This is a genomic window from Cupriavidus gilardii, assembly GCF_008801915.1.
Lineage (GTDB): Bacteria > Pseudomonadota > Gammaproteobacteria > Burkholderiales > Burkholderiaceae > Cupriavidus > Cupriavidus gilardii.
Genome location: NZ_VZOV01000011.1, coordinates 1 through 57,220, shown reverse-complemented (window position 1 = coordinate 57,220; position 57,220 = coordinate 1). Strand labels below are relative to the sequence as shown.

The following is a 57,220-nucleotide window of genomic DNA, read 5'->3' as shown; positions in this document are numbered from 1 at the left end:
GCAGGCGCTGCGCGCGATCCATACCCCGGGCCATACGGCCGGCAGCATGAGCTATCTGTGGGAAGAGCCGCAGCCGGACGGCGGTGTGGTGCGTCGCGTCTTTACCGGCGATGCGTTGTTGATCGATGGCTGCGGGCGCACGGACTTTCAGTCGGGCGACGCCGGCACGCTGTACGACAGTCTGACGCACAAGCTGTTTGCGCTGCCCGACGACACGCTCGTGTATCCGGCTCATGACTACAAGGGCCGCACCCATTCGACAATCGGGCACGAGCGGGCCACCAATAGCCGGCTGTGCGGCCGCACGCGTGAAGAATTCATCGAGATGATGAAAGGGCTGAACCTGCCGCCACCGAAGCTGCTGGCGGTCGCCGTGCCGGCCAATCAGCGGCTCGGCCTCGGCGACGGCGACAACATCCCGCACGGGGTCTGATCGCCGCGCCGGTCAAGGCCGGGCCCAGCGGCGCGGCGCGAGGACTGTCTCAGCCGGCCCAGCGGTCGCAGCTCTGCCGCACCGCCTCGCGCAGGCTGCGCGTATCGGCATCGACCTGCCGCGCCCACTCGGCGTCGCCACGGCGGCTGGCGGCCAGCATGCGGATATTGGCCAGCGCCTCCAGCGATCCGAGCGCTTCGGCATGCGGCACCAGCACGTCGCAGATCGACAGGATATGGTCGGCGATCGGCATCCGCGTCAGTTCGTTCGGATGCACGTACTCGCCGTCGAGCCCGAAGCGGCAGGCCTGGAAGCGATTGAAGGTATAGACCAGGTAGTCGTCCTCCTGGGGCACGAACGGCCGCGACAGCAGCAGATAACGCGCCAGCGCCTGGATATAGGCCGCGATATCGCAGGCGCGCGCAACAGTCAGCGGCGTGTCCATGACGCGGACTTCGATGGTGCCGAACTCCGGCTTGGGACGGATATCCCAGTAGAAGTCCTTCATGCTCTCGATCACGCCCGTCTTGCGCATCTTCTCGAAGTACGCGGTGAAGGCGTCCCAGGTCAGCATGAACGGCGCGCGGCCGCTCATCGGGAAGGCCGCGACCGAATTCAGCCGCGCGGAAGCGAAGCCGGTATCGACGCCCTGCACATACGGCGACGACGCGGCAAGCGCAATGAAATGCGGTACGTAGCGGCCAATTGCGTGCAGCAGGAACAGCGAATCGTCGGCGGTCGGGCAACCGATATGCACATGCTGGCCGAACACCGTGAATTGCTTGGCCAGGTAGCCGTACAGCTCGGAGATGTACTGGTAGCGCGGCGAGTCGGAGATCGTCCGATCGGCCCACTGCTGGAACGGATGCGTGCCGCCGCCGCAGATGCCCAGATTCAGCGAATGCGAGGCCTCGACCATCAGGTCGCGCATCGTCGTCAGCTCGGACAGCGCCTGCGCGTAGTCGTGGCAGATTCCGGTGCTGATCTCGATCATCGATGGACTGATCTCCGGCTTGATATCGCCGGCATGCTGGGCGCCCTTCAGCAACCTCAGCAGGTCGGGCGCGAACGGTGCCAGATCGTAGTCATGGCGATTGACCAGCTGCATTTCCAGCTCGACGCCGAAGGTCAGCGCCTCGGATTGCTTGAACGGTTCGAGTGACATCAGCGCCCTCCTCCATTGCCTCTGACCTCGCCGGCATAGCGAAGTGCCCATGCGGCCAGCACCGGCGCCGCGATCTGCTCGATCGCCAGCGCGCACAGCACGATCGCGTTGAGCATTTCCCCGGTTTCAGGATAGAGCCGCGCCACATCGCTCATCAACAGGTAAGCCAGACCCGACATCGGCCCCAGCGCCACGCCGAGTGCCACGCACTGTCTGAGGCTCAGGCCCGAGAACGAACCCAGCGACACCACGCCGCCCAGCTTGGCCAGATGCCGCAGCAGCACCAGCACGATCGCGGCGACCCCGGCGATGGACCAGTCGCGCACGGTCACCGGCAAGCCAAGCGACACCACCATCACGATGATCAGCAGCGTACCGGCGCTGCCAAAATGCGCGGGCCACACGCGCGGCTGATTGTCCTGATGCTTGAACACGACGCCGGCCAGCAGCAGCGTCAGCGGCATCGACAGCTTCAGCAGCCGCGTCAGCGCCAGCGTGAACAGCACGATGCCGACCAGCACCAGAAAGCTGTATTGATCGTCGGCCGGCATCCGCGCATAGACTGCCTGGCTCAGCTTGCCGACCAGCCACGCCAGCAGGCAGGAACCGACCAGCAGATACAGCGGATGCAGCAGCGCGGCGCCGAGATTGCCGTATTCCGAGTGCAGCCAGCCGGTCGCCAGCTGCACGATCACGGCCGCATACATGCTGTTGAGCGCGGTCATCGCCATCAGCCGTTCGGTGACCTGGCCTTCCGCGCGCAACTCGTTCTTCAACTGCAGCACGATCGACGGCGACGTGCTGACCGCGATGCCGCCCGCGAGGATCGCGACGGTCGGGCTTACGCCGATCCATTGCAGCACCGCGGTGACCAGGCCCCAGGTCAGCAGGGACTCGGAGGCGCTGGTAAACAGCAGCCAGCGATTGGCGCGCAGCCAGACCAGCGACAGCCGATGCCCAAGCTCGAACAGCGCGAGCGCCAGCGCCATGTCGATCAGGATGCGGGTCTGCGCGATCATCGTCTGGTCGACGATGGGCCGCCCCAGCGTGCCGGCCAACAGACCGGTGGCGGCATAACCGACGATACGCGGCAATCTCAGATACATCCGGCACACTTCGCCGGCAAGGCCCGCGCCTACCAGCGCGAGGCCGACCCAGAACAGCCCGCTGGGAGCGAGCGGCCAGGTCGGAAATAGTTGGCTCAATCCATTCATGGGTGACATCCTAACGGAAGGGCCTTTGAACCCGTGTCCGGGTTTGTCCGACAAGGCACGAGTTTTGCTGAGGTTTCTGCCAACGTTCTTTCGGATCGCTTCTCCGCTGACCTCACCGCCTGCAGGTCCGGCTTACACGCCCCAGATTTTCCAGGCGGGCCGTGTCGCCTTCAGTGCGTTTTCGACCTTCGCGTACAACGCGCGCGTGCGTCCCTGCGCGGCGCCGCGCGCGCGGGCCTGCAGGAACAGCGCGCGGGCCTCCTCGCGCCGGGCCAGGCCCAGCGCGGCCTGCGCGGCGTGCAGATGCACGTCGGCGTCCCAGTCGTCGCGCACCGCGAAGGCGGCATGGAAGTCGGTCAACGCCTGCGCGTACTGCTCGGCGTCGAGCCGGATCAGCCCGCGCTGCAGGCGTGCCGCGGCCTGGTCCTCGGCATCGCCGTCGGTCAGCGCGATGGCGCGCTCGAACAGCGGCAAGGCGCGTTCGTTGTCGGCCAGTCCCCGCCAGATGCGGCCGAATGCGTCGTAGACCCAGGCATCCTCGATGGCCACCGCGCGCGCCTGCAAGGCCTCGATCTCGTCCAGTGCCAGCGCGCGCTCGCGCGCTTCCATCGAGCCGGCCGAGTTCGCCAGCAGCGTGGCGAAATGCGTGCGCGCATGCGCCATCGACAGCGCGGCCTCGCTGCGCTCCTCGACCGGCAGCGCGTCCAGCCGCGCTTCCATATGCGCGATTGCGGCACGCGCCGCGGCGATCGCGTCGTTGCCGCCGATCGCCTTCCAGGCATGGATCAGCCGGCTGAACACCCAGGTCACGTGGCCCGCATGGCGATCCAGCGGATAGCGGTTCAGTACCTCGCCGGCAACTTCAACGACGCGCTGATGGCGCCCGGCCGCATCGTGGCAGGCCAGCAGATCGAGCCAGTGCTCGATGAAATCGCTGGCCGCGATGCCCTTCTCGTGCAACGCGATGCGTTCGTCGCGCTGCGCCGGATCGTCCAGGTCGAGGCGGCGCGCCAGGCGGTCGCACAGCAGCGAATAGATATGCGGATCGGCGTCGTCGTAACCGCCCTCGCCGGTGGCGAAATACTGTTCGAAGCGGGCCAGGCCCATCTGCCACGCGCGCAGCAGCTGCGGCCGCAACGTGTCCGCCGCAGCGGGTACGCGCTCGATGAAGTCCGCCAGCGCGAGACCGGCAAGGTAATAGCCATGCGCGTCGGTGGCCGCCTCGGTCAAAGCGAAATCGCGCCAGGGCTCGGCCTCGCCGCCCTGATGGCGCCACTCGAGTTCGCGTACCTGCGCCTTCGGGTCCGGCACCTGGCGCTGGTAGACCGCCAGATCCTCACGCGCGCCGGCCAGATCTCCGGACCGCAGACGCAGCGGCGCCAGGATGCGTCGCGCATGCGGGTGATCCGGCTCTTCGGCCAGCACCATCTGCGCCTGCTGCGCGGCCAGCGCGTCGCCCTGCTCCTCGCTCATCTCCAGCAGATCGGCATTGTCCAGGCCGATGCGGGCCAGGCACAGCCGCAGCATCGGCTCGGCACGCCGGCCCTCGGCCTCGGCGCCCTGCACGTGGTCGGCCGCCAGCGCCAGGATGTCGTGCGCGCCCAGATCTGGCGCGCGATACAGCAGGTCGTACCAATAGCGGCCGGCCTCGGCGAACTGGCCCAGCCGGTAATGCGCGAGTCCCGCATGCAACTGCGCGCTCCATTCGCCGGTCGCCAGCCCATTACGCCGCGCTGCTTCCTCCAGCCAGGGCAGCGCCTCGGCAAAGCGCTGCTGGTTCATCAGCAGCATGCCGTAGCGATGCGCGAGCACACCGCGCGAGGCCCAGCGGTGCGCCGGCTGCAGCGGCAGCTCGGGCAGCCGGGCCAGTGCCGCGTCGAGCGCGGCCAGCGCCTGCTCGGGCTCGCCCTTGTCGAACAGCAGCCGGGCGCGCAGCGCCTCGTAATCGACGACCTCGGGCCGCTGGCGCGCCAACGCGTCGATCACCGCCAGCGCTTCGTCGTAGCGCTCCTGCGTGGCGAGCTCGATGGCGTGGTCGTAGCTGACTGGCTGCGCGGACACGGGTACTCCTTCAGGGTGATGGGCAAAGAGAGACAACTGGGATAGCGAGGAAACGGCAAGACCGCGATTATGCGCCACCGGCGAGGCAAGGCCGCGGAAGCGCGCGGAAGAGCCCTGGGCGAACACGGCGCCCAAAGAAAACGCCACCGGAAGGTGGCGTGAGTCTGCTGAGGGTTCCGGGACGATCCGGGGCAATCCGATCGTCCCCGCAGACGGGGACCCAAGGCTTATCGAAGACGCTGGGTTCCCGCCCGGGCGGGCGCGACGCGACGTGGGGCGCCGCGGGAACGAGGCTTACTTGCCGCCCAGCGTTTCCAGCACGGTCCACTTGCCACCGACGACCTTGTAGACGGTGATGCCGCCGTCCTTCAGGTCGCCGCGCGCGTCGTAGGCCAAGGTCTTGGTGGTGACGCCCGGCATGTTGGTCGCCGCCAGCACCGGCAGATAGCGCGCCGGATCGGCAGAGCCGGCCTTGATCATCGCGGTCATCAGCGCGGTGGCGCCGTCGTAGGCGTACGGCGAGTAGGTCTGCACCTTGCTGCCGAAGCGCTTCTCGTAGGCCTGCGCATACTTGGCACCGCCCGGCATCTGCTCCAGCGGCAGGCCGGCCAGCGACACCACCGTGCCTTCGGCGGCCGGACCGGCCAGCTTCAGGAAGTTGTCGGTCTTGGACATCTCGCCCGACACCAGCGGTGCCTTCAGACCCAGTTCCTTGATCTGCTTGGCCATCGGCGCGGACTGCGTCTCGGCGCCGCCGAAGAAGATGATGTCCGGGTTGCTGCGCTTGATGTTGGTCAGCACGGCCTTGAAGTCCACCGCCTTGTCGTTGGTGTACTCGCGGCGCACGATCTTGCCGCCGGCGGCCTTGGCGGCCTTCTCGAACTCGTCGGCCAGGCCCTGGCCGTACGCGGTACGGTCATCGACGATGGCGATGTTCCTGGCGCCGAGCTTCTTGACCACGAAGTTGCCGATCACCGAACCCTGCTGGGTGTCCGAGGTCATCATGCGGAAGGTGGTCTTGAAGCCCTGGCGGGTGTATTCCGGCGCGGTCGCCATCGCGATCTGCGCGATGCCGGCGCGGTTGTAGACCATCGATGCCGGGATGCTGGTGCCGGAGTTGAAATGGCCCAGCATGCCCTGGATGCCGTTGTCGACCAGCTTCTGCGCGACCACCGAACCGGTCTTCGGATCGGCCTGGTCGTCCTCGGACAGCAGCACGAACTTGACTTCCTTGCCGCCGATCTTCGGCTTGGTGGCGTTCATCTGCTCGATCGCCAGCACCACGCCGTTCTGCATGTCCTTGCCGTACTGCGCCTGGCCGCCGGTCATCGGCGCGGCAAAGCCGAGCTTGATCTCCTGCGCCTGCGCGAACGCGGCGGACGCCGCGGTCAGGCCGGCGATCGTCAGTGCGACGGTCAGCGCCGTCTTGTGGAAGGTCGTGTTCATCCGTTCTCCTTGGGTAGCCTGTAGGCCGGTTCACTGCACTGTTGGAAGCGTTCGGCCCACCCCTGCGGACCACGCCTTCTTTGGTGGCACAGCGAGGGCGGGATCGCCGCCGCACCTGCGCCTGTCTGGCGCCCAACCCGGGCGTCGGACCGATACGTCCGACCGGGTCGGGCGGTCAGTCGTTGCGGTCAGCCGATCGTCATCAGGCTCGCGTTGCCGCCGGCCGCCGCGGTATTGACCGACAGCGAGCGCTCCATCAGCAGACGCTCCAGCGCGATGCCGGTGTCGCCATGGCCCAGCCCCTGCACGCCGACGATCGGTCCGGGCCGCTGCGCGACCTGTTCGCATACCGCGCGCAGCTGATCCGAATCGCCGTGATGCAGCACCGCATCGAAGGCCACGTCGGCCGCGGTCCAGTCGGCAACCACGCGGACGCGCGATTGTACTGCCTTCGGCAGGCGCGCATACAGCGTGCGCGCGGGTTCGACGTCCTGCCACAACACGCCGGCGCCGACCGCCAGCACCGCGGCCAGTTGCGTGGCCAGATCCGCCTCGTTCGGCGCCAGGCACAGCACGGTGTCGCGCGGCAGCAGCGTGTAGGTATTGCGCTCGCCGGTCGGGCCCGGCAGCGTCACCGTCATGCCGGAGGTCGAGGCGGCGGCAAAGCGTTCGCACTGCTGCGCCAGCTCCGGCATGGCGGCAGCCGTCGCCGCCCACTGGCGATAGGCGTCGAAGGCGGCCTGGGCCTCGGGCCGCAGGACCGCGCGCGGCTCCGCGGCCGGCGCGTCGGCTGCCGCGGCGGGACGGGCGGCGGCAAGGGCGACGGCAACGAATGCGTCCTGCGGGCAGGTCGACAGCAGGCGGTGCAGATAGAGCGGACCGCCGGCCTTCGGACCGGTGCCCGACAGGCCCTCGCCGCCGAACGGCTGCACGCCGACCACTGCGCCGACGATATTGCGGTTGACGTAGAGGTTGCCGACATGGGCGCGAGCGACGATGTGTTCGATCGTTTCGTCGATGCGGGTGTGCACGCCCATGGTCAGACCGTAGCCGGTGGCATTGATCTGGTCGAGCAGCGCGTCCAGGCGCGCCCGCTGGTAGCGCACCACGTGCAGCACCGGGCCGAACACCTCGCGCTGCAGCTCGCCGATGTGGTTCAGCTCGATCAGCGTCGGCGGCACGAAGGTGCCATGGCGGCAGGCGGCCGACATCGCCGCGTTCGGATCGGCCTGATGGACGCGGCGGCCCTTGGCCCGCATCGCCTCGATATGCTTGACGATGCCGGCGCGCGCCTCCTCGTCGATCACCGGGCCGACATCGGTCGACAGACGGTCCGGGTTGGCCATCGTCAGTTCGGCCATCGCGCCCTTGAGCATCTCCAGCACGCGGTCTGCGACATCGTCCTGCAGACACAGCACGCGCAGCGCGGAGCAGCGCTGGCCGGCCGAATCGAACGCTGAGGTCACGACATCGGCGACCACCTGTTCGGCCAGCGCCGACGAGTCGACGATCATCCCGTTCTGGCCGCCGGTCTCGGCAATCAGCGGCACCGGGCGGCCGGCGGCATCGAGGCGGCCGGCAAGGTTGCGCTGCAGCAGCCGCGCGACCTCGGTCGAGCCGGTGAACATCACGCCCTTGACGCGCGCATCCCCGACCAGCGCCGCGCCGACTGTCTCGCCGCGGCCCGGCAGCAACTGCACGGCGCCGGCCGGCACGCCGGCCTCGCGCAGCAGGCGTACCGCCTGCGCCGCGATCAGCGGAGTCTGTTCGGCCGGCTTGGCCAGCACCGTGTTGCCGGCAGCCAGCGCCGCGGCAACCTGGCCGGTGAAGATCGCCAGCGGGAAGTTCCATGGGCTGATGCAGACCACCGGTCCCAGCGGGCGGTGCGTGTCGTTCGAGAAATGCTCGCGCACCTGCACTGCGTAGTAGCGCAGGAAGTCGACCGCCTCGCGTACTTCCGCGATCGCGTTCGAGAACGTCTTGCCGGCCTCGCGCATGATCACGCCCATCAGCGCCTGCATCTGCGCTTCCATCAGATCGGCGGCGCGCTCCAGCGCGGCCGCGCGGACCTCGGGCGGCGTGGCCTGCCAGATCGGCGCGGCGTTGACCGCGGCCTGCAGCGCGGCCTCGACATCGGCCGCGCTGGCCTCGGTGACCTGGCCGACCACATCGCGATGGTCCGAAGGATTGAGCACCGGCGCGGTTTCGCCGCCGCCGACGCCATCGACGCCGCTGACACCCAGCATCGGCTCGGCGCTCAGGCGCTCGGTCGCGCCATGCAGCAGCGCCGACGACAGCGAGGCCAGGCGATGCTCGTTCGACAGATCGAGGCCCGCCGAATTGGCGCGCGCCTTGCCGTACAGGCTGCGCGGCATCGGAATGCGCGGATGCGGCAGGCCCAGCGTGCCCTCCTCCTTGTGCATCCGTTCGACCTGCGCGACCGGATCGGCCACCAGTTCGTCCAGCGAGACGGAGTCGTCGGCGATGCGGTTGACGAAGGACGTATTGGCGCCGTTCTCCAGCAGGCGCCGCACCAGGTAGGCCAGCAGCGTCTCGTGCGTGCCGACCGGCGCGTAGATCCGGCACGGCCGGTTCAGCTTGCCCTCGGCGACCGGGCCGACCACCTGGTCGTACAGCGGCTCGCCCATGCCGTGCAGGCACTGGAATTCGTACTGGCCGGGGTAGTAGCTATGGCCGGCGATCTGGTAGATCGCGGCCAGCGTGTGCGCGTTGTGGGTGGCGAACTGCGGATAGATCGCGTCGGGCACCGACAGCAGCTTGCGCGCGCACGCGAGGTACGACACGTCGGTGTAGACCTTGCGCGTGTAGACCGGATAGCCCTCCAGGCCGTCGACCTGGGCGCGCTTGATCTCGCTGTCCCAGTAGGCGCCCTTGACCAGCCGGATCATCAGGCGATGACGGCTGCGGCGCGCCAGATCGATCAGATAGTCGATCACGAAGGGACAGCGCTTCTGGTAGCCCTGCACGACGAAGCCGATGCCGTTCCAGCCGGCCAGCTCGGGCTCGAAGCAGAGCCGTTCCAGCAGGTCCAGCGAGATCTCCAGCCGGTCGGCTTCCTCGGCGTCGATATTGATGCCGATGTCGTACTGGCGGGCCAGCAGCGTCAACGACTTGAGCCGCCCGTACAGCTCGCCGAGCACGCGCTCGTGCTGGGCGCGGCTGTAGCGCGGATGCAGGGCCGACAGCTTGATCGAGATGCCCGGGCCCTCGTAGATGCCGCGGCCGCGCGACGCCTGGCCGATCGCGTGGATGGCCTGCTCGTAGGAAGCCAGGTAGCGCTGCGCGTCGGCCTCGGTCATCGCCGCCTCGCCCAGCATGTCGTACGAATAGCGGAAGCCCTGGGCCTCGTACTTGCGCGCGTTGGCCAGCGCTTCCGAAATGGTCTCGCCGGTGACGAACTGCTCGCCCATCAGCCGCATCGCCATGTCGACGCCCTTGCGGATCAGCGGCTCGCCGCCCTTGCCGATGATGCGGGTCAGTGCGCGGGTCAGGCCCGCCTCGTTGTGGGTCGACACCAGCTTGCCGGTCACCAGCAGGCCCCAGGTCGCGGCGTTGACGAACAGCGACGGGCTCTGGCCCAGGTGCGACTGCCAGTTGGCGCCGCTGATCTTGTCGCGGATCAGCGCGTCGCGCGTGGCCTTGTCGGGAATGCGCAGCAGCGCCTCGGCCAGGCACATCAGCGCCACGCCTTCCTGCGACGACAGCGAGAATTCCTGGATCAACCCCTGCACCAGTCCTTCGCGGCCGCTGCCGACCTTCTGCTGGCGCAGATTCAGGGCCAGCTTCCTGGCCATTGCCAGCGCGGCGTCGGCCTGCTGCTGCGGCAAGCGGGCCTGCTCGAGCAGCACCGGCACGCAGTCGGTCTCGGGCCGGCGGTAGGCGGAGGTGATGGCGGCGCGCAGCACCGACTGGGGCTGGATGCTTTGGGCGAATTCGAGGAATGGCTGCGGCGCGCCCTCGCCGGCGACCGCCTCCAGCGTGTCGGCGCCATCGTTCTCGGGCTGGCCACTGCCGTTGATCTCGTGCGGCGCCTGTCCGCGCTCGATCTGCTCGAGGTAGGAGAAGATCGCCTGCTTGATCAGCCAGTGCGGCGTCCGATCGATCGACTGGGCGACGCGCTTCAGGCGGTCGCGGGAGGCGTCGTCGAGCTTGACGCCGAGGGTGGTGGTGGCCATGCGAGGAGATCTCCGAGGGACGCGCTTGCCGCCCTCGGTGCCCGGCCAGCGTCATGCGGGCCGGAATGGTCGGTGCGGAAGTCGCGTGATGTGACGCAAACTGGAGCGATCATAACCTCGAAGAAAGCTAGGGTGCAACCTGGTATCACCCATTAGTGCAACCACGTCGGATGTGCCGATGTCTTGCGGTTGCACCATGAATCCGGCCGGTCCGGATGTCCGGGCCTTCCAGGACCCTGCCTCAGATCCGCAGCGGGTCGATCTCCAACTGCCAGCGCACCCCTTTGACGGTGGCCCCAACCTCGCCGAAAGTTTGCGTCCACTCTCCGACAAAGCGTTGCAGCGCCATGCGGGAGCCGCTTTCGAGCAGCATCTGGGCACGCTCGCGGTTGGCGATGCGCACCATCGACATCGGTACCGGATCGTGCAGTTGCACCTCGGCGCCCAAGGCAATGCCGTCGGCGCGGTCGCGGGCGGCATGCAGGAAATCCAGCGCCCGTTGCAACTGGCCGTGCTCGGCCGTCACCAGCACCTGATGGACGAAAGGCGGCAGCCCGGCCTGCCGGCGTTCGCGCAGCTGCGTGGCGGCGAAGCCGTCGTAGTCGTGCCGTACCAAAGCTTGCAGCGCGGGCGCGTCCGGATACCGGGTCTGGATCAGCACCTCGCCCGCCAGGCCGGCGCGCCCCGCACGGCCCGACACCTGCATCAGCGAGGCGAACAGGTGCTCGGCCGCGCGGAAGTCGTGGCTGAACATCGCCGCGTCGGGATGGACGATGCCGACCAGCGTCACGCGCTGGAAGTCGTGGCCCTTGGCGATCATCTGGGTACCGACCAGGATGTCGACCTCGCCGGCGTGGACCTCGTCGAACATTGCCTGCGCACTGCCCTTGCGGCGCGTCGAATCGGCGTCGATGCGCGCGATCCGCGCCTGCGGGAAGCGCGCGGCCAGCGCCTCCTCGATCCGCTGCGTGCCGCGGCCCAGCGGGGCGATGTCGACGTTGCCGCAGTCGGGGCAGTGGTGCGGGATGCGGGCCTCGAAGCCGCAGTGATGACAGCGCAGGCAGCGCTCGGGACGATGCAGCACCAGGTACGCCGAGCAGCGCGGACAGCCGGACAGCCAGCCGCAGCTGTCGCAGGCGATCACCGGTGCGTAGCCGCGCCGGTTCAGGAACAGCAGGCTCTGCTCGCCACGGGCCAGGCGCGCCTCGATCGCCTGCAGCAGCGGCGCCGACAGGCCCTCGTACAGCGGCCGCTGGCGCTGCCGCTCATGGTTCAGATCGATCAGCCGCACCGTCGGCAGCACCGCCTCCGCCTGCGCGCGCTCGCGCAGTACCAGCTTGCGGTAGGCCCCCTGCTCGGCGCGCCACCAGGACTCCATCGACGGCGTGGCCGAGCCCAGCACCACCGGGATGGCGAGTTGCTTGGCGCGCCAGACCGCCAGGTCGCGGGCCGAATAGCGCAGGCCTTCCTGCTGCTTGTACGAGGTGTCGTGCTCCTCGTCGACGACGATCAGCGCCAGCGCCGGCAGCGACGCCATCACTGCCATCCGCGTGCCCAGCACGATGCGCGCCTCGCCGCGATGCGCGGCCAGCCAGTGCAGCGTGCGCTCCTGGTCGGCCATGCCGCTGTGAAGCACAGCCAGCGGCGCGGCCGGAAAGCGCGCCGCGATGCGTGCCTGCAGCTGCGGCGTCAGATTGATTTCCGGCACCAGCATCAGCACCTGCGCGGCCGGGTCGCGGGCCAGCGTTGCCGCGATCGCGTGCAGGTAGACCTCGGTCTTGCCGCTGCCGGTCACGCCGTGCAGCAGAAACGGCGCGAAGCCGGTAGCGGCGGCGATGGCGTCGACGGCCTGGCGCTGTTCCGGGTGCAGCGCGGGGATCGGCGAGACTGGCGATGGGGTGGCTGGCGATGGGGTGACTGACGGTGTGGGCGCTGTCGATGCCGCCGCCGTATTGGCCGGTTCATCCGGACTGCCCGGTTCGCCCGGCTCGCCCTGCCCGGTGGATTCCTGCGGCTCGGCGGCCGTCAGCAGCGGCCGGTCCACCGTCTCGCGCTCGACCCAGCCTGCCTCCGTCCACTGCGCAAGGCGCGCCGGCGCGGCCGTGCAGAGCGCGCGGGCGCCTTGCTGGGTCAACCACTGCCCTTGCGAGGCGGCATCGATCAGCGCCTTTGCCAGTGCGCCGACCGAACGCGCGCGCGGCGGCACCGTGACCAGCAGCACCTCGGCACAGCCGTCGCGCAGACGGAAGCGCTCGGTGCGCGCGCGTGCCGCCAGCCGCGGCCACGTCTGCGCGTCGCGCAAACCGGGCGGCAAGGCGGGCAGGATCACCTCGCCCAGCCGCCGGTGGTAATAGGCGGCCGCAAAGGCGGCCAGCGCCAGCCAGTGCGCATTGAGCGGCGGCAGCCACGCCAGCCGCTGCGAGACCGGGCGCAGACGGTCGGCCGGTACCTCGCTGCGATCGGTGCCCGCAATGGCGACGCCCACCATCTCGCGCCGGCCGAACGGCACGGCCACGACCTCGCCCGGACGGACGAGGCCGCCGTCCAGATCGGCGTTCAGATAGTCGAAGCGGTCGTCGGCGGGCGTGTCCAGCGCGATCTGCACCAGCGGCGCCGCGGCGCCTTCGATTTCGGCTTCGGTCAGTGACGGCGAGCTTGCCGGGGGGGAAGACGGGGGCGACACGATCAGCGCAGGCCAGGACGGCAGACCGGGACGGCCGCCGCCAGAGTGTGCACCATACCCGACACATCGTCTCCGAGACTGTGCATCGGCGGCGCGATGTCGGGAGCACGGCGGCGACGCGCCGCCCGTTGGGTGCAGTGCAGCATCAACTTAAAGTAAAACTTCAAATGTGGGGCTAAGTCGATGATAGATGACCAGTTTTCCCATCTCTCCACATCGCCTGTGGATAACTTTGTTGAAAACTTGGGCCGACTTGCCGCCAAGGCGCGCGAAACAAGGCTTTCTGGGTCACGACCACGCTCTGGTGCCTGCTGTCAAGTCATTAAAAATCAATGACTTAGCAATATCCCCCGATCGTGTTAAGTAATTACCCGCTCGTGCACTGCGGAAAGCCCATTTGTGTGCATAAGTCAAGCCTTGACAGGCACCGATTCATCACCGAAGCGCCATGATGGCGCCCCGCATATGCACGAACCGGCAGCCCAGACCGGCTGCAGCAGCCGGCCGCCTATGCCCCCGCGCCGCCACGCTGCCGCAGGGCGCGACTGTGGCGATGCACTTCGTCCACCAGCACCGACACGCTTTCCGGCGGCGTGAATTGCGAGATGCCATGTCCGAGGTTGAAGACATGGCCGTCGCTGCCGCCACCGGCCGCGTAGTCGTCCAGCACGCGGCGGGCCTGTTCGCGGATGCCGGCCTCGTCCGCGAACAGCACGGTCGGATCGAGATTGCCCTGCAGCGCCACGCGGCCTGCGGTGCGCCGGCGCGCTGCGGCCAGGTTGACGGTCCAGTCGAGGCCGATGGCGTCGGCGCCGCTGTCAGCCAGCTGTTCCAGCCACAGGCCGCCGCCCTTGGTAAAGACGATCACCGGCACGCTCTCGCCCTGCTGCTCGCGGCGCAGGCCGGCAATGACCCGGCGCATGTAGTCGAGCGAGAAGCGCTGGTACATGCCGTCAGCCAGCGTGCCGCCCCAGGTATCGAACAGCATCACGGCCTGGGCCCCGGCCTCGATCTGTGCGTTCAGATAGGCGGACACGGCCTGCGCATTGATCTCGAGGATCCGGTGCATCAGGTCCGGACGGGCATACATCATGCCCTTGACCAGCCGGAAGTCATCGGAGCCGCCGCCTTCGACCATGTAGCAGGCCAACGTCCACGGACTGCCGGAGAAGCCGATCAGCGGCACGCGCTGGCGGCCGTCCTGCACCAGCGCGCGGCGGATCGAGGCGACCGCATCGAACACATATTGCAGCTCGCCCATGTCGGGCACCGCCAGCTTGGCCACATCGGCCTCGGTTCGCAGCGGCCGCGCAAAGCGCGGACCTTCGCCCTGGGCAAACGACAGGCCCAGGCCCATCGCGTCGGGTACGGTCAGGATGTCCGAGAACAGGATCGCGGCGTCGAGCGGGAAGCGGTCGAGCGGCTGCAGCGTGACTTCGGTGGCAAAGGCCGGATTCTTCGCCAGGCCCAGAAAGCTGCCGGCTCGTGCGCGCGTGGCGTTGTACTCGGGCAGGTAGCGCCCGGCCTGGCGCATCAGCCATAGCGGCGTGTATTCGGTCGGCTGGCGGCGCAGCGCGCGCAGGAAGATGTCGTTTTGCAGTGCGGTCATGGCGGTCCTCGTCAGCCCGCCATTCTACGGGATCGCCACACCGCCGCCGGCAGTATCGGCGGTATTGCGGCGCCATGATACCGCGCGCCGTCTTGCCGGACTCACTGCTCGTCCAGCAGCTGCGCAAAGGCCTGGGCACCGCGCCGCATCCATTCCCGTGCGCGCGGCGACTCGCCTTGCAGGCGTGCGAAGCCATGGGTCATGCCGCTGGCTTCGATGGTGATCACCGCGGCGCCTTCGCGGACCAGATGATCGGCGTACGCCAGGCCGTCGTCGCGCAGCACGTCGTGAGCCGCGACCAGTACCACCGTCGACGGAGGAACCGGTCGGGAGCCGCCGGGCGGCGGCGCCATCAGATGCAGGCGGGGATCGTCGATCGCGGAACCGTCCGCCAGCCGCGCTTCGCCGATGAACTGCGCCCAGTACCACGCCATTTCGTCGCGGGTCAGGCCCGGCCCGGACGCGAAGGCGCGATAGCTCTCGCTGGCGAAACGCGGTGCCGTGACCGGATAGATCAGCAGCTGCGCACGCACCAGGCCCGGCGTATCGGCATTGGCCAATGCCGCGGCCTGTGCTGCAAGATGGCCGCCAGCGCTGTCGCCGGCGACAGCGAGAAAACCCGGATCGACATCGAGTGCGTCGCGCCGCTGCGCCAGCCAGCGCAGCGCATCGAGCGCGTCGTCGCAGGGCGCGGGATAGGGGTGCTCCGGCGCCAGCCGGTAGTCGACGCTGACGACCGCGCAGCCGGTATCGAGCGCCAGTGCCGCGGCGACGCCGTGGTGGGTGTCGTGCGAACCGACGACCCAGCCGCCGCCATGGAAATAGACCAGCAGGCGCGGCTTGTCCACCGCCGCGGGACGGAACTGGCGCGCGCTCAACGTCCTGCCCGCGAGCGCGATCGGCAACTCCGAGACGGATAGGCCATCCGGATCGGGCCGATACGACAGCGCCGCGACTTCGCGGAAGCGGGCGCGCCGCTGCGCCGCGTCGACGGGCACCGGCGCGCCGGCGAAACGCTCGGCAAGTCCGCGATAGTAGGCAAGCAGGTCTGGGTCGATGGCCATGGCGCGCTGGGCAGCAAACGTGAAGGGAAGTAAAAGGACGGAATGCGAGGGGGTCGATTCGAAGGCGCGAATCGAATGCTCGAATCGAAGGCCCGAATGATAGGCGACGACGCCGCTCAAGCGCGCATCGATTCGATCTTGCTGCAGCGATCCTGCACCGCCATCAGGCCGGCGTTCTTCGCACGGACTACGGCCGCATCATTGACGATGCCGAGTTGCAGCCACACGCCCCGTGCGCCGATCGCAATCGCGTCGTCCACGACCGGCGGCACATCGGGCGAGCGCCGGAAGATATCGACCCAGTCGATGCGCGCGCCCTCCGCCGCCAACGCGCGCGCGGCGTCCTGCAGCGAGGCATGGCAGCGCTCGCCCAGGATGGAGTCGCCGGCGTGGTTGGGATTGACGGGCACGATCCTGTGACCATGCCGCTGCAGAAAGGCGGCCACCTCGTGGCTGGCGCGCTCGGGCTTGTCGGACAGGCCGACCACGGCGACCGTGCGCAGCTTCAACATGCCGTCAATATCGGCCTGCAGGGTGTCCATTCAGTGCTCCTCGACAACCGGGCATGTCGCCCGTTGCGATGGAACACTGCCGGTGCACGCACCCGGCGTCAACCCCGACGAGGTGAGGGGACCAGCAGTGCCGAAACGGAAATAGTCATGCACCAGAACGATGCCAGCGTGCGGCAGCCAACAGAGTGGGCCTATTTTTGTGGCTATTGCGGCGAATTTGCCGTCTTTTCGCTTTCAACTACTTGCAAACCGATACACTTTGTTACTGCCATCAGGGGAAGTTTCCCCCACAATGCTTTGACACATTGTGAACTTTGTGACGGCGCCGCAAGCCAGAGAGCCCAAGGCGCGCTGAAGAAAGCCCAGCAGCAGGATGTATTGCCGGTGTCCCGATAGACGGCGCGAATAGTAGTGAAATCGGCGCCCGGTCGGATGCCGGTTCTGGCGAACGGTAGCGAAGCCTGCAAGACAGGCTGTCCATGCAACAGGACACGCTACACGTCGCCCGACCGAACCCGTTCCTTCGAATTGACCCCTCGAAGGGATTTTCCCGTCCGCGCGGAGCCTCCCCGGCCCGCGCGCTTTTTTTTGTCGTTTTAGTTTTTTGTCAGTGTTTGTCTGACTTCAGCCAACAGCATAGCTCGCATGATGAAAAAAGGCAGCCTCGCGGCTGCCTTTTTCCTTCGCGCTGACGAAAAAGCAACGCCCGAACCGGTCCTGCTTACTTCTTCCGGCGCAGACGCGCGATGGCCGCCAGCTGGGCAGCGGCGACCGCCAGCTCGCTCTGCGCACGCGCCAGATCGAATTCGCTGCTCTGGTTCTGCAGCAGCTCCTCGGCCGCGCGCTTTGCTTCCTGCGCCTTGGCCTCGTCGAGGTCGGCGCCACGGATCGCGGTGTCGGCCAGCACGGTGACGTGCTTGGGCTGGACTTCCAGAATGCCGCCGGCGACGAACACGAACTCTTCGCTGCCGTCTTCCTTCTCGATCCGCACCGCACCCGGATGGATGCGCGTGATCAGCGGCGTGTGTCCGGGCAGGATGCCCAGCTCACCCGACTCGCCCGGCAGCGCCACGAACTTCGCCTGGCCGGAGAAGATCGAGGCTTCCGCGCTGACGACGTCTACAAGAATGGTTGCCATGTGAATTCCTTTGTCCAGTCGCTTCGCTTGCAACGGCGGCGCGCCCGTGCACGCAGACCGTGCCGGCGCGCCGTCGCATGGCGAGGCTTACTGGAGCTTCTTGGCCTTCTCGAAGGCTTCGTCGATCGAGCCGACCATGTAGAACGCCTGCTCGGGCAGGTGATCGCACTCGCCGTCCACCAGCATCTTGAAGCCGCGGATGGTTTCCTTCAGCGGCACGTACTTGCCCGGCGAACCCGTGAACACTTCCGCGACGTGGAAGGGCTGCGACAGGAAACGCTGGATCTTCCGTGCACGCGCCACGGCCAGCTTGTCTTCCGGCGACAGTTCGTCCATGCCCAGAATCGCGATGATGTCGCGCAGTTCCTTGTAGCGCTGCAGCGTCTGCTGGACGCGGCGGGCCACTTCGTAGTGCTCGGTACCGACGATCTGCGGGTCCAGCTGACGCGAGGTCGAGTCGAGCGGGTCGACGGCGGGGTAGATACCCAGCGCGGCGATGTCACGCGACAGCACGACGGTCGAGTCCAGGTGCAGGAAGGTGGTAGCAGGCGACGGGTCGGTCAGGTCATCCGCCGGCACGTACACGGCCTGGATCGAGGTGATCGAGCCGGTCTTGGTCGACGTGATGCGCTCCTGCAGCTTGCCCATTTCTTCGGCCAGCGTCGGCTGATAGCCCACGGCGGAAGGCATACGGCCCAGCAGTGCCGACACTTCGGTACCGGCCAGCGTGTAGCGGTAGATGTTGTCGACGAAGAACAGGATGTCGCGGCCTTCGTCGCGGAAGCGCTCTGCCATGGTCAGGCCGGTCAGCGCCACGCGCAGACGGTTGCCCGGCGGCTCGTTCATCTGGCCGAACACCATGGCCACCTTGTCGAGCACGTTCGAGTCCTTCATTTCGTGGTAGAAGTCGTTCCCTTCACGGGTACGCTCGCCCACGCCGGCGAACACCGACAAGCCGCTGTGCTGCTTGGCGATGTTGTTGATCAGCTCCATCATGTTGACGGTCTTGCCGACGCCGGCACCGCCGAACAGGCCGACCTTGCCGCCCTTGGCAAACGGGCAGACCAGGTCGATCACCTTGATGCCGGTTTCGAGCAGGTCGACCGAAGGCGACAGCTCGTCGAACTGCGGGGCCTTCTGGTGAATCGCGCGCACTTCGTCCGCGGCGATCGGGCCGGCTTCGTCGATGGGACGACCCAGCACGTCCATGATGCGGCCCAGCGTGCCGTGGCCGACCGGCACCGAAATCGGCGCGCCGGTGTTCTTCACGGCCATGCCGCGGCGCAGGCCGTCGGACGAGCCCAGCGCGATGGTACGGACCACGCCGTCACCGAGCTGCTGCTGCACTTCGAAGGTCAGGCCCTTCTCGGCGAACGACGCTTCGTTGCTCTCTTCCAGCACCAGCGCGTCGTACACCTTCGGCAGCGCGTCGCGGGGGAACTCGATGTCCACCACGGCGCCAATACACTGCACAATATTTCCGATACTCATTTCGTATCTCCGATAGCTTGAATTCTTGACGCCCAGTCTCGTCAGTTACACGGCTGCCGCACCGCTGACGATTTCCGACAATTCCTTGGTGATCGCTGCCTGGCGGGTCTTGTTGTAGTCCAGCTGCAGTTCTGCAATCACGTTCTTGGCGTTGTCGGACGCCGCCTTCATGGCCACCATGCGTGCCGATTGCTCGGACGCCATGTTCTCGGCCACGGCTTGGTACACCAGCGCTTCGACGTAGCGGACCAGCAGGTCTTCCACCACCGTCTGGGCGTCGGGCTCGTAGATGTAATCCCACGAGTAAGCGCGCTTTTCCTCTTCGGTCTGCGCCATCCGCTCGGCGGACAGCGGCAGCAGCTGCTCGACCATCGGCTCCTGCTTCATGGTGTTGACGAACTTCGTGTACGCCAGGTACACGGCGTCCACCTCACCATTGGTGAAGGCGTCGAGCTGGACCTTGATCGCGCCGATCAGCTTTTCCAGATGCGGCGTATCGCCCAGGTGCACCACGTGCGAGACCACCTTGGCGCCAACGCGGCCCAAGAACTGCATGCCCTTGGTGCCGATCGCGGTGCTTTGCACCTGCACACCGCGGTTCTGCCATTCGCGCAGTTCGTTGGTGACGGCGCGCAGCACGTTGGTGTTCAGGCCGCCGCACAGCCCCTTGTCGGTCGTCACCACGATCAAGCCGGCGCGCTTGACTTCGCGCGCCTGCAGGAACGGATGCTTGAACTCCGGGTTGGCCGTGGCCAGGTGCGCGGCAATGTTGCGCACCTTCTCGGCGTACGGACGGGCAGCCCGCATCCGCTCCTGCGCCTTGCGCATCTTGGATGCGGCGACCATTTCCATCGCCTTGGTGATCTTGCGCGTGTTCTGCACGCTCTTGATCTTGGTTCGAATCTCTTTCGTTCCGGCCATATCTTCCTCTCCAGTCGTGCCGCGCCTCCGGCTGCCGTCCCTTTCAGGCGCAGGCCGGTTGCGCGGTCCGTGGAATCACGCGGTTAGAACGCGGCGGACTTCTTGAAATCCTCGATCGCGGCACGCAGGGCGGCTTCGTCGTCCTTCGACAGATCCTTGGTGTCTTCGATACGGTTGACGAGATCGGCGTACTTGGTCTTCAGGTGGTCGTGCAGGCCCTTTTCGAACGGCAGGATGTCCTTCACTTCCACGTTGTCGAGGAAGCCATTGTTGGCGGCGTACAGCGACGCGGCCAGCTGCCACACCTGCAGCGGCTGGTATTGCGGCTGCTTGAGCAGTTCCATCACGCGGCGGCCGCGCTCGAGCTGCTTGCGGGTGGCATCGTCCAGGTCCGAGGCGAACTGCGCGAACGCAGCCAGTTCACGGTACTGGGCCAGGTCGGTACGGATACCGCCGGACAGCTTCTTGATGACCTTGGTCTGGGCGGCGCCACCGACGCGCGACACCGAGATACCGGCGTTGATCGCGGGGCGGATACCGGCGTTGAACAGGTCGGTTTCCAGGAAGATCTGGCCGTCGGTAATCGAGATCACGTTGGTCGGCACGAACGCGGACACGTCGCCGGCCTGCGTTTCGATCACGGGCAGCGCGGTCAGCGAACCGGTCTTGCCCTTGACTTCGCCATTGGTGAACTTCTCGACGTAGTCGGCGTTGACGCGCGCGGCGCGCTCCAGCAGACGCGAGTGCAGGTAGAACACGTCGCCCGGGTAGGCTTCGCGGCCCGGCGGGCGGCGCAGCAGCAGCGACACCTGGCGATAGGCCCAGGCCTGCTTGGTCAAGTCGTCATAGACGATCAGCGCGTCTTCGCCGCGATCGCGGAAGTACTCGCCCATCGTGCAGCCGGCGTAGGCGGCCAGGTACTGCATGGCGGCCGAATCCGAAGCGGCGGCGGCCACCACGACGGTGTATTCCATCGCGCCGGTCTCTTCCAGCTTGCGCACCACGTTGGCGATCGTCGAAGCCTTCTGGCCGATTGCGACGTAGACGCAGAAGACGCCCTTGCCCTTCTGGTTGATGATCGCGTCGACGGCGACAGCGGTCTTGCCGGTCTGGCGGTCGCCGATGATCAGCTCGCGCTGGCCGCGGCCGATCGGCACCATCGCGTCGATCGACTTCAGGCCGGTCTGCACCGGCTGGCTCACCGACTGGCGCGCGATCACGCCCGGGGCGACCTTCTCGATCACGTCGGTCTGCTTGGCGTTGATCGGGCCCTTGCCATCGATCGGCTGGCCCAGCGTGTTGACCACGCGGCCCAGCAGTTCCTTGCCCACCGGCACTTCCAGAATGCGGCCGGTGCACTTGACCTGGTCGCCTTCCGAGATGTGCTCGTAGTCGCCCAGCACCACGGCGCCGACAGAGTCGCGCTCGAGGTTCAGCGCCAGGCCGAAGGTGTTGCCGGGGAATTCCAGCATCTCGCCCTGCATCACGCCGGACAGGCCGTGCACGCGGCAGATGCCATCGGTCACGGAGATCACCGTGCCGGTATTGCGCACTTCAGCTTCGGCGCCAAGGCCCGAGATGCGGGACTTGATCAGCTCGCTGATTTCTGAGGGGTTCAGTTGCATCACAATGCTCCTAATTCTTCAATCCGTCGGCTGTCCGCGCATCAGGCGGTCAGCGCGGCTTGCATGGCGGCCAGGCGCGCGCGCACCGAGGTGTCCAGCACTTCGTCGCCCACCTTGACGCGAACGCCGCCGATCAGCGAGGGGTCGACCGTCACGGTCGGCACCAGCTTGCGCCCGAACTTGCGTTCGAGCGAGGCGACCAGATCGGTCAGCGGCGCGCCGTCGAGCGGGAACGCGCTGGTGATTTCGACGTCGGCCGAACCTTCTTGGGCGTTCTTCAGCGCATGGAACTGCTCGGCAATCTCCGGCAGCACGGTCAGGCGGTCGTTGTCCACCAGCAACTGCACGAAGCGGCGCGCCTCGTCGTTGACCGGAGACTTCAGCACCGACAGGAACAGTTCGGCCAGCTTGTCGCCGGGAACGTTCGGATCGTCGGCCAGCGCCTTGATCTCCGGGGTGGCCGCGACCTGCCCCATTTCCGAAACCAGCTCGGACCATGCACCCAGATTGCCGGCGTTGGCCTCGCTGGCGACGCGGAACAGCGCCTCGGCGTAGGGACGGGCAATGGTTGCGGTTTCTGCCATGATTAGAGCTCGGCCTTCAGTTGGTTGAGCAGGTCGGCGTGGACCTGCGCATTCACTTCACGCTTGAGGATCTGCTCTGCACCCTTGACGGCCAGCACGGCGACCTGGTCGCGCAGCTGCTCGCGTGCCTTGGTGACCTGCTGCTCGGCGTCCGCCTTCGCTTGCGCGATGATGCGTGCGGCTTCGGCCTGGGCGTTTTGCTTGATCTCTTCGGCGACCATCTGGGCGCGCTTCTCCGCGTCGGCGACGCGCTGCGCACCTTCGGCGCGGGCTTCGGCCAGAGCCACGTCCACGCGCTTGTTGGCCAGCTCGAGTTCGGCCTTGCCCTTTTCGGCAGCCGCGAGACCGTCGGCGATTTTCTTTGCGCGTTCGTCGAGCGCCTTCACCAGCGGCGGCCAAATGAATTTGGCGACAACCCACCACAGGATGAAGAACACGACCATCTGCGCAAAAAACGTTGCGTTCAGATTCATGGTGTGTTCCTTTCGGTAATCAAACTACAGATAAATGCGCAAAGGCGGCCAGGCTAGTGGCCTGCGCCGCCCGTCAGCATCATGCAGACCGAAAAGATTTACTGAATGACGGCCAGCAGCGGGTTGGCGAACGCGAACAGCATGGCCACACCCACACCGATCAGGAATGCCGCGTCGATCAGGCCGGCCAGCAGGAACATCTTGGTCTGCAGCGGGTTCATCAGTTCCGGCTGACGCGCGCAGGCTTCGATGTACTTGCCACCCATCAGAGCGATACCCAGGCAGGCACCGATCGCGCCCAGGCCGATGATGATGCCGATACCGATGGCGGTCAGACCCTGGATGTTGGCGAGAAATTCTTGCATGACGACTCCTTTAATTTGAGAAGAGACTTAGAACCAAAAAAACCAAAAACCAAAAAAACGGAAATCAGTGCTTGATCAGTGCTTGTCGTGTGCCTGGCCCAGATACACCAGCGTCAGCATCATGAAAATGAAGGCCTGCAGCAGCACGATCAGGATGTGGAAGATCGCCCAGACCGCGCCGGCAATCACGTGGCCGATGAAGCCCAGTGCCGACAGGTCGGCGCCGAAGGTCCACATCGAACCCAGCAGCGCGATCAGCAGGAACACGAGTTCGCCGGCGTACATATTGCCGAACAGTCGCATGCCGAGCGAAACGGCCTTGGCCAGGAATTCGATGATGTTCAGCACCAGGTTGAACGGGGCCAGGTACCACTTGCCGCCGAACGGGGCCGACAGCAGCTCGTGCGCGAAGCCGCCCGCGCCCTTGATCTTGAAGCTGTAGTAGATCATCAGGATCAGCACGGCAAACGACATGCCCAGCGTGCCGTTCAGGTCGGCGGTCGCGACGGCCTTGTGGTGCGGCAGGTGGAAGCCGAACACGCCCAGCAGGTGGTTCAGGCCGTGGACCCAGTCAACCGGGATCAGGTCGATCGCGTTCATCATGGTGATCCAGCAGAACACCATCAGTGCGAGCGGCGCGATCCACGAGCGGTCGCCGTGGATGATGCCCTTGGCCTGGTCGTCGACCATCTCGACGATCATCTCGACGAAGGCCTGGAAGCGGCCCGGCACGCCGGCGGTGACACGGCGCGCGGCCATGTACAGGAACAGCACGGCGATCGCGCCGCACAGCACCGACCAGATCACGGTGTCGTAATTGATCACGCTGAAGTCGACCACGGAGGCCTGCTTGCCGCCGATCGAATTCAGGTTCTGCAAATGTTCGGCGATATAGCCGGATGGGGTGAGCGCGTTTTCAGCGCCTTGAGCAGTTGCCATGTCGAATCGAACCGTATATTGCGAAACCTGTTTGACCGGCATTCGCCATCGCGAACACTCGGTATGCTTCTTGCACCGCCTTCGGCTCGTCGGCCGGTCACCGCAATGCAAGACGCTTCGTTACTTCCCGACGCCGCGCCCGATTCCGGATCGGTGCGACATCCAAACCTTGTTTTCTCGAAACCGGCCCTCAATTGCCCTGAATCAGAACAACGCGGCACCGGTTCGGGGCATGGCGTTCCGCAATTCGACGAAACGAATGGCTATCGAATCGCCAGCGCCACCCAGTACGTCTTCAATGCAAGCAGGAACGTGACGAGCATCGGCACCCAACGCAGATCGCGGTACAGCACCACCACCAGCACGAACAGCGCGACGGTGGCCAGGACCTTGATCGCCTCGCCGACCACCAGTCCGCCGATCGACGCACGGTCCCGCGCGAGCCACAGCCGGAAGGCAAAGAACGCGCTCGGCACGCAGCACACCGCACCGCCGAACAGCGCCGACCAGCCATACGGTCCGGCCTCGGGCCCGAACACCGCCCAGCCGATCGCCGACAACAGCGTCACCGCGACTTGCGCCAGCACCACCTTGCCTGGCGTCATCCGCGACGGCCGCAGTGCCCGTTCGCCGAACAGCGATACCGCATCGTCGTGCGACAGGGGCCGGATCGGGGCGGGACGCTCATCGTCGTCGCGCCAGTCGTCCTGATCCCAGTCATCCGGCTGACGCTCGGAAATCCGCTCGGCACGGTCGGTATTCGATCCCGCACGAGGCGGCTTGGGGTCTGTCGCCACTACAACTTGTCGGTCTGCCTGCTTGCAGTTCTGACCAGGAACTTTTCGTCCTCGGCCAGTATTCAAACCGCACGATTTTACGGGGAATGCGGATAACGAGTCAATCTGCTTACAGTTGCCTTGCAAGGTAAAACACCACAACTCTTGCTATCTCGCTTCGATCATGCTTGCGCGGATATTGCGCGGCAATGACCTGAGACGTAATCGGATTGCGTAGCAAAAAAATGGCGTCGGGGGAAGGACCCGACGCCATTCGCTTTATTCCGTTGGGCGATCATCGCCCACCCGTGATCACGCCACCTGCCGCCCCGCGGCCGGTTCGCGCAGGCGGGCGAGCACACCGTCGAGCGCATCGTTGCTGGAAAACTGGATCGTCAGCTGGCCCTTGCCGCGCGCGCCGAGCTTGATCTGCACCGGCATGCCGAGCGCGTCGGACAGCTCCTCCTCCAGCCGCGCGACGTCGCGCGCGCCTTGGCCGGTCTTCTGCTTCAGCGATTTCAGATCGAACGGCTTCAACGTCGAGGTCACCAGCTTCTCGGTCTCGCGCACCGACAGCCGCTTGTTGACGATCTGGTTGGCCAGCGTGATCTGATGCGCGCCGTCCACCGCCAGCAGCGCGCGCGCATGGCCCATGTCGAGGTCGCCTGCCATCAGCATGGTCTGCACCGGCTGCGCCAGGTTCAGCAGCCGCAGCAGATTCGACACGGCGCTGCGCGAACGGCCGACCGACTCGGCGGCCTGCTCGTGGGTGAACTTGAATTCGCGGATCAGGCGCATGATGCCTTGCGCCTCTTCCAGCGGATTCAGGTCCTCGCGCTGGATGTTCTCGATCAGCGCCATCGCCGCCGCGGCCTCGTCTGCCACGTCCTTGATCAGCACCGGCACCTTGTCCAGGCCCGCCAGCTTGGAGGCCCGGAAACGCCGCTCGCCGGCGATGATCTCGTAGCGGTCCGGCTCGGCCACGCGCCGCACCAGGATCGGCTGCATCAGGCCCTGCGCGCGGATGCTGGCGGCGAGCTCCTGCAGCGCGCCCTCGTCCATCCGCGTACGCGGCTGGTACTTGCCGGGTTGCAGCTGGTCGACGCGCAGCACGGTCGGCGCGCCCTCCTGGCGCGCCGCCTCGACGATCTCCGCCGGGCCGCCCAGCAGGGCTTCCAGCCCACGGCCCAGGCCCTTCTTCTTCGCGGTACTCATGGTGGTGGCTCCTTGCTTGCTGCCGCTCGCCGGCTCAGGCGATCTGGCCCAGTTGCTTGACGCGCGCGATCATCTCGGCGCCGAAATCGAGGTAGGCCTTGGCGCCCTTCGACGCGGGATCGAAGGCCACGCCCGGCATGCCGTACGACGGCGCCTCGGCCAGCCGGACATTGCGCGGGATCATCGTCTTGAACACCTTGTCGCCGAAATGCGCTTCCAGCTGGGCCGAGACCTGCTGCTGCAGCGTTACTCGCGGATCGAACATCACGCGCAACAGGCCAATTACCTTCAGGTCCTTGTTCAGATTCGCGTGTACCTGCTTGATCGTATTGACGAGGTCGGACAGCCCTTCGAGCGCGAAATATTCGCACTGCATCGGCACGATCACGCCATGGGCGGCGCACAGGCCGTTCAGCGTCAGCAGCGACAGCGACGGCGGACAATCGATCAGCACGAAATCGTACTCGCCTTCGACCTCGGCCAGCGCCTGCCGCAGCCGGCGTTCGCGGTGCTCGAGCTCGACCAGTTCGACTTCGGCACCGGCCAGTTCCCGGTTTGCCGGCAGCACGTCGTACTTGCCGGACTCCGAACGCTGGCGCGCCTGCGGGATCGTGGCAAAGCCGACCAGCACCTGATAGACGCTGTGCTGCAGCCCCTGCTTGTCGATACCCGAACCCATCGACGCATTGCCTTGCGGATCGAGATCGACCAGCAGCACGCGCTGCCCTTGTGCGGCAAGGCCAGCGGCGAGGTTCACCGTGGTGGTCGTCTTGCCCACCCCGCCCTTCTGGTTTGCGATCACGAATACCTTTGCCATGGGTTCTGCAGCTCCTCGCTTGTATTCAGTCGGCGCGCGCTTCGCTGCGCTCGCCACGGCGCGACAGCACCACCAGGTGGCGCTGCGCGTCCAGTTCGGGCACCGCCAGCTGCGGCACCGCTTCGACCTGCCAGGCGGACATCAGTCCGGCCTGCTCCATCTGCTCCAGCTCGGCGTGCGGATAGACTCCCTTCATCGCAATCAGGCGGCCGCCGGGCGCCAGCAGATGGCCGGCGAGCGTGACGAAATCGGCCAGTTCGGCGAAGGCTCGCGACGTGATCACGGCGAAGCCCTCGGCATCGGCCAGCTTTTCCACCGGCCCCCAATGCGCCGAAGCATTGGCCAGCCGCAGTTGCGCGCGGCACTGGGTCAGGAAGGCGGTCTTTTTCTGCACGATGTCGACCATCAGCACCGACACGTCGGGGCAGGCGATCGCCAGCGGCAGGCCCGGCATGCCGCCGCCCGAGCCGACGTCGAGCACCCTGCCCCGCGCGCCTGGCGCAACCTCGGGCCGGCGTGCGGCATCGGAAAGCGCCGGCACCGCGGCCAGCGAATCCAGCAGATGATGCGTCAGCATCTCGTCCGGATGGCGGATCGCGGTCAGGTTATAGGTGGCGTTCCATTTGCGCAGCAGCGCCAGATAGGCGAGCAGCGTCTCGATGCGGGCGCCGTCGAGCGGCAGGCCGATCGCGGCCAGGCCCGCCTCGAGGCGGCGGCGCTGCACGGCCTCGTCGACCGCGCCGTGGCGCCGCGCCTGGGATACGTGCGGACCGCTCACTCAGGCCGCCTCGCGGCCCGAGCCGGCCGTCTTGCCGCGCCCCATGCCCTTCTTCTTCAGATGTACCAGCAGCAGCGAGATCGCCGCCGGCGTGACGCCCGAGATACGCGAGGCCTGGCCCAGCGTCTGCGGACGGTGCTGGTTCAGCTTCTGGCTGACCTCGAAGCCGAGGCCGCGCACTTCGGTGTAGTCGAAGTCGTCCGGCAGCCGGGTCGATTCGTTGGCCTCCAGCTTGTCGACCTCGGCGGCCTGGCGGGCGATATAGCCGTGATACTTGATGCCGATCTCGATCTGCTCGCGGATCTGTTCGGCCTGCAGCGGGTCGTCGGCCAGCGGAGCGTCCGGCGCATGGCGGCCGCCCTGCAGCGCCATCAGCGCCTCGTAGCCGACACCCGGACGCCGCAGCAGGTCCGCCAGGCTGTATTCGCGCTCGATCGCCTTGCCCAGCAACGGCAGCGCGTCCGCCGCCGGAAGGCTTGCCGGGTTGACCCAGGTGCTCTTCAGGCGCTCTGTTTCACGTGAAACAGCGTCGCGTTTCCGGTTGAAGGCGTCCCAGCGCGCGTCGTCGACCACGCCAAGCTCCCGGCCGATCTCGGTCAGCCGCATATCGGCGTTGTCCTCGCGCAGGCTCAGGCGGAATTCGGCCCGGCTGGTGAACATCCGGTACGGCTCGGTCACGCCACGGGTGATCAGGTCGTCCACCAGCACGCCCAGGTACGCCTGGTCGCGGCGCGGCGCCCAGGCCTCGCGCTCCTGCGCATAGCGGCCGGCGTTGATGCCTGCCAGCAGCCCTTGGGCCGCGGCTTCTTCGTAGCCGGTGGTGCCATTGATCTGGCCGGCGAAGAACAGCCCGCCGATCGCCTTGCTCTCCAGCGACGCCTTCAGCGCGCGCGGATCGAAGTAGTCGTACTCGATTGCATAGCCGGGACGCAGGATATGCGCGTTCTCGAGACCGCGGATCGAATGCACGAGCTCGAGCTGCACATCGAACGGCAGGCTGGTCGAGATGCCGTTGGGATAGAACTCGTTCGTCGTCAGCCCTTCCGGCTCCAGGAAGATCTGGTGGCTTTCCTTGCTGGCAAAGCGATGGATCTTGTCCTCGATGCTGGGGCAATAACGCGGCCCCACCCCTTCGATCACGCCGGTGTACATCGGCGAGCGGTCCAGCCCACCACGGATGATCTCGTGGGTACGGGCATTGGTGTGGGTAATCCAGCACGGCAATTGTTGCGGATGCTGTTCCGGGCGCCCCAGGAACGAGAAGACCGGCACCGGATCGAGATCGCCGGGCTGTTCTTCCATCACCGAGAAGTCGATGGTACGGCCATCGATGCGCGGCGGCGTGCCGGTCTTCAGCCGGCCCTGCGGCAGCTTCAGTTCCTTGAGCCGGGCCGACAGCGTCACCGCGGCAGGATCGCCGGCGCGGCCGCCGGTGTAGTTGTCCAGGCCTACGTGGATCTTGCCGTCGAGGAACGTACCGGCGGTCAGCACCACCGCGCGCGCGCGGAAGCGGATGCCGACCTGCGTCACCGCGCCAACCACGCGATCGCCCTCGACCATCAGGTCGTCCACGGCCTGCTGGAACAGCATCAGATTCGGCTGGTTCTCCAGCCGGGTGCGGATGGCCTTGCGGTACAGCACACGGTCTGCCTGAGCGCGTGTGGCACGCACGGCCGGACCCTTGCTGGAGTTCAGAATGCGGAACTGGATGCCGGCCTCGTCGGTGGCGGCCGCCATCGCGCCGCCAAGTGCGTCGACTTCCTTGACCAGATGCCCCTTGCCGATGCCGCCGATCGACGGATTGCAGCTCATCTGCCCGAGCGTCTCGATGCTATGGGTCAGCAGCAGCGTCTGGCAGCCCATGCGGGCCGCGGCCAAGGCCGCTTCGGTGCCGGCATGGCCACCGCCGACGACAATGACATCGAATTCTTTCGGGTAAAGCATGGGGGCACCTCCTCCGGGAGGCTGGAGAGGGAAAAACGGGATGCCGAATTATACCGGCATTCATTGGGGCATTCCGGACACACGCCCGTTCCACGTGAAACATTGTGCTTCCGCGAGGGCGTGTTTCACGTGAAACAAGGCATAAGTCATATCCCGTCACCGCCTGTTTCACGTGAAACATGGGACAGCCGCTTCCGCCAGGGTGTTCCACGTGAAACAAAAAAGGCCGGGCCACCGGCCCAGCCTTTTACCGTCTCCGCGGCGATGCGACGCCACAGACCCATCCCGGGCTCCGAGGACTTATCGCTGCCGCCGCAAATAGTCTGCGACCCGCTCCAACAACCGCCCCATATCCCGCTGCACCGTGCCGAAGTTGGCATTGCGTTCCCGGGTGCGCTCGTCCATGTACAGCGGACGGCGGATCTCGATCTGCAGGCTGTGGCGGCGCTCCGCCGGCCTGCCGATCTGCGCGATCAGCTGCACGCCCTTGTACGGATCATTGCGAGCCACGGTATAGCCCATGTCGCGCAGGCCCGACTCGATCAGCCCGACAAACTCCGGATCGCAGGTCGTGCCATCGCGGTCGCCCAGCACGAAGTCCGCCAACGGATGCGGGCTGACCTTCTTCAGCCGCTCATAGGCATTGTTCGGCATCGAGTGCAGGTTCAGATGCCAGACCGCGCCGAAGCGGCGGTAAGTCGCATCCACCGCTTCCGCGAGCGCCGCATGGTACGGCCGGTAGTAGTGCTCGATCCGGTTGCGCACCTCCGCCACGCCGAGCTTGCGCGCGTAGATCGGCGTATCGGCGTCGATGTTGCGCCATACCAGGCCGAAGCCCAGCCGCGTCTTCTCTCCCGGGGCCAGCGGCTCGGGCCACGGCGCGTCCAGCAGTGCCGGGTCGAGGTCATCCGGCATCCGGTTCGGGTCGATATAGACGCGCGGGAAATTCGCGGCGATCAGCGTGCCGCCGACCGCCGGTACCGCCTCCCACAACGCGTCGACGTGGGTATCCTCCCCTTCGCGCAGCCGTGCCATCGGCACGGCGGCACCGAAGTCTTCCGGATAGCGCGTGCCGCTGTGAGGCGAATCGCAGACCAGCGGCAGCGGTTCGCCCTCGGGCAGGCGGCAGACGATGGGTTCGAACGCCGCTGCCATCAGTTCAGCTCGATCTTGGCGGCCTTGGCCACGCGCGCGTAGCGGGCCATCGCCTGCTCGATCTGGGCCTTGAACTGCTCGGGCGTGGTCGGTACCAGCGTGCCGCCGGATTCCTCGACCTTGCGCTTGAAGTCCGGGTTCTGGATCGCCTTGTGGATTGCGGCGTTCAGCTTGGCCACCACGGGAGCCGGCGTGCCCGCCGGTGCGACGATGCCGAACCAGCCGCCCTCGCCCATGTCCTTGAAGCCGAGCTCGGCGTAGGTCGGCACGTCCGGCAGCTGGGCCGAGCGGCCCGCACCCAGCACGGCCAGCGCGCGCAGTCGGCCGCCCTTGACGTGCGGCAGCGTCGACGACAGGTTGTCGGTGATCGCGTTGACCTGCCCGGCGACCGCATCGTTCAGCGCCAGGCCTGCGCCCTTGTACGGCACATGCAGCAGATCGATACCCGACAGCATCATGAAGTTCTCGATATTCACATGGCCCAGCGAGCCGGCGCCCGGCGAGGCGAAGCTGTACTTGCCCGGGTTGGCCTTGGCCAGCGCGATGAACTCCTTCATGGTCTTGGCCGGCACGCTCGGATGGACCGCGAATACGCTGGGGATCGCCACGACATTGGTGACGGGCACGAAGTCCTTGATCGGGTCGTAGCTCAGCTTCGGATAGACGGCGGGGTTCGACCCGTGCGTGCTGACCGTGGCCATTCCGATCGTGTAGCCGTCCGGTGCCGAACGGGCGACCTCGCCCATGCCGAGCGAGCCCCCTGCCCCGCCCTTGTTCTCGACCACGATCGACTGGCCGAGCTCCCGGCCGGCGTACTCGGCGACCAGGCGCGCCGACAGATCGGTGGAGCCGCCGGCGGCAAACGGCACGATCAGGCGGATCGGGCGGCTGGGATAGTTGGCCGGCGCGGCGGCGGCCGCCGCGGGCAGCAGCACGGCGGCGGCGATGGCGGTGGTGACGGTGGACAGCACAAAGCGACGACGCGTCGTCACGGCTCGATTCATGGCGATGTTCTCCTTGGAATTGCCTTGTGTTTATGTGGCGGACAGGGCCGATTGAGGGGCCAACGATGCCCCGCGACGCGTCAAGTGTCGGCCAGTTTACCGAGCGTGCACAAACGACTATATTGCACGCTTCCATTACCAAAGTTCATTGTCACGGCACCGCAGATGCGTGCCCGTGAGCGGAGAAGGCCGCATGCGCCTGCGATCGCCGTCGATGTCCGAGCTGCACGCCTTCGCCACTGCGGCGCGGCTTGGCAGCTTCACGCGCGCCGCGCAGGAGCTGTGCGTGACGCAGGGCGCGATCAGCCGGGCCATCGCCAGGCTGGAGGCACACTTCGGCCAGCCGCTGGTCCAGCGCAACGCGCACCGGCTGGTGCTGACCGCAGCCGGCCGCGGCTTTCTTGAAGCGGTGTCGGGACCGCTGGCGGCAATCGAATCGGCCAGCGCGGCGCTGCTGGCCGGCGACCGCCAGCACCATCTGACGCTGTCCGCCCTGCCCACGCTGGCCAGCGTCTGGCTGGTGCCGCGGCTGCCGGACTTCCATCGGCGCCATCCCGACATCCGGCTGGACTTCGTGCCGTACCGGCGCGACGAGGATTTCTCCGGGCCGGCGCCCGATGCGGCGCTGCTGGCAGGCACCGCCGCCAGCTGGCCCAACCTGCAGGTCGACTATGTGATCGGCAGCGAGATGGTGCCGGTCTGCCATCCGGAGCGCGCGCAGCTGCGGCGCGAAGCCGGTCAATGGCGAACGCCGGCGGATCTGCTGCAGGAGCCCTTGCTCTTTCACACCGGCGCGCCGGCCAACTGGCAGCACTGGTTTCTTGCGGCGGGCGTACCCGACGCTGCGCCCACGCTGGCTACGGGATTCGACCAGGTCTCGATCCTGGTGCAGGCGGTCAAGGCCGATATCGGCATCGCGGTGCTGCAGCGCTGCCTGGTACGCGACGAGGTCGCGGCCGGCCGGGTGGTGGCGCCGTTCGACCTGCCGATCCGGCTGACGCGCGGTTATTTCCTGTGCGCGCCGCGGGAGCGGCGCGACCATCCGGCGCTGAACCGCTTCCGGCAGTGGCTGCTGGAAACCGCCGCGCAGGATCCGGATGTGGTCCGCTCCCGGGACAATGATTCATCGGATGGATGAAGATCGATCATCCAAACATCGAAACATCAATCCCGATAATCTTCACCGCGAATACATAAGCGCGACAAATGACAACGGCGCACCGAAGCGCGCCGCTATTCATCCGCCGGATGCAGGCTCGGGCAACGCCAGCCTGGCGCGCTCAAGCCGCCTTCTTCGCCAACCCCAGATAGGTCTCGATGACGCGCGGATCCGCGGCCAGCTCGTCGGCCGGCCCCGCCATCGCGATCTCTCCGGTCTCGATCACATAGCCGTAGTCGGCCACCTGCAATGCGGCGCGCGCGTTCTGCTCAATCAGCAGCGTCGCCACGCCGGTACGGCGCAGGTCGTTGATGATGTGGAAGATCTCCTTGACGATCAGCGGCGCCAGGCCAAGGCTGGGTTCGTCCAGCATCAGCAGTCCGGGCTTGGCCATCAGCGCACGGCCCACCGCCAGCATCTGGCGCTCGCCACCCGACAGCGTGCCGGCATCCTGCCGTGCGCGCTCGCGCAGCCGCGGGAACAGCGCGTAGACGACGTCCATCTGGTCCAGGAAGTTCTTCTCGCCGGCGCGCTTGCGGCGGAAGGCGCCGAGCCGCAGGTTGTCCTCGACGCTCATCGAGCCGAACAGCTCGCGCTTCTCCGGCACCAGGCACATGCCGCGCGCGACCCGGCCCTCGACCGGAATGCCCGCCATGTCATGGCCCAGATAGGACACCGTGCCGCTGGCCGAGCCGGTCGGCGGCAGCGCCCCCATGATCGCGTTCAGCATCGTGGACTTGCCCGCGCCATTGGGGCCGATCACCGTGACGATCTTGCCGGCCTCGACCGACAGGCTGGCCCCGTGTACCGCCTCGACCTTGCCGTAGCGGACATGCAGGTCGTTGACTTCGAGAATCACGCTCACCGCTCGCTCCTGAATCCTTGCTGATCCTTATTCCACGCCGCCCAGATAGGCCTCGAGCACCGCGGGGTTCTTCTGCACTTCCTCGGGCACACCCTCGGCGATGCGCGTGCCGAACTCCATCACCACCAGCCGGTCGGTCAGGTTCATCACGAAGTCCATGTCATGCTCGACCAGCAGCACGCTCATGCCCTCGCCCTTGAGCTTGCGCAGCAGGTCGGCCAGCGCCTGCTTCTCCTTGTAGCGCAGGCCGGCGGCCGGCTCGTCGAGCAGCAGCAGCGCGGGATCGCAGCACAGCGCGCGAGCGATCTCCAGGATGCGCTGCTGGCCCAGCGCCAGGCTGCCGGCCTCCATGTACATGCAGTCGGCCAGCCCCACGCGCTCGAGCTGGCGCCGGGCCTCGAACAGCAGCTTGGCTTCCTCGCCGCGGTTCATGCGCAGGATCGCCGCCGACACGCCGCCCTGGGGACGGTAATCGCCGCGCAGATGCGCGCCGATCGCGACGTTCTCCAGCACCGTCATCGTCGGCAGCAGATGGACGTGCTGGAAGGTCCGGCCGATGCCGCGCTTGACGATCTCGCGCGACGGCAGGTTGGTGATGGCCTCGCCGCGATACCGCACCTCGCCGCGGGTCAGCGGCAGCACGCCGGTGACCAGATTGAAGGTGGTCGACTTGCCGGCGCCATTGGGCCCGATCAGCCCGACGATCTCGCCGGCGCGCACCTGGAAGCTGACATCGTTGACCGCCACCAGCCCGCCGAACTCCTTGCGCGCGGCGCGCACGTCGAGAATCAGTTCGCCGGCCTGCGGCTTCTGCCGTACCGGCAGCGCGGCGGCCTGCTCGGGCGCGCGCACCGGCGGCCCGCTGGGCCACGCCTTGCGCAGGAACGGCCAGAGCCCGTCGCGCGCATGCTGCAGCAGCAGCACCAGCAGCACGCCGAAGACGATGATCTCGAAGTTGCCGTTGGCGCCCAGCAGCTTGGGCAGCACGCCCTGCAGCAGGTCCTTCAGGATCGTCAGGATCGCCGCGCCGAGCACCGCGCCCCAGACATGGCCGACGCCGCCGACCACCGCCATGAACAGGTACTCGATGCCATAGTTCAGGCCGAACGGCGTCGGGTTCACCGCGCGCTGCAGGTGCGCGTACAGGAAGCCGGAGATGCAGGCCAGCACCGCGGCGACGACGAACACCACGACCTTCATCCACGCGGTATTGACGCCCATCGCCTCGGCCATCACGCCGCCGCCCTTCAGCGCACGGATCGCTCGGCCGGGACGCGAGTCCAGCAGGTTCTGCATCGCCAGCACTGCGAGCAGCACCACGACCCAGATCAGATAGAACATCGAGCGGCCCGACTGCAGCTCGAAGCCCAGCAGCGACAACACCGGGATGCCGTTCAGGCCGTCGTACTTGCCGAGGAACTCGAGGTTGCCGAACAGGAAGAACAGCGACAGCCCCCAGGCAATCGTCGCCAGCGGCAGGTAATGCCCGGACATCCGCATCGTGATCAGGCCGATCACATAGGCCGATGCCATCGTGATCACCAGCCCGACCAGCAGCCCGAACCATGGCGACAGTCCGTACTGCGTGGTCAGGTAGGCGGTGCTGTAGGCGCCCAGGCCAACGAAGGCCGCCTGCCCGAACGAAGTCATGCCGCCGACGCCGGTCAGCAGCACCAGCCCGATCGCGACGATGCTGTACAGGCCGATGTAGTTGCCCAGCGTGATCCAGAATTCCGGCGTCGGCAGTACCGGCAGCAGCGCCAGCACCGCCGCGAACGCGATCAAGAGCAGCCGGTTGCGCAGGGTCGCGCTGCCGGAGACCGCGCTCGGGGCCGGGATCGGCCGCGTTGCCGCCGCCGTGTCGGACGCCTGCTGCGTCCCTGTAGTCCGTGTGGCTTGCCGTTGCATCATTCCTCGTCTTCCACATGTTTGCTGGTCAGCGAGCGCCACAGCAGCACCGGAATGATCAGCGTGAACACGATGACCTCCTTGAACGCACTGGCCCAGAAGGACGAATAGGATTCGAGCAGCCCGACCAGCAACGCGCCGGCGGCCGCCACCGGATAGCTGACCAGTCCGCCGACGATCGCGCCGACGAAGCCCTTCAGGCCGATCAGGAAGCCGGACTCGTAGTAGACCGTGGTCAGCGGCGCGATCAGGATGCCGCACAGCGCGCCCATCGCGGCCGCCAGCGTGAACGACAGCCGGCCGGCCTGCGTGGTGCCGATGCCGACCAGGCGCGCGCCCAGCCGGTTGACCGCGGTGGCGCGCAGCGCCTTGCCGGTCAGCGTGCGGTCGAAATAGAAGTACAGGCCGGCGATCAGCAGCCCGGACACGCCGATCACCCACAGGCTCTGGCCCGACACCGACAGCGCGCCGACGTCGAAGCGCGCATCGGAGAACGCGGTGGTGCGCGACCCCTCGGCACCGAACATCACCAGACCCAGCCCGACCAGCGCGAAGTGCACGCCGACCGAGACGATCAGCAGCACCAGCGTGCTGGCCTCGGCCAGCGGCTGGTAGGCGATCCGATACAGCATCGGACCCATCGGCACCACGATCAGCAGCGTCAGCGCGATCTGCGCCAGCATCGGCAAAGGCTGCGCGCCATAGGCCTGGGTCAGCCAGTGCACCGCGAACGGAAAGACCAGGTACTTGCCGGCCAGCACCGCGAGCCGGCGTCCGGCGCTGCGGCGCAGTTCGGCGCTGCGCAGCACGGTGGCGCCCTCGTAGACGAAGGTCAGCACGCCCATCGCCACCAGCAGCCACGAGGTCTGCGGCGCGTGGCCGGCCTGCATCACCGCCAGCGTCAGCGCGCCGTAGGCGACGAACTCCCCTTGCGGGATGAAGATGACGCGGGTCACCGAAAACACCAGCACCAGGGCCAGCGCCAACAGCGCGTAGATCGCGCCGGAGGTGATGCCGTCCTGTGCCAGGATGGCCGCAATCGAGAGGTCCATGATCTCCTCGGGGGTTGCCGCGATGCAGCGAATTACGAAATAGTAAAGGTCTTACGCTTCGAGGAAATCCGCGCGAACCCTAGCGCCCGCTTTCGTTTCACCGGGGCCCCAAAACAAAAAAGGCGCATGGTGCGTCCATGCGCCCTGCCGCGCGGCGAAGCTGGAGGCGTTCCTACTTCTGCAGCTTCCACTTGCCGTCGACGATCTGCACCATCACGCGCGAGCGCTGGTCCAGGCCCAGATGATCGGTCGGGCTCATCGTCATGATGCCGTGCGAGACCGGCAGCTCCTTCGTTTGCTCGAGCGCATCGCGCAGCGCCTTGCGGAACTCCGGCGTGCCGGGCTGCGCCTTCTTCAGCGCAACCGGGATCGCGCGCTCGAGCAGCAGGCCGGCATCCCAGGCGTGGCCGCCGAAGGTCGACACCTGGCCGCCGAAGGCCTTCTCGTAGGCGGTCTTGTAGGTCATTGCCGGCTTCTTGACCGGATTGCTGTCGGGCAGCTGTTCGGCCACCAGCAGCGGGCCGGCCGGCAGCAGCGCGCCTTCGCAGTCCTTGCCGCAGACGCGCAGGAAGTCGGGGTTGGCAACGCCGTGGGTCTGGTAGATCTTGCCCTTGTAGCCGCGCTCCTTCAGCGCCTTGGCAGGCAGCGCCGACGGCGTGCCCGACCCGGCGATCAGCACCGCGTCGGGATTGCTGGCCATGATCTTCAGCACCTGCCCGGTGACCGAGGTATCGGTACGGGCGAAGCGCTCGTTGGCCACCACCTTGATCTTGCGGATGTCCGCCACCTTGGCGAACTCCTGCGACCAGCTCTCGCCGTAGGCATCCGCGAAGCCGATGAAGGCCACCGTCTTCACGTTGTTGTTGCCCATGTGCTCGAAGATGGCGGTCGCCATGTGCGAGTCGTTCTGCGGGGTCTTGAAGACCCAGGCGCGCTTGGCGTCCATCGGTTCGATGATGCGCGCGGACGCCGCCATCGTGATCATCGGCGTGCCGCTCTCGGCGACCACGTCGACCATCGCCAGCGAGTTCGGCGTCACGGTCGAGCCGACCACGGCGTCGACCTTGTCTTCGCTGATCAGCTTGCGGGTGTTCTTGACGGCGGTGGTGCTGTCGGAGGCGTCGTCGAGCACGATGTATTCGACCTTCTTGCCGGCAATCTCCTTGGGCAGCAGCGTGAAGGTGTTCTTCTCCGGGATGCCGAGCGAAGCCGCCGGACCGGTCGCCGATACCGTGACCCCGATCTTGATCTGGGCCTGGGCGGCGCCGGCGCACAGACAGGCGGCGGCGAAGGCCAGCAGGCTGGCGCGCTTGAAATTCATCGTGTCTCCTTCTTCTGTCAAACCGGTCGGCATCGATCCGGCTTGCGCCGGTCCGCGCCTGGCTTGTTGTTCTGACGGACCGTGCCGCGCTGCTGGCGCCGCTCTCCTCCGTCGTGCCCGATCCCGTCCGCGCGTGCCCTCTGCAGAGGGTCGCGGCCGTTCGTCCGCGCTCAATACAGGTTCGCGACGAACTCGGCCGACGCCGGCTTCGATTCGCCGACCGATCGGTCGGGAATTCGCACCGAGTCTAACACAGCGTCCCTTGCCGCCAAGGCAGGATTAACCCGCATCGCCAGCATCGGCGCGGCTTTCGGCGGTGCTGAAGGTCAACCGGCGAAGGCGTCCCAGGCGGTCTTCAGGATCAGCGCGGTCACCACCAGCAGGAAGACCTTGCGCACGAATCCGCTGCCGTGCTTCAGCGCGAGGCGGCTGCCGAGCTGGCTGCCGATCACGTTGCCCACCGCCATCACCAGCCCCAGTTCCCACCAGACATGGCCCTTGAAGCCGAGCAGCATCAGCGCGGCGACATTGGTGGCGAGGTTGACCAGCTTGGTCGACGCCGCCGCGTGCAGGAAGTCGTAGCCGAACAGCCGCACGAACATGATCATCAGGAAGCTGCCGGTACCTGGCCCGAAGATGCCGTCGTAGAAGCCGATCGCGGCGCCGCCCAGCACGGCGACCCAGCGCTCGCGCGCGCCGGACAGCGTTGGCGCGTGCTCGGCGCCGAGGTCCTTCCTGGCCAGCGTATAGATCAGCAGGATCGCCAGCACGAACGGCAGCAGCTTGCGCAGCGGTTCGGCGGGCACCAGCGTCAGCGTGTAGGCGCCGGCCATCGAGCAGAGGAACGCCGCCACCACCGCGGGCCCGGTGGCGCCCCAGTAGATCCGCACGCTGCGCGCGTAGCGCACCGCGGCGTTGAAGGTACCGGCCATCGAGGCCACCTTGGTGGTGCCGATCAGCGTCGCCGGCGCGTGGCTCGGGTACGCGCTGAAGATGGCGGGAATCTGTATCAGGCCGCCGCCGCCGGCGACCGCGTCGATCAGGCCGGCCAGCAAGGCGGCGGCAAACAGCAAGGCGAACTCCATTCGAATATCCGGGAAGCGGGAAAGCAGGAAAAGGCGGAAAAGAAAAGCGCAGACCGCGGCCGGGGGATCGGCAGTCCAGGGGCGCCACCGAGACCGGAACGGTCGAGGGCTGCGGTCGGATCAGGCCAGCTGCTTGGCGGCCGGGGCCAGGTCGCGGTGCCACAGGCCGCACGGCAGCCGGCTCAGGCCGCCGCCGGGATCGCGGTCCGGATCGCCGTCCGGCTCACCGGCACCGGGCAGCCCCGGCGCCCACAGCAGATGGCGCACGCCATGCGCGCGGCACCAGTCGGCGAGCCAGTCGCGGCAAGAAGCGAGGATTGCACCACTTTCGTGCGTACCGGGCAAGCACCAGGCTTCGGCCGCCAGCGCCGCCAGGCCGCCCAGATCGAGGCGCGGCACCAGCTGGACAGGCAGGCAGCCGACCAGCGCGCCGTCGCGCGACGCCAGCAGGCACAGGCCCAGCTCGGGCCGCTGCAGCAGCCGCTCGAGCATCGCGGCGCGGCCGCGCTGCAGCAGCACCGGCGCCGGCGCGCACGCCTGCAGCCAGTCCGCCAGCATCGGCTGGTCGGCCGGAAAAGCCTGTCGAATCAGATAGTTGGGAGTTGGCGACGGAGCGCCGGCGGGGCTAGAACGGCCGGAATTGGCTGAAGAGGTGGGGTCGGACGGAGACGGCATGGCGGTCGCGGGCAAGGCGCGCATTGTCTCACGGAGCACGGCACAAATTAAAAAGGGCGTTGCCGAGGATCACCCGTCAACGCCCTTTCCTTATTTAACGCTGCTTCCTCACGGAATGCTCATCGTGGGTGCGCGCCTGTCGTCTCCTCGCTTCCGCCTCCATTTAACCTGCGAAAACCGTGACTGCAATGTAACGAAGCGGTGCGTATCGAACAAGCTAGAAAAAACCCTAGCCCTAAAAACGGGCATGTATCCCGGCGGCCACTCCCCATCGCCCCTGCCCTGCCTCCGCCGGGACGGCGTCCATGGCGCTAATGGCGGCTGCGCGAGAACAGCGCCTGCAGTTCGCCCATGATGCCGCGGCGGAACAGCAGCACGCAGATCACGAAGATCACGCCGGTCACCATCGTCACCGACTCGCCCAGCGAGTTGAACCATTCGACGCCGGTGGCCGAGGCCAGGAAGCTGCCGATGTCGCCCAGCTTGTTCTCCAGCGCGACGATGACGAAGGCGCCGACGATCGGACCGGACAGCGTGCCGAGGCCGCCGACCAGCGTCATCAGGATCACCGTGCCCGACATCGACCAGTGCACATCGGTCAGCGTCTCGAAGCCCAGCACCAGCGCCTTGATCGCGCCGGCCAGCCCCGACAGCGCGGCCGACAGCACGAAGGCCATCAGCTTGAAGCGGTCGGTGTCGTAGCCCAGCGAGATCGCGCGCGGCTCGTTTTCCTTGATCGCCTTCAGGATCTGGCCGAACGGCGAATGCACCGTGCGGACGATCAGCGCGAAGGCCAGCACCAGGATCAGCAGCGCGACGTAGTACAGCGTCAGGTCATCCGACAGCGACAGCACGCCGAACAGCTTGCCGCGCGGAATGCCCTGCAGTCCGTCCTCGCCGCCGGTGAACGGCGCCTGCAGGCAGAAGAAGAACAGCATCTGCGCCAGCGCCAGCGTGATCATCGAGAAATAGATGCCCTGGCGCCGGATCGCCAGCGCGCCCACCACATAACCGATCGCCGCGCCGGCCAGCGTGCCGAGCACCAGCCCGACTTCCGGCGTCACGCCCCACACCTTCATCGCGTGTCCGGCCACATAACCGGCGCCGCCGAAGAAGGCCGCGTGGCCGAACGACAGCAGGCCGGTGTAGCCGATCAGCAGATTGAACGCGCAGGCAAACAGCGCGAAGCACAGCACCTTCAGCACGAAGACCGGATAGGCGCCGGCCATCGGCGCGGCGATCAGCGCGACCAGCAGCACGCCATAGAACAGCAGCGGCACGGTGCGCGGCACGCCGCCGCGCGCGGCGCCCGCCTGCGCCGGCGTCGAAGCTTGCGCGCCCTGGGGTTGTGCGCGCGATGCGCTTTGTCCGTCCATCACTTCTCCCTCCCGAACAGCCCGGCCGGCCGCAGCAGCAACACGATCACCATGATCAGGAACACCACGGTCGACGACGCTTCCGGATAGAACACCTTGGTCAGCCCCTCGATCACGCCCAGCCCGAGGCCGGTGACGATCGAGCCGAGGATCGAGCCCATGCCGCCGATCACGACCACCGCGAACACCACGATGATCAGGTTCTGTCCCATCAGCGGCGAGATCTGGATCACCGGCGCGGCCAGCACGCCGGCGAAGGCGGCCAGCGCGACGCCGAAGCCATAGGTCAGCGTGACCATCAGCGGCACGTTGACGCCGAAAGCCTCGACCAGCTTCGGGTTCTCGGTGCCGGCGCGCAGATAGGCGCCGAGCTTGGTCTTCTCGATCATGTACCAGGTCGCCAGGCACACCGCCAGCGAGGCCACCACGACCCAGGCGCGATAGTTCGGCAGGATCATGAAGCCGAGGTCGGTCGCGCCCGACAGCAGTTCCGGCGTCGAATACGGCAGGCCCGACACGCCGTAGATCGAGCGGAACACCCCCTCGATCACCAGCGTGATGCCCAGCGTCAGCAGCAGGCCGTAGATATGGTCCAGCTTGTAGATCCAGCGCAGCATCGTCTTCTCGATGACCACGCCGAGCACGCCGACCACGACCGGAGCGAGCAGCAGCATCACCCAGTAGTTGAGCCCGGCGTACTCCATGCCCATCCAGGCCAGCACCGCGCCGAGCATGAACAGCGCGCCGTGCGCGAAATTGATGACGTTGAGCAGGCCGAAGATCACCGCCAGGCCAAGGCTCAACATCGCATAGAACGCCCCGTTGACCAGCCCGAGCAGCAGCTGGGACAACATGGCGGGCAAGGGAATACCGAAGATGTCCATCGCAGGCTTCAGCTATGCGGCGCCGCGGGCCCGTTCCGCGCCGGCCCGCCGTCCATCGAGGAAGGCATGGGCCGGCGGCAGCGAACGTGCACGCGGCGCCGGTCGTTCATCGGGCCGCGGCGATGCGCCAGGCGCGCACCGCGCGGCCGCCATCGCTTACTTCTTCAGCAGCGCGCACTTCGACTCGGCGGGCGTCGTGAAGGCCTGGTCGCCCGGGATCGTCGCCACGACCTTCAGGTAGTCCCACGGCTTCTTCGACTCGGCCGGGCTCTTGACCTGCATCAGGTACATGTCGTGGATGGCGCGGCCATCGGCGCGGATATAGCCCTTGGTGTAGAAGTCGTCGATCTTCGCCTTCTTCAGCTCGGCCATCACCTTGTCCGGATCGTCGGTCTTGGCCGCCTCGACCGCCTTCAGGTAGGTACGCACCGCGGAGTAGTCGGCCGCCTGCAGGCTGCTCGGCATCTTCTTGTTCTTGGCGAAGAAGCGGTTGGCGAACTTGCGGGTCTCGTCGTTCATGTCCCAGTACCAGCTGTCGGTCATCAGCAGGCCTTCGGTGTTCTTCAGTCCGAGGCTGTGCACATCGTTGATGAACATCAGCAGGCCGGCGATCTTCATGTTCTTGGTGATGCCGAATTCCTTGGCCGCCTTGATCGAGTTGATCGTGTCGCCGCCGGCGTTGGCCAGGCCCAGAATCTGCGCCTTCGACGACTGCGCCTGCAGCAGGAACGACGAAAAGTCCGACGCCGACAGCGGATGGCGCACCGAGCCGACCACCGTGCCGCCATTGGCCTTGACCACCGCCGAGGTGTCGTTCTCCAGCGAATGGCCGAAGGCGTAGTCCGCGGTCAGGAAGAACCACGACTTGCCGCCCTGCTTGACCACCGCGCTGCCGGTGCCCTTGGCCAGCGCCACCGTGTCGTAGGCGTAGTGCACCGTGTACGGCGAGCACTCTTCGTTGGTCAGGCGCGCCGTGCCGGCGCCGATGTTGATGTAGACCTTTTTCTTTTCCTGCGCGACCTTGTTCATCGCCAGCGCGGTACCGGAGTTGGTGCCGCCCAGCAGCATGTCCAGGCCCTGCTGGTCCATCCATTCGCGCGCCTTCGACGCGGCGATGTCGGCCTTGTTCTGGTGGTCGGCCGACAGCAGCTCGATCGGCTTGCCGAGCACCTTGCCGCCGGCGTCCTCGATCGCCATCTTGACGGCCTCGACACCCGACTTGCCGTCGATGTCGGCGTACAAGCTGGACATGTCGGTGATGAAGCCGATCTTGACCGAATCACCCGATACCTGCGCGGAGGCCGCTCCGGCCGCCATGCCCGTCACCAAGGCCGCCATCGCGGCTGCGAGCCGTTTGATCTTCATTGCTTGTCTCCTGTGTTTCGGCGGCCTCGCGCCGCCCTTTCCTACACCGTACCTGCGACCCCTGACTGCGGTCATGCCTGCGATCCCGAAGGGATCAGACCCCAAGCAGTTCGTGCAACACCGGCATCTTCTGTTCGAGCTCGCCGGCGCCGAAGCGCTCGACGATGGTGCCGTGCTCCATCACATAGAAGCGGTCCGCCAGCGGCGCGGCGAAGCGGAAGTTCTGCTCCACCATCACCACCGTGTACCCCTTCTGCTTCAGCATCCGGATCATGCGGGCCAGCGCCTGCACGATCACCGGTGCCAGTCCTTCCGAAATCTCGTCGAGCAGCAGCAGGTTGGCGCCGGTGCGCAGGATGCGGCCGACCGCCAGCATCTGCTGCTCGCCGCCCGACAGGCGCGTGCCCTGGCTGTGCCTGCGCTCGGCCAGATTCGGGAACATCTCGTAGATCTCGGCCTCGCTCATGCCCTGCTTGGCGCCGTTGCCCTTGAGCTGCGGCGGCAGCAGCAGGTTCTCCTCGCACGACAGGCTGGCGAAGATGCCGCGCTCCTCCGGGCAGTAGCCGATGCCGTAGTGCGCGATCTTGTGCGTCGGCAGATGGATCGTCTCGTGGCCGTCGATCCGGATCGAGCCCTTGCGCGTGCCGGTCAGGCCCATGATCGCGCGCAGCGTGGTGGTGCGGCCGGCGCCGTTGCGGCCCAGCAGCGTGACCACCTCGCCGCGGTTCACGGTCAGGTCGACCCCGTGCAGGATGTGCGATTCGCCGTACCAGGCCTGCAGGCCGCGGATCTCGAGGGCGGGTGTGTTCTCAGTTGCCATGTCGTCGTTCCCGCTTGCTCTCAGTGCGCGCCCTGCAGCTCGGCGTCGGCCGTGCCCATATAGGCTTCCATCACGCGCGGATCCTTCGAGACCTGCTCGTATGGCCCTTCGGCCAGGATCGCGCCCCGTTGCAGCACGGTGATCGTGTCCGCGATCGACGACACCACGTTCATGTTGTGTTCGACCATCAGGATCGTGCGCCCGGACGACACCTTCTTGATCAGTTGCGTGACGCGGTCGACGTCCTCGTGGCCCATGCCCTGGGTCGGCTCGTCGAGCAGCATCAGCTCCGGTTCCATCGCCAGCGTGGTGGCGATCTCCAGCGCGCGCTTGCGGCCGTACGGCAGGTTGACGGTGACGGTGTCGGCGAACTCGGTCAGTCCGACTTGCTCGAGCAGCGCCATCGCCTCGTCGTCGAGCACCGACAGCGTGCGTTCGCTGCGCCAGAAGTGGAAATGCGTGCCGAGCTTGCGCTGCAGCCCGATGCGCACGTTCTCGCGCACGGTCAGGTGCGGAAACACCGCCGAGATCTGGAACGAACGGATCACGCCGCGGCGCGCGATTTGCGCGGGCTTCTCGCCGGTGATGTCGGTGCCGTTGAACAGGATGGTGCCGGTGGTCGGCACCAGGAATTTCGTCAGCAGATTGAAGCAGGTCGTCTTGCCCGCTCCGTTGGGGCCAATCAGCGCATGGATGGACCCGCGCCTGACCCGCAGATTGACGTCGCTGACCGCGGTGAACCCCTTGAACTCCTTGGTGAGGTTGCGCGTCTCCAGGATGGTTTCCTGCTGGTTCATGTCTCCTGCCCGTCCTCGTTCGGCACGACGCTTGGCTTCTGGCCCGTCGTGCCCGGATTCGACCCGCGACCCCTGACGGCGCTGCGCGATGGCGGCGCGCGTGTGGGGATCGCCTTGTCTGCAATGTCTTATTGGTTTGTGTGGCAGCGCGCTGGGTGACAGCGGCGGCGCGGTCGGATGCAACGCGGAAGCCCGCGCGGATGTGAGCGCGGCATCACGACTGTCCGGCGTCTATTGTGGGCACCTGTTGCGTCGCAAAACATCCGGGTTTGCACTGAGCCTGAAACATGAACCAGCTGTCATGTTCGTCAGGCAGTGCGGACGTATTGCCGGGGAGAACTGCCAAAGGGAAGCGGTGCTGCGCCGCACGCGGCGGCGCGACCGTCATGCTGCGCCGGCGCGTCAGCCGCGCGCGCCGCTGCGCCAGTCCTCGCGGATCATGTCGCTGGCGCGCTCGGCGATCATGATCGTCGGCGAGTTGGTATTGCCAGAGGTGATCAGCGGCATCACCGAGGCGTCGACCACGCGCAGGCCCTGCACCCCGATCACGCGCAGGCGCTGGTCCACCACCGCCTGCGGATCGTCGGGCTTGCCCATGCGGCAGGTGCCGACCGGATGGAAGATCGTCGTGCCGATATCGCCGGCCGCGCGCGCCAGCGACTCGTCGTCCTCGACATGCGGGCCCGGCAGCCATTCCTGCGGCCGGTACGGCGCCAGCGCGGGCGCGGCCACGATGCGGCGGGTCAGCCTGAGCGAGTCCGCCGCGACCTTGCGGTCCTCGTCGGTCGACAGGTAGTTGGGCGCGATCACCGGCGCCTGGCGGAAGTCCGGGCTGTCGATGTGGACGCTGCCGCGCGAGGTCGGCCGCAGATTGCAGACGCTGGCGGTGAAGGCGTTGAACGTGTGCAGCGGCTCGCCGAACTTGTCGAGCGACAGCGGTTGCACGTGGTACTCGACATTGGGCCGCGCCTGGTCCGGATCCGAGCGCGCGAACGCGCCGAGCTGCGACGGCGCCATGCTCATCGGCCCGCTCTGGTTCCACGCGTACTGCAGCCCGATGCCGAGCTTGCCCCACCAGTTGCCGACACGCGTGTTCAGCGTGCGCACGCCCTCGACCTTGACGATCATCCGCAGTTGCAGATGGTCCTGCAGGTTCTCGCCGACGCCGGGCAGCGCCTGCCGCACGGCGATACCGAGCGCCTGCAGCCGCTCGGGCTGGCCGATGCCGGACAGCTCGAGCAGCTGCGGCGTGTTGACCGCGCCCGCGGCGAGGATCACCTCGCGCCGCGCCGCCACTGTATGGGGCTGTCCGCCGCCGACATAGTGCAGGCCGCTGCAGCGGCGTCCGTCGAAGGTCAGCTCGCTGACCTGCGCGCCGGTGACGATGGTCAGGTTCGGCCGTTCGGAGGCGCGCCGCAGGAACGCCTTCGACGTGTTCCAGCGGATGCCGCGGCGCTGGTTGACCTCGAAGTAGCCGACGCCGAAGTTGTCGCCGCGGTTGAAGTCGTCGGTGCGCGGAATGCCGGTCTGCTCGGCCGCGTCGATGAAGCGCTCGAGGATGTCCCAGCGCAGGCGCTGCGGCTCGACGCGCCATTCGCCGCCGGCGCCGTGAAAGTCGTTGGCGCCGCGATGATGGTCCTCGCTGCGCTTGAACAGCGGCAGCACGTTGTCCCAGCGCCAGCCGTCGTCGCCGGTGATGCGCGCCCACTCGTCGTAGTCCTCGCGCTGCCCGCGCATGTAGATCATGCCGTTGATCGACGAGCAGCCGCCCAGCACGCGGCCGCGCGGATAGATCAGCGAGCGCCCGTTCAGTCCCGGCTCGGCGACGGTGCGGTACATCCAGTCGGTGCGCGGATTGCCGATGCAGTACAGGTAGCCCACCGGAATATGGATCCAGTGGTAGTCGTCCTTGCCGCCCGCCTCGAGCAGCAGCACGCTGACGTCGGCGTCCTGCGTCAGCCGGTTGGCCAGCACGCAGCCCGCGGTGCCGCCGCCGACGATGATGTAGTCGTAGGTCTCCATGCTCTTCTTCTGGGTTGGATGTCGATCGGGATGCGTCCGTCCGCCGCGGAAGGACGGCCGGCAAGCTGAGGCGTTCTGCTCTGCCTTCTGCGTGGTGCGTCGTGCGTTCGGTGCTGGGCGTCCGGTCTGGATCGATACCGGCGATCGCGTCGTCGTGCGCTTCAGCGGTCCGCGTCCGCCACCGGCTGCAGATGGCGGCGCAGCCAGTCGCTCAGCGCGTCGAGCACCTCGGTCCGCAGCGCCGCCTGCTCGTTGAAGATCTCGTGGTAGGCGTGCTCGAACCAGACGCATTCGCGCAGGTCGGCCGGCGCATTGTCGCAGAAGCGCCGGCTGCCCGCCGGATCGACCACGCGATCGGCCCCGGCGACCAGCAGCAGCGTCGGCGCCTCGAGCAGCGGCGCATCGGCCTGCGCGCGTTCGATGCCGAGCATCATGCTGTGCAGCATGCCCGCCGTCAGCGTGCGCTGCACCAACGGATCGCTGCGATAGCTGGCCACCTCGGCGGGATCGTGGCTGAGGTCGGACGGGCGGATCGGACTGGGTACGCGCAGGTTCGGCGCCAGCGTCAGCAGCATCCGCTGCAGGGTCAGCATCGCGCCGTCGATGCGCAGCGCCAGTGCCGGCGAGGACAGCACCAGCGCGCGCACCGGTCGCACGCGCGAGGTTGCCAGCCGCGCCGCGACCAGCCCGCCCATGCTGTGGCCGAGCACGATCGGCAGCTCCGGCCAGCGCTGCACCGCGCCGTCGTAGATCTCCACCAGGTCGTCCAGGAAGACATCGGGCCGCTCGGCCACCATGCGTGCGCCGCCGCTGGCGCCGTGGCCGCGCTGGTCGTAGGCCACCACCCGCAGCCCCAGCGCGCACAGCCGCGCCGCCACATGCGCGTAGCGCCCGCAGTGCTCGGCGAGCCCGTGCACCAGCAGCAGCGTGCCCGACGGTTCGGGCCACAGCCCCGGGTCGGGCAGCCAGGTGCGCAGCAGCAGCTCGGTGCCGTCGCGCATGCGCTGGCGGCTTTCAGCCGGCGCAATGGCGGCGCTCTGGGATGCATCCATGCGATCGCTCTCCTCGTCGGCACGCGGCGCGGCCGCACGCCGGTCAGCGTTCATCAGTGGCAGGCGGGGCGCGCATTGCCGTCGCGTGCATTGCGGTCGGACGTGTCCGCGGACGGCGCGTGCCCCGGCTCGGCGAAGTCGGCGAGGATCGGGCAGTCCGGCCGCTCGTCGCCGCTGCAGGCCTCGGCCAGCGAGCGCAGCGTGTCGCGCATCGCCACCAGTTCCGCGATGCGCGTTTCCAGTTCGGCGACATGGCGCAGCGTCAGCGCCTTGACGTCCGCGCTGGCACGCCCGCGGTCTTGCCACAGCAGCAGCAGGTTGCGGATCTCGTCCAGCGAGAACCCGAGATTACGGGCGCGCCGCACGAAGCGCAAGGTATGCAGCGCGCGCTCGTCGTAGCGCCGATAGCCCCCTTCGCTGCGCGGCGGCACGGGCAGCAGCCCGATCGATTCGTAGTGCCGGATCATCTTGGCGGACACGCCCGAGGCAGCCGCCGCTTCGCCGATATTCATCGCCTTGCTTCCTCCATGTTTCAGCGCTGCACGGCCTCGCTGCGCGGCGCCGGCCGCCAGCGCCGCAGCAGCAGCGCGTTGCCGACCACGCTGACGCTCGAGAAGGCCATCGCCGCGCCCGCCACCACCGGACTGAGCAGACCGGCCGCCGCCAGCGGGATGCCGATCACGTTGTAGACGAATGCCCAGAACAGGTTCTGCCGGATCTTGCGCACCGTACGGTGCGACATTGCCAGCGCATCGGCGACCAGGCCCGGATCGCCGCGCATCAGCGTGATGCCGGCCGCGTGCATCGCCACGTCGGTGCCGGTGGACATCGCGATGCCGACGTCGGCCGCGGCCAGCGCCGGTGCATCGTTGACGCCGTCGCCGACCATCGCGACCACCGCGCCGGCGCGCTTGAGCGCCGCCACGCGCGCGGCCTTGTCCTCGGGCAGCACCTCGGCCTGCACGTCGTCGATGCCGAGCGCGTCGGCGACCTGCGCCGCGGCGCCCTGGCTGTCGCCGGACAGCATCACGGTGCGCACGCCGGCCGCGTGCAGGCGCGCCACCGCTTCGCGCGCGCCGGGCTTGATCGCATCGCCGAACGCGACCAGCCCTTCGACGCGGCGCGCATCGATCTCGATCAGCCACGACACCGTGCGGCCGGCCCGGCGCAGCGCATCGGCTTCGCGCTGCAGCGCGGAACCTTCGTCCAGCGACGCGCCTAGCTCCTTGCGCAGCCGCTCGCTGCCGAGCGCCCATGCAACACCGTCGATGCGCCCGCTGATGCCGCGGCCCGGCAGCGCGCGCAGTTCGCTGGCGACCGGCACCGTCAACTCGCGCTGGCCGGCGGCGTGCAGCACCGCCCGTGCCAGCGGATGTTCGCTGCCGGCCTGCAGCGCGGCCAGCCGCCGCAGCAGCAACGACGGCGCGTCGCCGGCCGTTGCGCCCGCCGGCAGCAGCGCCACCACCTCGGGCTGTCCGACGGTCAGCGTGCCGGTCTTGTCGAACGCGACCACATTGACACGATGCGCGGTCTCCAGCGCCTCGGCGTCCTTGACCAGGATGCCGGCGCGCGCGCCCGCGCCGGTGCCGGCGATGATCGCGGTCGGCGTGGCCAGGCCCAGCGCGCACGGGCACGCGATCACCAGCACCGCCACCGCGTTCAGCAACGCCGACTGCCAGTCGCCCAGCGCCAAGCCCCAGCCCAGCAGCGTGACCAGCGCGATCGCCAGCACCACGGGCACGAACACCGCGCTGACGCGGTCGACCAGCCGCTGGATCGGCGCCTTGGCCGCCTGCGCATGCTCGACCATGCGGATGATCCGGGCCAGCACCGTTTCGGCGCCAACCGCGGCGGTACGCAGCACCAGCCGGCCCTCGCCGTTGATGGCGCCGCCGGTCACGCGGTCGTCGACATGCTTGGGCACCGGCAGGCTTTCGCCGGTCAGCATCGATTCGTCGGCATGGCTGTCGCCGTCGATCACCACGCCGTCGACCGGAATGCGCTCGCCGGGCAGCACGATCACTTCGTCGCCGACGCGTACCTGCGCCAGCGGCACCGTGGTGTCGACGCCGTCGCGGCGCACGCGCGCGGTATCCGGCCGCAGCGCGGCCAGCGCGCGGATCGCGTCCGCGGTCTGCCGCTTGGCGCGGACCTCGAGCCATTTGCCGAGCCGGACCAGCGTGATCACCACCGCCGCGCTCTCGAAGTACAGATGCGGGTGGCCCTCGCCATGGGCGGCGGCACCGCGCCAGATCAGCCACAGCGACAGGCCGTAGGCCGCCGAGGTGCCGAGCGCGACCAGCAGATCCATATTGCCGGTGCCGGCGCGCGCCGCCTTCCAGCCGGCGCGATAGAAACGCCAGCCGAACACGAACTGCACCGGCGTGGCCAGCAGCCATTGCCACAGCGCCGGCACGTTCCAGGCGACGCCGAACCAGCCGAGCACCATCGGCGCGACCAGCGGCAGCGACAGCGCGGCCGGGATCGCCACGGCCCATGGTCCGGACCAGAAGTCGGCGGCGCGCTCGGGCGCGGCCTGGCCGCCCGTCGCCGCCTCGGCCACCGGTTCGGCGGCGTAGCCGGCGCGGGACACGGCCTCTGTCAGCACCGGCAGCATGTCGGCCGCGTTGCCGCCAACCAGTGTCACAAGGGCGCGCTCGGTCGCCAGATTGACCTGCGCGTCGACCACGCCGGGCACCGCGCGCAGCGCGCGTTCGACGCGGCCGACGCAGGAGGCGCAGGTCATCTCGCGCACCGTCAGCTCCAGCTCGGTACGCGGCACCGCGTAGCCCGCGGCGGCGACGGCGTCGGCGGCCGCCGGCAGCACGGCGGCGCTGTCGGCCTGCACGGTGGCCTCCTCGGTGGCCAGGTTGACGGCGACCGATCGCACGCCCGGCACCTTGGCCAGCGCGTTCTCGACCCGGCGCACGCAGGAGGCGCAGGTCATCCCTTCGATCGGCAGGCGCCATTCGGGCGCGGCCGGCGTGGTATTGGGACCGGACGGGGCCGGCGACAGCGGAAGTGAAGAAGTGGACATGGCGGTTGACATCCTCGTTGACATAGCCTGTCACTGGATGCTGGACCTTACCATGCTAGGAAGGTCAAGGCCGGCGCGCCAGGTTTCGCAGCGAGGCTGCGGGGCTTGCGCCTGACACGATGGGAAGGTTCACAATGGCGTCATTCCGGGTACTTGCCGGATTTCCAGCCCATTCCGAGGAGTTCAACGATGATGCAGTTTCAAGTGGAAGGCATGTCCTGCAATCACTGCGTGGGCGCGATCACGCGTGCGGTGAAGCAGGTCGACCCCGACGCGCGCGTGTCGGCCGATATTGCGGCGCAGGCGGTCAGCGTGGAAGCGGACGCCGATGTGCAGGAGGTGCGGGAGGCGATCGAAGCGGCGGGCTATCCGGTCAAGGGCTGACCGGAAGGAACCGCGTCCGCGCTCCGGGGAGACGCGGACGCGGCCGGTCGGCGCGGCTCAGAAGCGGTAGCCGACGTTCAGGAAGGTCACGATCGGATCGATCTTGATCTTGGTGTGCGACACCACGGTGGCGCCGCCCTGGGCGGAATTGCGCGTGACGAAGGTCGCGCGGGTATCCAGCGGCAGGTAGGACACCGACAGGCCGATATGCCAGCGCTCGTTGATCTTGTAGTTCGCGCCGATGTTGAAGACCGGATTCCACGACGACTTGGCGCTCGCGGTCATCGTGGCGTTGGGGCCGAACTCCTGGCGCACGAACTGCTGGTTGGTGATCGTCTCGTCGGTAAACCAGGTGTAGTTGACGCCCAGGCCCACATAGGGGCGGAAACGCGAGGCCGGCTCGAGGAAGTGGTACTTGACCAGCACCGCCGGGCTCCACTGGCGCACCGTGCCGAGCTTGCCGTACCGGCCGTAGCCCTTGTCGCCCTCGACATCGTGCTCCGGGGGGATACCGACCACGAACTCGGTCGAGATGTGGTCCGTAACGAAGTGGTCGATCGACAAGCCCAGCGTATTGGCCGCCTTGATGTCGGCGCCGGTATTGGGACGCTGCATGCCGACCGGGCGGCCGCCGACGCTGTCGATGGTCAGCGGGTCGGCCGAGCTGTTCGGCATCACGCGGAACCAGCCCGCACTGACGACAGTGCTGCCGGCCGACTGTGCCTGGGCGGCTCCGCCCACTACCATGGCCGCGACAGCCACCAGGATTTTCTTGTTGTTCAACATCCTCTCTCCTTCGTGGTTTTCAACTGCAAGGGCAGCATTATCCCGCCGCCGATGCCGTCATCGTTTCATTCCAGAGACATTTTGTAGAGGCACGCCACTAAATCGAGGGTTTACCGCAATCCGCGGTATCCGAAGGGGCACCACAGCCGGGAGAGAGGCGGCAGAAGTGTCTCAGTAATGTGACAGCGAGCGGTGATCCAGGGCCATCGGCACCATCGACGCCATCGACGCCATCGACGCCATCGACGCCATCGGCACCATCGGCACCATCGGCACCATCGGCACCATCCGCACCGCCGGCACCGTCGGCGCCGTCATGCGCGGTCGCTTCGCACGGCCAGCGCGCAGGCCGCCAGATCCCACAGCGCATAGCCGACGCTCTTGAACACCAGCGGACTGCCGGTGCGCGCGCGGATCGCGTCGGCGGCCAGGATCGCCGTCTCGAACGGCTGCACCGCGGCCCAGTCGATGCCGGCCTGCAGCAGGTCGCCGGCCTCGTCCTCGATGCCGAACAGCGTATCGGCCAGCAGCCGCCCCGCCTTCTCGGCGCCGCGGCACAGCGCCGGCGGCAACTCGCACATGTCCGGCCGGAACGCACCGACCGCGGCGATGAAGTGGTCGTCGCGCCAGCAGCCGGCATCCAGGTCCGGCAGCACCGGGGTGCGGCTCGACGTCACGGTGACGACCATCGACACGCGGCCCAGTACCGCCTCGACCTCGCCGGCGGATTCGAGCACCTCGGCCTCCAGGCCAAGTTCGCGTGCCCGCGCCGCCAGCGCATGGGCCTTGTCCGCCGTGCGCGAATGCAGCCAGACCCGCCGCAGCGGCAGCCCGGCGGCGAAGGCCTCGAGGTGCGTGGTGGCCTGTACGCCGGCGCCGACGATCAGCAGCCCGCCGTCGGGCCGTGCGGCGAAGCGCTGCGCCGCCAGCAGCGACACCGCGGCCGTGCGTCGCCCCGTCACCGTCGGTCCGTCCAGCAGCGCCAGCCGCACGCCGGTATGCGCGTCGGCCACCACCACTTCGCCGAGGATATTGGGCAGCCCGCGCGCCGGATTGCCCGGATGGACCGTGATGTTCTTGGTCATCACCAGGTCGGCATTGCGGGCCGGCATCACCAGCAGCGTCCCCTCGCCCTCCGGGGCCGCGGCCGTCACGTCGCCGACCGGCAGCGCGAGCCGCGGCGGCGCCATCGCGGTGCCGGCGCGCAGTTCGCCGAGCATGTCGGCAATGGCGACGGCCAGTTCGGGATACGGCAGCCGCGCCGCCGTCTGCGCGGCATCGAGCAGCATCGGCGGGACGGTCTGTGAGGCGGTCGGCGAGGCAATCGGTTCGGTAGGCATGAGATCGAGCTCCTGGGAACGCTGGGAATCTGAGGGTAGCGGCCGACGGCGGCGAGGCGGCGAGGCGGCGAGGCGGCGAGGCGGCGATTATCCGCGCTCGGCCGCGGCCGCGGCGCCCTGCCTCGCCGCCGTCCTGCCCCGCCCTGGCGGCGGACCGTCGCGCCCTTCGCGCACGGTCGCGCCGCGCACCTCGATGCGGACCGTATCGAGCACCGTGCCGCCGGCATCGACCAGTTCGAGCCGATGCCGCCCCGGCCAGGGCAGCCAGGCCAGCTTGCCGCCACGGCCCAGGCGCTTGCCGTCGAGCCGCCAGGCCACCGCCCGTGCGGTCCGGCCCGCGACATCCTCGGCGTGCAGCCAGACGCGCTGCGCCTGCGGCGGAATATCCGGATCGAGCGCGAACACGGTGCCGTCGGCCGGACTGGCGATCGCCGCGGCACGGCCGGGGTCCGCACCGTGCGCCGCCGCCGTCCGCCCTGCACCGCGCCCCGCCGCCGTGCCCGCGTAGTGGCTGCCGACGGCGACGACAGGCACCGCGGTGCCCGCCAGGAACACCTCTTCGCGCGCAGGCTCGGGTACGCCTTCAAACCGCACCGGCACGCGCTCCACGTCCGCGGGCATCGCCGGCGGCCGGCTCGCGCGCTCGCGATGCAGGTAGGCCATCACGTCGTGCCAGACCGGCGCCGCGCCCGATACGCCGGACACATCGCGCATCGCCGCGCCGCTGGCATTGCCGACCCAGACCCCGACCGTGTAGTGCTGCGACCAGCCGATGCACCAGTTGTCGCGCATGTCCTTGCTGGTGCCGGTCTTGACCGCGGTCCAGAAGCGCGTGGTCAGCGGACTGTCAAGGCCGAAGGTCCGCGCGCGCGCATGCCGGTCGGACAGCACGTCGCCGATCACATGCGCCGCCGCGGCCGACATCACGGCCAGCGGCCGCGGCGCCGGCTCGGCCAGCCGCATCCGCACCGGCGCCTGGCGGCCCTGGTTGGCCAGCGTGCGGTAGGCATTGGTCAGCGTCAGCAGCGACACGTCGGCGCTGCCCAGCGCCAGGCTGTAGCCGTAGTAGTCGCCGGCCTCGGTCAGCGGCAGGCCGAGCGCCACCAGCCGCCGATGGAAGCGGTGCGGGGTCACCATCACCAGCGTGCGCACCGCCGGCACATTGAGCGAACCGGCCAGCGCGGCGCGCATGCTGACCCAGCCGCCGTAGCGGCCATCGTAGTTGCGGGGAATGTAGAGGCCGCCGCCGGTCGGCAGGTTGACCGGCCGGTCGTCCAGCAGCGAGGCCGCGGTCAGGCGCCGCTCCTCCAGCGCCTGCGCATAGAGGAAAGGCTTCAGCGTCGAGCCGGCCTGGCGCAGCGCGGCCGCATGGTCGACCTGCGCCGCCGCGGACAGCGCGCCCGACGAGCCCACATAGGCCAGCACGTCGCCGCTGGCGTTGTCGAGCACGACCACCGCGCCGTCCTCGACATGGCGTCCGGCCAGCTCGCGCAGGTGCCGCTGCAGGCTGGCCATCGCCAGCCGCTGCACGCCGGCATCGAGCGTCGAGTCGATCGCGGCCCGCGCCGTCGTGCCTGCACTGTGCAGGGTCCGCTCGACCAGCAGGCGGCCCAGGTGGGGCGCCAGCTGCGCGCGGCCCGGTCCGGCCGGCGGCATCGCGGCGCGCGCCAGTGCCAGTTGCGTAAAGCCGTCCAGCCCGTTGCAGCCGTCCGGCTGCGCCATCTCGCGCAGGATCTGGCAGGCGCGCTGCGCCACGCGCGCCGGCGCGGCATTGGGCGCGCGCACCAGCGCCACTGCCAGCGCCGCCTCGCGCGCATCGAGCCCGCTCGGCAGCTTGCCGAACAGCCCCTGCGACAGCGCCGACAGGCCGACCAGCTCGCCACGCAGCGGTACCAGGTTCAGATAGGCCTCGAGGATCTGGCTCTTGCTCCAGCCTTGTTCGAGCCGCGCCGCGCGCCAGGCCTGGCTCATCTTCTGTGCCGCGCTGCGTCCGCCCGCGCCGCGGCGCAGTTCGTCGTCGAGCAGCGCGGCCAGCTGCATCGTCAGCGTCGAGGCGCCGCGCGTGCGCGTGTTCCACAGATTGGCCCAGGCCGCGCCGGCCACGCCCTGCCAGTCCACGCCGCTGTGCCGGTAGAAGCGCCGGTCCTCCGACAGCACGATCGCGGTGCGCACCGCCGGCGAGATCTCGTCGAGCGCCACCCACTGGCCGCGCCGCGCGCCGAAATCGGTCCGCACCGTGGCGACCGGTTCGCCATGGCGATCCCGCACGATCACGTCGGCGCTGCGGTAGCTGCCGCGCACCTGGTCGAAGCCGGGCAGCGCGTCGGCGAACGCCGGCGCGGACGGTATCGCGGACAGCAGCACGCCAAGCAGCGCCGCCGCCCGCGCCGCGCGCCGGATGCCGGGCCATCGCGTTGCCCGCGTCATGGCCGCCGCCCCGCGACGATGCCCGCGACCAGCAATACCTGGGCCGCGGCATAGGTCCACCAGATGCCCAGTTCGAAGCGATCGAACGGCGACAGGAAGCGCGCGATGCCGATCAGCGCATCGGACACGACGAAGCACAGCGCGCCGAGCGCGGCCAGCGGCGTCGGCAGCCGCGCCAGCAGCGCCGCGCAGGCCATCGCCGTCAGCGCGACGACATAGGCGCAGACCTCGATCTGGAGCGTGCCGAGGTTGGGCCAGAAGCGCCCCAGCAGCGTGCCGACGGTACCGATCACCGCGCCGCTGGCGAGCAGCCGGTGCGGCCGGTCGTCGCCGACCAACGGCAGCAGCAACGCGAGATAGCACAGATGCGCCAGCAGGAAGAAGCCGAACCCGCCGGAGAAGGAAAACGGCAGCCACGGCACCGCCAGCAGCAGATCGCCCACCGCGGAGAACAGCAGCGCAGCAACCAGCCAGCGCCGCTCGCGGCGCACCGGATGGAACCACGCCGCACGCGCCAGCAGCAACGCCATCGCGGTCTTCCATGCCGGCTGCCAGGCGAAGCTGCCCGTCAGCGGCGTGCCGGGCGGCAGCTCCAGCGCGGCGCTGACCAGCAGCGTGCCGTAGATGGTGCCGGCGACGGTGCCGGCCATCCACCATTCGCGCACGCGCGGCGGCATCGTCCAGCCGCGCCGTTCGAGGACATCGCTCACGAACGCGGCCCCACGCTCAGGCGCGCATTGGGCGCGGCGCCGAACACCTCGGGCGCGTACATCGCCTCGACCCGGGTCGGCGGCAGTGCGAACTCGCCCGCGTTGTTCAGCCGCACGGTGTACTCGATGGTGGCCGTGCCCTTGGGCAGGTGGGCGTAGTACTCGCGGTACGCCTGCGGCGTGCGCTCGCTGAAGGCCGGCCAGGCGCCGGTGCGGCGCTCGCCGCGCGTGGCGATCTGCGAGTCGCGGCCCAGGCCGCTGCCCAGGATCGTCGCGCCCGCCGGCACCGGATCGCTGACCACCACCCACGTCATGTCGGCCTGCGCGTCGATCTCCAGCTTGACGCGATAGACGTCGCCGCGCGACCAGCGCCCCGGCGTGGCCTGCTCGACCGCGCTGACGCTGCGGCGGATGCGGTAGCCGGCGGCGATCGGCTCGGCCAGCGGCACCGCCGCCAGCGCGCGCACCGTCGCCCACGGCCGGCCGGCGCCCTCGTGCTGCAGCTGCAGCGTGGCGGGCGCGGCGGACGGGGTCGGCTGCGGCGACT

At 67.9% G+C, this 57,220-nt stretch carries 49 protein-coding genes (1 of these 49 cut by a window edge); 4 read left to right on the top strand and 45 right to left on the bottom strand.

The window, feature by feature from the left end:
* Positions 1-433, top strand: partial view of an MBL fold metallo-hydrolase gene (locus F7Q96_RS14715; RefSeq protein ID WP_053822832.1) — the 3' portion only. Its footprint begins 308 nt before the window's first position; only the last 433 of its 741 coding nucleotides appear in the window; the start codon falls outside the window, past its left edge; its stop codon occupies positions 431-433.
* A 49-nt stretch (positions 434-482) separates the two neighbouring features.
* Here F7Q96_RS14715 and F7Q96_RS14710 read toward each other — a convergent pair whose 3' ends face one another.
* From F7Q96_RS14710 to F7Q96_RS14670, 9 genes are all read right to left on the bottom strand, one after another.
* Positions 483-1,598, bottom strand: a complete 1,116-nt coding sequence (locus F7Q96_RS14710) for a YbdK family carboxylate-amine ligase (protein ID WP_053822833.1) — start codon at positions 1,596-1,598, stop codon at positions 483-485.
* Complete coding sequence (locus F7Q96_RS14705) at positions 1,598-2,821, bottom strand: cation:proton antiporter (RefSeq protein ID WP_064574726.1); 1,224 nt, start codon at positions 2,819-2,821, stop codon at positions 1,598-1,600. Before F7Q96_RS14705 ends, F7Q96_RS14710 begins: the two co-directional genes overlap by 1 nt.
* Before the next feature lie 123 nt (positions 2,822-2,944).
* Positions 2,945-4,873 carry a tetratricopeptide repeat protein gene (locus F7Q96_RS14700; protein ID WP_053822834.1) on the bottom strand — a complete coding sequence of 643 codons (1,929 nt, stop codon included), beginning with the start codon at positions 4,871-4,873 and terminating at the stop codon, positions 2,945-2,947.
* 294 nt (positions 4,874-5,167) lie between these two features.
* Entirely contained in the window at positions 5,168-6,319 is a 1,152-nt protein-coding gene (locus tag F7Q96_RS14695) for a branched-chain amino acid ABC transporter substrate-binding protein (RefSeq protein ID WP_053822835.1), read from the bottom strand.
* A 188-nt stretch (positions 6,320-6,507) separates the two neighbouring features.
* Complete coding sequence (putA, locus tag F7Q96_RS14690; protein ID WP_053822836.1) at positions 6,508-10,515, bottom strand: trifunctional transcriptional regulator/proline dehydrogenase/L-glutamate gamma-semialdehyde dehydrogenase; 4,008 nt, start codon at positions 10,513-10,515, stop codon at positions 6,508-6,510.
* 241 nt (positions 10,516-10,756) lie between these two features.
* Complete coding sequence (locus F7Q96_RS14685) at positions 10,757-13,159, bottom strand: primosomal protein N' (RefSeq protein WP_249041683.1); 2,403 nt, start codon at positions 13,157-13,159, stop codon at positions 10,757-10,759.
* Positions 13,160-13,706: 547 nt separating this feature from the next.
* Positions 13,707-14,807 carry a uroporphyrinogen decarboxylase gene (gene hemE, locus F7Q96_RS14680; RefSeq protein WP_053822837.1) on the bottom strand — a complete coding sequence of 367 codons (1,101 nt, stop codon included), beginning with the start codon at positions 14,805-14,807 and terminating at the stop codon, positions 13,707-13,709.
* Positions 14,808-14,908: 101 nt separating this feature from the next.
* Positions 14,909-15,871 carry an alpha/beta hydrolase gene (locus F7Q96_RS14675; protein WP_053823244.1) on the bottom strand — a complete coding sequence of 321 codons (963 nt, stop codon included), beginning with the start codon at positions 15,869-15,871 and terminating at the stop codon, positions 14,909-14,911.
* Between the two features lie 116 nt (positions 15,872-15,987).
* Positions 15,988-16,413, bottom strand: coding sequence for a CoA-binding protein (locus F7Q96_RS14670; protein ID WP_053822838.1), 426 nt, complete (start codon positions 16,411-16,413; stop codon positions 15,988-15,990).
* A gap of 117 nt (positions 16,414-16,530) precedes the next feature.
* On the opposite strand from F7Q96_RS14670, the gene F7Q96_RS14665 reads away from it, so the two are divergent.
* Complete coding sequence (locus F7Q96_RS14665; protein ID WP_144425856.1) at positions 16,531-16,779, top strand: hypothetical protein; 249 nt, start codon at positions 16,531-16,533, stop codon at positions 16,777-16,779.
* A 325-nt stretch (positions 16,780-17,104) separates the two neighbouring features.
* Here the strand turns inward: F7Q96_RS14665 and F7Q96_RS14660 are convergent, their stop codons facing one another.
* The 15 genes from F7Q96_RS14660 to F7Q96_RS14590 all read right to left on the bottom strand — a co-directional run bounded on the left by F7Q96_RS14660 (position 17,105) and on the right by F7Q96_RS14590 (position 31,608).
* Positions 17,105-17,521, bottom strand: a complete 417-nt coding sequence (locus F7Q96_RS14660; protein WP_006579588.1) for a F0F1 ATP synthase subunit epsilon — start codon at positions 17,519-17,521, stop codon at positions 17,105-17,107.
* Positions 17,522-17,608: 87 nt separating this feature from the next.
* Positions 17,609-19,012: a F0F1 ATP synthase subunit beta gene (gene atpD / locus F7Q96_RS14655; RefSeq protein ID WP_023264072.1), complete on the bottom strand. Its 1,404-nt coding sequence runs from the start codon at positions 19,010-19,012 to the stop codon at positions 17,609-17,611.
* 45 nt (positions 19,013-19,057) lie between these two features.
* Positions 19,058-19,933, bottom strand: a complete 876-nt coding sequence (gene atpG / locus F7Q96_RS14650; RefSeq protein ID WP_053822839.1) for a F0F1 ATP synthase subunit gamma — start codon at positions 19,931-19,933, stop codon at positions 19,058-19,060.
* 83 nt (positions 19,934-20,016) lie between these two features.
* Positions 20,017-21,558 carry a F0F1 ATP synthase subunit alpha gene (gene atpA, locus F7Q96_RS14645; RefSeq protein WP_006579748.1) on the bottom strand — a complete coding sequence of 514 codons (1,542 nt, stop codon included), beginning with the start codon at positions 21,556-21,558 and terminating at the stop codon, positions 20,017-20,019.
* A 41-nt stretch (positions 21,559-21,599) separates the two neighbouring features.
* A complete protein-coding gene (locus F7Q96_RS14640) occupies positions 21,600-22,142 on the bottom strand; it encodes a F0F1 ATP synthase subunit delta (protein ID WP_053822841.1) in 543 nt (180 codons plus the stop codon).
* Positions 22,143-22,144: 2 nt separating this feature from the next.
* The gene (locus F7Q96_RS14635) at positions 22,145-22,615 is read right to left on the bottom strand and encodes a F0F1 ATP synthase subunit B (RefSeq protein ID WP_006579746.1); all 471 of its coding nucleotides are present in this window, start codon (positions 22,613-22,615) and stop codon (positions 22,145-22,147) included.
* Positions 22,616-22,713: 98 nt separating this feature from the next.
* Entirely contained in the window at positions 22,714-22,980 is a 267-nt protein-coding gene (gene atpE / locus F7Q96_RS14630) for a F0F1 ATP synthase subunit C (protein WP_006579745.1), read from the bottom strand.
* 75 nt (positions 22,981-23,055) lie between these two features.
* The gene (atpB, locus tag F7Q96_RS14625) at positions 23,056-23,919 is read right to left on the bottom strand and encodes a F0F1 ATP synthase subunit A (protein ID WP_053823245.1); all 864 of its coding nucleotides are present in this window, start codon (positions 23,917-23,919) and stop codon (positions 23,056-23,058) included.
* A 263-nt stretch (positions 23,920-24,182) separates the two neighbouring features.
* Complete coding sequence (locus F7Q96_RS14620) at positions 24,183-24,659, bottom strand: ATP synthase subunit I (protein ID WP_151022921.1); 477 nt, start codon at positions 24,657-24,659, stop codon at positions 24,183-24,185.
* A gap of 348 nt (positions 24,660-25,007) precedes the next feature.
* A complete protein-coding gene (locus F7Q96_RS14615; RefSeq protein ID WP_053822842.1) occupies positions 25,008-25,910 on the bottom strand; it encodes a ParB/RepB/Spo0J family partition protein in 903 nt (300 codons plus the stop codon).
* Between the two features lie 34 nt (positions 25,911-25,944).
* On the bottom strand, positions 25,945-26,727 hold the full coding sequence (locus tag F7Q96_RS14610; RefSeq protein WP_006579397.1) for a ParA family protein: 783 nt from the start codon (positions 26,725-26,727) through the stop codon (positions 25,945-25,947).
* Between the two features lie 25 nt (positions 26,728-26,752).
* Positions 26,753-27,505, bottom strand: coding sequence for a 16S rRNA (guanine(527)-N(7))-methyltransferase RsmG (gene rsmG / locus F7Q96_RS14605; protein ID WP_082371577.1), 753 nt, complete (start codon positions 27,503-27,505; stop codon positions 26,753-26,755).
* The gene (gene mnmG, locus F7Q96_RS14600; protein WP_053822843.1) at positions 27,506-29,449 is read right to left on the bottom strand and encodes a tRNA uridine-5-carboxymethylaminomethyl(34) synthesis enzyme MnmG; all 1,944 of its coding nucleotides are present in this window, start codon (positions 29,447-29,449) and stop codon (positions 27,506-27,508) included.
* A 300-nt stretch (positions 29,450-29,749) separates the two neighbouring features.
* Positions 29,750-30,604, bottom strand: a complete 855-nt coding sequence (locus F7Q96_RS14595) for an N-formylglutamate amidohydrolase (RefSeq protein ID WP_053822844.1) — start codon at positions 30,602-30,604, stop codon at positions 29,750-29,752.
* Positions 30,604-31,608, bottom strand: coding sequence for a tripartite tricarboxylate transporter substrate binding protein BugE (locus F7Q96_RS14590; protein WP_151022884.1), 1,005 nt, complete (start codon positions 31,606-31,608; stop codon positions 30,604-30,606). The genes F7Q96_RS14595 and F7Q96_RS14590 overlap by 1 nt, the downstream gene beginning before the upstream one ends.
* Before the next feature lie 193 nt (positions 31,609-31,801).
* Here F7Q96_RS14590 and F7Q96_RS14585 point away from each other — a divergent pair, with 193 nt between their 5' ends.
* Positions 31,802-32,746 carry a LysR substrate-binding domain-containing protein gene (locus F7Q96_RS14585; RefSeq protein WP_151022882.1) on the top strand — a complete coding sequence of 315 codons (945 nt, stop codon included), beginning with the start codon at positions 31,802-31,804 and terminating at the stop codon, positions 32,744-32,746.
* Positions 32,747-32,888: 142 nt separating this feature from the next.
* Here the strand turns inward: F7Q96_RS14585 and F7Q96_RS14580 are convergent, their stop codons facing one another.
* From F7Q96_RS14580 to F7Q96_RS14510, 15 genes are all read right to left on the bottom strand, one after another.
* On the bottom strand, positions 32,889-33,632 hold the full coding sequence (locus F7Q96_RS14580) for an ABC transporter ATP-binding protein (protein ID WP_053822846.1): 744 nt from the start codon (positions 33,630-33,632) through the stop codon (positions 32,889-32,891).
* A gap of 27 nt (positions 33,633-33,659) precedes the next feature.
* Entirely contained in the window at positions 33,660-35,540 is a 1,881-nt protein-coding gene (locus tag F7Q96_RS14575) for a branched-chain amino acid ABC transporter ATP-binding protein/permease (RefSeq protein ID WP_226994915.1), read from the bottom strand.
* Positions 35,540-36,592 carry a branched-chain amino acid ABC transporter permease gene (locus F7Q96_RS14570; protein ID WP_053822848.1) on the bottom strand — a complete coding sequence of 351 codons (1,053 nt, stop codon included), beginning with the start codon at positions 36,590-36,592 and terminating at the stop codon, positions 35,540-35,542. The genes F7Q96_RS14575 and F7Q96_RS14570 overlap by 1 nt, the downstream gene beginning before the upstream one ends.
* A gap of 172 nt (positions 36,593-36,764) precedes the next feature.
* Entirely contained in the window at positions 36,765-37,913 is a 1,149-nt protein-coding gene (locus F7Q96_RS14565) for an ABC transporter substrate-binding protein (protein ID WP_053822849.1), read from the bottom strand.
* A gap of 326 nt (positions 37,914-38,239) precedes the next feature.
* Entirely contained in the window at positions 38,240-38,998 is a 759-nt protein-coding gene (locus tag F7Q96_RS14560; RefSeq protein WP_151022881.1) for a TSUP family transporter, read from the bottom strand.
* Between the two features lie 120 nt (positions 38,999-39,118).
* The gene (locus F7Q96_RS14555; RefSeq protein WP_053822850.1) at positions 39,119-39,556 is read right to left on the bottom strand and encodes a hypothetical protein; all 438 of its coding nucleotides are present in this window, start codon (positions 39,554-39,556) and stop codon (positions 39,119-39,121) included.
* Positions 39,557-39,984: 428 nt separating this feature from the next.
* Positions 39,985-40,902, bottom strand: coding sequence for a branched-chain amino acid ABC transporter permease (locus F7Q96_RS14550; protein WP_226994916.1), 918 nt, complete (start codon positions 40,900-40,902; stop codon positions 39,985-39,987).
* 146 nt (positions 40,903-41,048) lie between these two features.
* Positions 41,049-41,933, bottom strand: coding sequence for a branched-chain amino acid ABC transporter permease (locus F7Q96_RS14545; RefSeq protein WP_006577643.1), 885 nt, complete (start codon positions 41,931-41,933; stop codon positions 41,049-41,051).
* Between the two features lie 156 nt (positions 41,934-42,089).
* Positions 42,090-43,298, bottom strand: coding sequence for an ABC transporter substrate-binding protein (locus tag F7Q96_RS14540; RefSeq protein ID WP_006577642.1), 1,209 nt, complete (start codon positions 43,296-43,298; stop codon positions 42,090-42,092).
* Positions 43,299-43,392: 94 nt separating this feature from the next.
* Entirely contained in the window at positions 43,393-44,118 is a 726-nt protein-coding gene (locus tag F7Q96_RS14535) for an ABC transporter ATP-binding protein (protein ID WP_053822851.1), read from the bottom strand.
* Positions 44,119-44,138: 20 nt separating this feature from the next.
* On the bottom strand, positions 44,139-44,915 hold the full coding sequence (locus F7Q96_RS14530) for an ABC transporter ATP-binding protein (protein WP_053822852.1): 777 nt from the start codon (positions 44,913-44,915) through the stop codon (positions 44,139-44,141).
* 402 nt (positions 44,916-45,317) lie between these two features.
* Positions 45,318-46,937, bottom strand: a complete 1,620-nt coding sequence (locus F7Q96_RS14525) for a GMC family oxidoreductase (protein ID WP_053822853.1) — start codon at positions 46,935-46,937, stop codon at positions 45,318-45,320.
* Positions 46,938-47,098: 161 nt separating this feature from the next.
* Positions 47,099-47,989, bottom strand: coding sequence for an alpha/beta hydrolase (locus tag F7Q96_RS14520; protein ID WP_053823248.1), 891 nt, complete (start codon positions 47,987-47,989; stop codon positions 47,099-47,101).
* A gap of 53 nt (positions 47,990-48,042) precedes the next feature.
* Complete coding sequence (cueR, locus tag F7Q96_RS14515; RefSeq protein WP_082371578.1) at positions 48,043-48,501, bottom strand: Cu(I)-responsive transcriptional regulator; 459 nt, start codon at positions 48,499-48,501, stop codon at positions 48,043-48,045.
* A gap of 20 nt (positions 48,502-48,521) precedes the next feature.
* Positions 48,522-51,026 carry a heavy metal translocating P-type ATPase gene (locus tag F7Q96_RS14510; protein ID WP_053822854.1) on the bottom strand — a complete coding sequence of 835 codons (2,505 nt, stop codon included), beginning with the start codon at positions 51,024-51,026 and terminating at the stop codon, positions 48,522-48,524.
* A 189-nt stretch (positions 51,027-51,215) separates the two neighbouring features.
* On the opposite strand from F7Q96_RS14510, the gene F7Q96_RS14505 reads away from it, so the two are divergent.
* Positions 51,216-51,410: a heavy-metal-associated domain-containing protein gene (locus tag F7Q96_RS14505; protein WP_006577909.1), complete on the top strand. Its 195-nt coding sequence runs from the start codon at positions 51,216-51,218 to the stop codon at positions 51,408-51,410.
* 57 nt (positions 51,411-51,467) lie between these two features.
* Here the strand turns inward: F7Q96_RS14505 and F7Q96_RS14500 are convergent, their stop codons facing one another.
* From F7Q96_RS14500 to F7Q96_RS14475, 6 genes are all read right to left on the bottom strand, one after another.
* Positions 51,468-52,196: an OmpW/AlkL family protein gene (locus F7Q96_RS14500; protein WP_053822855.1), complete on the bottom strand. Its 729-nt coding sequence runs from the start codon at positions 52,194-52,196 to the stop codon at positions 51,468-51,470.
* Between the two features lie 171 nt (positions 52,197-52,367).
* On the bottom strand, positions 52,368-52,514 hold the full coding sequence (locus F7Q96_RS26830) for a hypothetical protein (RefSeq protein WP_162491056.1): 147 nt from the start codon (positions 52,512-52,514) through the stop codon (positions 52,368-52,370).
* A complete protein-coding gene (locus F7Q96_RS14490) occupies positions 52,511-53,536 on the bottom strand; it encodes a delta(1)-pyrroline-2-carboxylate reductase family protein (RefSeq protein ID WP_170265871.1) in 1,026 nt (341 codons plus the stop codon). The genes F7Q96_RS26830 and F7Q96_RS14490 overlap by 4 nt, the downstream gene beginning before the upstream one ends.
* 87 nt (positions 53,537-53,623) lie before the next feature.
* The gene (gene pbpC / locus F7Q96_RS14485; RefSeq protein WP_151022878.1) at positions 53,624-55,963 is read right to left on the bottom strand and encodes a penicillin-binding protein 1C; all 2,340 of its coding nucleotides are present in this window, start codon (positions 55,961-55,963) and stop codon (positions 53,624-53,626) included.
* Positions 55,960-56,640 (bottom strand): lysoplasmalogenase, encoded by a 681-nt coding sequence (locus F7Q96_RS14480; RefSeq protein WP_151022917.1) that lies wholly within the window; start codon positions 56,638-56,640, stop codon positions 55,960-55,962. Before F7Q96_RS14480 ends, pbpC begins: the two co-directional genes overlap by 4 nt.
* Before the next feature lie 29 nt (positions 56,641-56,669).
* Positions 56,670-57,220, bottom strand: a 551-nt coding sequence (locus F7Q96_RS14475; protein WP_151022876.1) for an alpha-2-macroglobulin family protein, incomplete at its 5' end; no start/stop codon positions are given.

What these genes read in the sequence shown, in the direction of transcription:
- F7Q96_RS14705 (WP_064574726.1), bottom strand. Translation starts at nt 2,821, where the DNA reads ATGTCACCCATGAATGGATTGAGCCAACTATTTCCGACCTGGCCGCTC.
- F7Q96_RS14595 (WP_053822844.1), bottom strand. Translation starts at nt 30,604, where the DNA reads ATGGCAGCGGCGTTCGAACCCATCGTCTGCCGCCTGCCCGAGGGCGAA.
- hemE (WP_053822837.1), bottom strand. Translation starts at nt 14,807, where the DNA reads ATGACCGCACTGCAAAACGACATCTTCCTGCGCGCGCTGCGCCGCCAG.
- F7Q96_RS14575 (WP_226994915.1), bottom strand. Translation starts at nt 35,540, where the DNA reads ATGCAACGGCAAGCCACACGGACTACAGGGACGCAGCAGGCGTCCGAC.
- F7Q96_RS14555 (WP_053822850.1), bottom strand. Translation starts at nt 39,556, where the DNA reads ATGCTGGCGGACTGGCTGCAGGCGTGCGCGCCGGCGCCGGTGCTGCTG.
- F7Q96_RS14540 (WP_006577642.1), bottom strand. Translation starts at nt 43,298, where the DNA reads ATGAAGATCAAACGGCTCGCAGCCGCGATGGCGGCCTTGGTGACGGGC.
- F7Q96_RS14670 (WP_053822838.1), bottom strand. Translation starts at nt 16,413, where the DNA reads ATGGACACCCTGCAGGCCGATATTGACGGCATGTTGAAGCTGCGCACG.
- putA (WP_053822836.1), bottom strand. Translation starts at nt 10,515, where the DNA reads ATGGCCACCACCACCCTCGGCGTCAAGCTCGACGACGCCTCCCGCGAC.
- F7Q96_RS14710 (WP_053822833.1), bottom strand. Translation starts at nt 1,598, where the DNA reads ATGTCACTCGAACCGTTCAAGCAATCCGAGGCGCTGACCTTCGGCGTC.
- atpE (WP_006579745.1), bottom strand. Translation starts at nt 22,980, where the DNA reads ATGCAAGAATTTCTCGCCAACATCCAGGGTCTGACCGCCATCGGTATC.
- F7Q96_RS14500 (WP_053822855.1), bottom strand. Translation starts at nt 52,196, where the DNA reads ATGTTGAACAACAAGAAAATCCTGGTGGCTGTCGCGGCCATGGTAGTG.
- F7Q96_RS14570 (WP_053822848.1), bottom strand. Translation starts at nt 36,592, where the DNA reads ATGGACCTCTCGATTGCGGCCATCCTGGCACAGGACGGCATCACCTCC.
- F7Q96_RS14480 (WP_151022917.1), bottom strand. Translation starts at nt 56,640, where the DNA reads ATGCCGCCGCGCGTGCGCGAATGGTGGATGGCCGGCACCGTCGCCGGC.
- F7Q96_RS14530 (WP_053822852.1), bottom strand. Translation starts at nt 44,915, where the DNA reads ATGAACCAGCAGGAAACCATCCTGGAGACGCGCAACCTCACCAAGGAG.
- mnmG (WP_053822843.1), bottom strand. Translation starts at nt 29,449, where the DNA reads ATGCTTTACCCGAAAGAATTCGATGTCATTGTCGTCGGCGGTGGCCAT.
- F7Q96_RS14665 (WP_144425856.1), top strand. Translation starts at nt 16,531, where the DNA reads ATGCACCAGAACGATGCCAGCGTGCGGCAGCCAACAGAGTGGGCCTAT.
- F7Q96_RS14535 (WP_053822851.1), bottom strand. Translation starts at nt 44,118, where the DNA reads ATGGCAACTGAGAACACACCCGCCCTCGAGATCCGCGGCCTGCAGGCC.
- F7Q96_RS14635 (WP_006579746.1), bottom strand. Translation starts at nt 22,615, where the DNA reads ATGAATCTGAACGCAACGTTTTTTGCGCAGATGGTCGTGTTCTTCATC.
- F7Q96_RS14695 (WP_053822835.1), bottom strand. Translation starts at nt 6,319, where the DNA reads ATGAACACGACCTTCCACAAGACGGCGCTGACCGTCGCACTGACGATC.
- F7Q96_RS14610 (WP_006579397.1), bottom strand. Translation starts at nt 26,727, where the DNA reads ATGGCAAAGGTATTCGTGATCGCAAACCAGAAGGGCGGGGTGGGCAAG.
- atpB (WP_053823245.1), bottom strand. Translation starts at nt 23,919, where the DNA reads ATGGCAACTGCTCAAGGCGCTGAAAACGCGCTCACCCCATCCGGCTAT.
- F7Q96_RS14660 (WP_006579588.1), bottom strand. Translation starts at nt 17,521, where the DNA reads ATGGCAACCATTCTTGTAGACGTCGTCAGCGCGGAAGCCTCGATCTTC.
- atpD (WP_023264072.1), bottom strand. Translation starts at nt 19,012, where the DNA reads ATGAGTATCGGAAATATTGTGCAGTGTATTGGCGCCGTGGTGGACATC.
- F7Q96_RS14585 (WP_151022882.1), top strand. Translation starts at nt 31,802, where the DNA reads ATGCGCCTGCGATCGCCGTCGATGTCCGAGCTGCACGCCTTCGCCACT.
- atpA (WP_006579748.1), bottom strand. Translation starts at nt 21,558, where the DNA reads ATGCAACTGAACCCCTCAGAAATCAGCGAGCTGATCAAGTCCCGCATC.
- F7Q96_RS14615 (WP_053822842.1), bottom strand. Translation starts at nt 25,910, where the DNA reads ATGAGTACCGCGAAGAAGAAGGGCCTGGGCCGTGGGCTGGAAGCCCTG.
- F7Q96_RS14510 (WP_053822854.1), bottom strand. Translation starts at nt 51,026, where the DNA reads ATGTCCACTTCTTCACTTCCGCTGTCGCCGGCCCCGTCCGGTCCCAAT.
- F7Q96_RS14490 (WP_170265871.1), bottom strand. Translation starts at nt 53,536, where the DNA reads ATGCCTACCGAACCGATTGCCTCGCCGACCGCCTCACAGACCGTCCCG.
- F7Q96_RS14560 (WP_151022881.1), bottom strand. Translation starts at nt 38,998, where the DNA reads ATGGAGTTCGCCTTGCTGTTTGCCGCCGCCTTGCTGGCCGGCCTGATC.
- F7Q96_RS14525 (WP_053822853.1), bottom strand. Translation starts at nt 46,937, where the DNA reads ATGGAGACCTACGACTACATCATCGTCGGCGGCGGCACCGCGGGCTGC.
- F7Q96_RS14640 (WP_053822841.1), bottom strand. Translation starts at nt 22,142, where the DNA reads ATGGCAGAAACCGCAACCATTGCCCGTCCCTACGCCGAGGCGCTGTTC.
- pbpC (WP_151022878.1), bottom strand. Translation starts at nt 55,963, where the DNA reads ATGACGCGGGCAACGCGATGGCCCGGCATCCGGCGCGCGGCGCGGGCG.
- F7Q96_RS14565 (WP_053822849.1), bottom strand. Translation starts at nt 37,913, where the DNA reads ATGAATTTCAAGCGCGCCAGCCTGCTGGCCTTCGCCGCCGCCTGTCTG.
- F7Q96_RS14675 (WP_053823244.1), bottom strand. Translation starts at nt 15,871, where the DNA reads ATGGCCATCGACCCAGACCTGCTTGCCTACTATCGCGGACTTGCCGAG.
- F7Q96_RS14520 (WP_053823248.1), bottom strand. Translation starts at nt 47,989, where the DNA reads ATGGATGCATCCCAGAGCGCCGCCATTGCGCCGGCTGAAAGCCGCCAG.
- cueR (WP_082371578.1), bottom strand. Translation starts at nt 48,501, where the DNA reads ATGAATATCGGCGAAGCGGCGGCTGCCTCGGGCGTGTCCGCCAAGATG.
- F7Q96_RS14550 (WP_226994916.1), bottom strand. Translation starts at nt 40,902, where the DNA reads ATGGCCGGCGCCTATCCGGTCTTCGTGCTGAAGGTGCTGTGCTTCGCG.
- F7Q96_RS26830 (WP_162491056.1), bottom strand. Translation starts at nt 52,514, where the DNA reads ATGACGGCGCCGACGGTGCCGGCGGTGCGGATGGTGCCGATGGTGCCG.
- F7Q96_RS14545 (WP_006577643.1), bottom strand. Translation starts at nt 41,933, where the DNA reads ATGGACATCTTCGGTATTCCCTTGCCCGCCATGTTGTCCCAGCTGCTG.
- atpG (WP_053822839.1), bottom strand. Translation starts at nt 19,933, where the DNA reads ATGGCCGGAACGAAAGAGATTCGAACCAAGATCAAGAGCGTGCAGAAC.
- F7Q96_RS14590 (WP_151022884.1), bottom strand. Translation starts at nt 31,608, where the DNA reads ATGAATCGAGCCGTGACGACGCGTCGTCGCTTTGTGCTGTCCACCGTC.
- F7Q96_RS14505 (WP_006577909.1), top strand. Translation starts at nt 51,216, where the DNA reads ATGATGCAGTTTCAAGTGGAAGGCATGTCCTGCAATCACTGCGTGGGC.